The sequence below is a fragment of the Bradyrhizobium sp. CCBAU 25338 genome (assembly GCF_028128965.1).
Classification (GTDB): domain Bacteria; phylum Pseudomonadota; class Alphaproteobacteria; order Rhizobiales; family Xanthobacteraceae; genus Bradyrhizobium; species Bradyrhizobium liaoningense.
In genome coordinates, this window is record NZ_LFKY01000033.1 from 115,343 (window position 1) to 173,013 (window position 57,671).

Annotated in this window: 44 protein-coding genes, 2 tRNA genes and 1 pseudogene (2 of these 47 running past the window's edge); 8 read left to right on the forward strand and 39 right to left on the reverse strand. The window is 65.1% G+C overall.

What is annotated here, in order from left to right; translation table 11 throughout:
• On the reverse strand, positions 1–111 hold the 5' portion of the coding sequence (gene ntrX / locus ACM42_RS13605) for a nitrogen assimilation response regulator NtrX (protein WP_131868639.1). The gene continues 1,260 nt to the left of window position 1, outside the view; only the first 111 of its 1,371 coding nucleotides appear in the window; its start codon is at positions 109–111; its stop codon lies beyond the left edge, outside the window.
• A gap of 17 nt (positions 112–128) precedes the next feature.
• Positions 129–2,531: a sensor histidine kinase gene (locus tag ACM42_RS13610; protein WP_271528401.1), complete on the reverse strand. Its 2,403-nt coding sequence runs from the start codon at positions 2,529–2,531 to the stop codon at positions 129–131.
• Positions 2,532–2,703: 172 nt separating this feature from the next.
• On the opposite strand from ACM42_RS13610, the gene ACM42_RS13615 reads away from it, so the two are divergent.
• Complete coding sequence (locus ACM42_RS13615) at positions 2,704–2,859, forward strand: hypothetical protein (RefSeq protein WP_271528480.1); 156 nt, start codon at positions 2,704–2,706, stop codon at positions 2,857–2,859.
• Positions 2,860–3,028: 169 nt separating this feature from the next.
• Here ACM42_RS13615 and ntrC read toward each other — a convergent pair whose 3' ends face one another.
• The 3 genes from ntrC to dusB are packed head-to-tail and all read right to left on the reverse strand — an operon-like array spanning position 3,029 to position 6,654.
• Positions 3,029–4,471 (reverse strand): nitrogen regulation protein NR(I), encoded by a 1,443-nt coding sequence (gene ntrC / locus ACM42_RS13620; protein WP_239623552.1) that lies wholly within the window; start codon positions 4,469–4,471, stop codon positions 3,029–3,031.
• Positions 4,472–4,480: 9 nt separating this feature from the next.
• The gene (locus tag ACM42_RS13625) at positions 4,481–5,656 is read right to left on the reverse strand and encodes a two-component system sensor histidine kinase NtrB (protein WP_271528402.1); all 1,176 of its coding nucleotides are present in this window, start codon (positions 5,654–5,656) and stop codon (positions 4,481–4,483) included.
• Positions 5,653–6,654, reverse strand: a complete 1,002-nt coding sequence (gene dusB / locus ACM42_RS13630; RefSeq protein WP_271528475.1) for a tRNA dihydrouridine synthase DusB — start codon at positions 6,652–6,654, stop codon at positions 5,653–5,655. Before dusB ends, ACM42_RS13625 begins: the two co-directional genes overlap by 4 nt.
• Positions 6,655–6,935: 281 nt before the next feature.
• Between dusB and ACM42_RS13635 the strand changes: the two genes are divergently transcribed.
• Entirely contained in the window at positions 6,936–8,132 is a 1,197-nt protein-coding gene (locus ACM42_RS13635) for a bifunctional 2-C-methyl-D-erythritol 4-phosphate cytidylyltransferase/2-C-methyl-D-erythritol 2,4-cyclodiphosphate synthase (RefSeq protein ID WP_271528403.1), read from the forward strand.
• 3 nt (positions 8,133–8,135) lie between these two features.
• Entirely contained in the window at positions 8,136–8,744 is a 609-nt protein-coding gene (locus ACM42_RS13640) for a CinA family protein (protein ID WP_194387418.1), read from the forward strand.
• 21 nt (positions 8,745–8,765) lie between these two features.
• Here ACM42_RS13640 and ACM42_RS13645 read toward each other — a convergent pair whose 3' ends face one another.
• The 5 genes from ACM42_RS13645 to lipA form a co-directional block, all read right to left on the reverse strand.
• Positions 8,766–9,326, reverse strand: coding sequence for a mechanosensitive ion channel family protein (locus ACM42_RS13645; RefSeq protein WP_271528404.1), 561 nt, complete (start codon positions 9,324–9,326; stop codon positions 8,766–8,768).
• Positions 9,212–9,544 (reverse strand): mechanosensitive ion channel family protein, encoded by a 333-nt coding sequence (locus ACM42_RS13650; RefSeq protein ID WP_271528405.1) that lies wholly within the window; start codon positions 9,542–9,544, stop codon positions 9,212–9,214. The genes ACM42_RS13645 and ACM42_RS13650 overlap by 115 nt, the downstream gene beginning before the upstream one ends.
• A 165-nt stretch (positions 9,545–9,709) precedes the next feature.
• Positions 9,710–9,889, reverse strand: coding sequence for a hypothetical protein (locus tag ACM42_RS13655; RefSeq protein WP_271528406.1), 180 nt, complete (start codon positions 9,887–9,889; stop codon positions 9,710–9,712).
• Between the two features lie 311 nt (positions 9,890–10,200).
• Complete coding sequence (locus ACM42_RS13660; RefSeq protein WP_271528407.1) at positions 10,201–10,671, reverse strand: type II toxin-antitoxin system RatA family toxin; 471 nt, start codon at positions 10,669–10,671, stop codon at positions 10,201–10,203.
• A gap of 6 nt (positions 10,672–10,677) precedes the next feature.
• A complete protein-coding gene (lipA, locus tag ACM42_RS13665) occupies positions 10,678–11,634 on the reverse strand; it encodes a lipoyl synthase (RefSeq protein WP_271528408.1) in 957 nt (318 codons plus the stop codon).
• A 130-nt stretch (positions 11,635–11,764) separates the two neighbouring features.
• Between lipA and ACM42_RS13670 the strand changes: the two genes are divergently transcribed.
• Positions 11,765–12,367, forward strand: coding sequence for a DNA-3-methyladenine glycosylase (locus ACM42_RS13670; RefSeq protein ID WP_271528409.1), 603 nt, complete (start codon positions 11,765–11,767; stop codon positions 12,365–12,367).
• A gap of 90 nt (positions 12,368–12,457) precedes the next feature.
• On the opposite strand, the gene ACM42_RS13675 is transcribed toward ACM42_RS13670, so the two are convergent.
• The 12 genes and pseudogenes from ACM42_RS13675 to ACM42_RS13730 all read right to left on the reverse strand — a co-directional run bounded on the left by ACM42_RS13675 (position 12,458) and on the right by ACM42_RS13730 (position 27,750).
• Positions 12,458–15,334, reverse strand: a complete 2,877-nt coding sequence (locus ACM42_RS13675; RefSeq protein ID WP_271528410.1) for a valine--tRNA ligase — start codon at positions 15,332–15,334, stop codon at positions 12,458–12,460.
• A gap of 128 nt (positions 15,335–15,462) precedes the next feature.
• Positions 15,463–16,224 (reverse strand): PopZ family protein, encoded by a 762-nt coding sequence (locus ACM42_RS13680; RefSeq protein WP_271528411.1) that lies wholly within the window; start codon positions 16,222–16,224, stop codon positions 15,463–15,465.
• 395 nt (positions 16,225–16,619) lie between these two features.
• Positions 16,620–18,005 (reverse strand): TolC family outer membrane protein, encoded by a 1,386-nt coding sequence (locus ACM42_RS13685; protein WP_271528476.1) that lies wholly within the window; start codon positions 18,003–18,005, stop codon positions 16,620–16,622.
• 204 nt (positions 18,006–18,209) lie between these two features.
• A complete protein-coding gene (locus tag ACM42_RS13690) occupies positions 18,210–18,872 on the reverse strand; it encodes a protein-L-isoaspartate O-methyltransferase family protein (RefSeq protein WP_271528412.1) in 663 nt (220 codons plus the stop codon).
• Between the two features lie 134 nt (positions 18,873–19,006).
• A complete protein-coding gene (locus ACM42_RS13695; protein WP_271528413.1) occupies positions 19,007–19,186 on the reverse strand; it encodes a hypothetical protein in 180 nt (59 codons plus the stop codon).
• A 210-nt stretch (positions 19,187–19,396) separates the two neighbouring features.
• Positions 19,397–19,471 (reverse strand) — tRNA-Asn (locus ACM42_RS13700).
• An 854-nt stretch (positions 19,472–20,325) separates the two neighbouring features.
• A complete protein-coding gene (locus ACM42_RS13705; protein ID WP_061881558.1) occupies positions 20,326–20,709 on the reverse strand; it encodes a RidA family protein in 384 nt (127 codons plus the stop codon).
• 13 nt (positions 20,710–20,722) lie between these two features.
• Positions 20,723–23,053: an acetamidase/formamidase family protein gene (locus tag ACM42_RS13710; protein WP_271528477.1), complete on the reverse strand. Its 2,331-nt coding sequence runs from the start codon at positions 23,051–23,053 to the stop codon at positions 20,723–20,725.
• A gap of 160 nt (positions 23,054–23,213) precedes the next feature.
• Positions 23,214–24,455, reverse strand: coding sequence for an acetamidase/formamidase family protein (locus ACM42_RS13715; RefSeq protein WP_271528414.1), 1,242 nt, complete (start codon positions 24,453–24,455; stop codon positions 23,214–23,216).
• A gap of 43 nt (positions 24,456–24,498) precedes the next feature.
• Positions 24,499–26,121, reverse strand: coding sequence for an amino acid ABC transporter permease/ATP-binding protein (locus tag ACM42_RS13720; protein ID WP_271528415.1), 1,623 nt, complete (start codon positions 26,119–26,121; stop codon positions 24,499–24,501).
• A complete protein-coding gene (locus tag ACM42_RS13725) occupies positions 26,121–27,041 on the reverse strand; it encodes an ABC transporter substrate-binding protein (protein ID WP_271528416.1) in 921 nt (306 codons plus the stop codon). The genes ACM42_RS13720 and ACM42_RS13725 overlap by 1 nt, the downstream gene beginning before the upstream one ends.
• A gap of 447 nt (positions 27,042–27,488) precedes the next feature.
• Positions 27,489–27,750 (reverse strand): annotated as a pseudogene (locus ACM42_RS13730) (hypothetical protein).
• Positions 27,751–28,012: 262 nt separating this feature from the next.
• On the opposite strand from ACM42_RS13730, the gene ACM42_RS13735 reads away from it, so the two are divergent.
• Positions 28,013–28,219 (forward strand): hypothetical protein, encoded by a 207-nt coding sequence (locus ACM42_RS13735; RefSeq protein ID WP_271528417.1) that lies wholly within the window; start codon positions 28,013–28,015, stop codon positions 28,217–28,219.
• A 79-nt stretch (positions 28,220–28,298) separates the two neighbouring features.
• On the opposite strand, the gene ACM42_RS13740 is transcribed toward ACM42_RS13735, so the two are convergent.
• From ACM42_RS13740 to ACM42_RS13770, 7 genes are all read right to left on the reverse strand, one after another.
• A complete protein-coding gene (locus ACM42_RS13740) occupies positions 28,299–28,445 on the reverse strand; it encodes a hypothetical protein (RefSeq protein ID WP_162832026.1) in 147 nt (48 codons plus the stop codon).
• Between the two features lie 661 nt (positions 28,446–29,106).
• Positions 29,107–29,180, reverse strand: a tRNA-Cys gene (locus ACM42_RS13745).
• A 76-nt stretch (positions 29,181–29,256) separates the two neighbouring features.
• Complete coding sequence (locus ACM42_RS13750; protein ID WP_271528418.1) at positions 29,257–29,991, reverse strand: tRNA-uridine aminocarboxypropyltransferase; 735 nt, start codon at positions 29,989–29,991, stop codon at positions 29,257–29,259.
• Between the two features lie 36 nt (positions 29,992–30,027).
• Positions 30,028–33,132 carry an efflux RND transporter permease subunit gene (locus tag ACM42_RS13755; protein ID WP_271528419.1) on the reverse strand — a complete coding sequence of 1,035 codons (3,105 nt, stop codon included), beginning with the start codon at positions 33,130–33,132 and terminating at the stop codon, positions 30,028–30,030.
• A complete protein-coding gene (locus tag ACM42_RS13760) occupies positions 33,132–36,281 on the reverse strand; it encodes an efflux RND transporter permease subunit (RefSeq protein ID WP_271528420.1) in 3,150 nt (1,049 codons plus the stop codon). Before ACM42_RS13760 ends, ACM42_RS13755 begins: the two co-directional genes overlap by 1 nt.
• 37 nt (positions 36,282–36,318) lie before the next feature.
• Entirely contained in the window at positions 36,319–37,710 is a 1,392-nt protein-coding gene (locus tag ACM42_RS13765) for an efflux RND transporter periplasmic adaptor subunit (protein ID WP_271528421.1), read from the reverse strand.
• Positions 37,700–39,151 (reverse strand): efflux transporter outer membrane subunit, encoded by a 1,452-nt coding sequence (locus ACM42_RS13770; protein WP_271528422.1) that lies wholly within the window; start codon positions 39,149–39,151, stop codon positions 37,700–37,702. The genes ACM42_RS13765 and ACM42_RS13770 overlap by 11 nt, the downstream gene beginning before the upstream one ends.
• A 759-nt stretch (positions 39,152–39,910) precedes the next feature.
• On the opposite strand from ACM42_RS13770, the gene ACM42_RS13775 reads away from it, so the two are divergent.
• Positions 39,911–40,945 carry a cysteine synthase A gene (locus ACM42_RS13775; protein ID WP_271528423.1) on the forward strand — a complete coding sequence of 345 codons (1,035 nt, stop codon included), beginning with the start codon at positions 39,911–39,913 and terminating at the stop codon, positions 40,943–40,945.
• Between the two features lie 61 nt (positions 40,946–41,006).
• Here ACM42_RS13775 and ACM42_RS13780 read toward each other — a convergent pair whose 3' ends face one another.
• From ACM42_RS13780 to ACM42_RS13810, 7 genes are all read right to left on the reverse strand, one after another.
• Entirely contained in the window at positions 41,007–43,250 is a 2,244-nt protein-coding gene (locus ACM42_RS13780) for an O-linked N-acetylglucosamine transferase family protein (RefSeq protein ID WP_271528424.1), read from the reverse strand.
• Between the two features lie 106 nt (positions 43,251–43,356).
• Positions 43,357–45,600, reverse strand: coding sequence for an O-linked N-acetylglucosamine transferase, SPINDLY family protein (locus ACM42_RS13785; RefSeq protein ID WP_271528425.1), 2,244 nt, complete (start codon positions 45,598–45,600; stop codon positions 43,357–43,359).
• Positions 45,601–45,723: 123 nt separating this feature from the next.
• A complete protein-coding gene (locus ACM42_RS13790; RefSeq protein ID WP_271528426.1) occupies positions 45,724–47,964 on the reverse strand; it encodes an O-linked N-acetylglucosamine transferase family protein in 2,241 nt (746 codons plus the stop codon).
• Positions 47,965–48,065: 101 nt separating this feature from the next.
• Positions 48,066–48,803: an amino acid ABC transporter ATP-binding protein gene (locus ACM42_RS13795; RefSeq protein ID WP_271528427.1), complete on the reverse strand. Its 738-nt coding sequence runs from the start codon at positions 48,801–48,803 to the stop codon at positions 48,066–48,068.
• Between the two features lie 11 nt (positions 48,804–48,814).
• Positions 48,815–50,335: an amino acid ABC transporter permease gene (locus ACM42_RS13800; RefSeq protein WP_271528428.1), complete on the reverse strand. Its 1,521-nt coding sequence runs from the start codon at positions 50,333–50,335 to the stop codon at positions 48,815–48,817.
• Positions 50,332–51,537 carry an amino acid ABC transporter permease gene (locus ACM42_RS13805; protein ID WP_271528429.1) on the reverse strand — a complete coding sequence of 402 codons (1,206 nt, stop codon included), beginning with the start codon at positions 51,535–51,537 and terminating at the stop codon, positions 50,332–50,334. The genes ACM42_RS13800 and ACM42_RS13805 overlap by 4 nt, the downstream gene beginning before the upstream one ends.
• 24 nt (positions 51,538–51,561) lie before the next feature.
• Positions 51,562–52,578 (reverse strand): amino acid ABC transporter substrate-binding protein, encoded by a 1,017-nt coding sequence (locus ACM42_RS13810; RefSeq protein WP_271528430.1) that lies wholly within the window; start codon positions 52,576–52,578, stop codon positions 51,562–51,564.
• 395 nt (positions 52,579–52,973) lie between these two features.
• Here ACM42_RS13810 and metC point away from each other — a divergent pair, with 395 nt between their 5' ends.
• Together metC and ACM42_RS13820 are read left to right on the forward strand one after the other, a co-directional pair.
• Positions 52,974–54,158 carry a cystathionine beta-lyase gene (metC, locus tag ACM42_RS13815; RefSeq protein WP_271528431.1) on the forward strand — a complete coding sequence of 395 codons (1,185 nt, stop codon included), beginning with the start codon at positions 52,974–52,976 and terminating at the stop codon, positions 54,156–54,158.
• A 178-nt stretch (positions 54,159–54,336) separates the two neighbouring features.
• Positions 54,337–56,028 (forward strand): Na/Pi cotransporter family protein, encoded by a 1,692-nt coding sequence (locus tag ACM42_RS13820; protein WP_271528432.1) that lies wholly within the window; start codon positions 54,337–54,339, stop codon positions 56,026–56,028.
• 2 nt (positions 56,029–56,030) lie between these two features.
• Here ACM42_RS13820 and ACM42_RS13825 read toward each other — a convergent pair whose 3' ends face one another.
• From ACM42_RS13825 to ACM42_RS13835, 3 genes are all read right to left on the reverse strand, one after another.
• Positions 56,031–56,369 carry a lipid-A-disaccharide synthase N-terminal domain-containing protein gene (locus ACM42_RS13825; protein ID WP_271528433.1) on the reverse strand — a complete coding sequence of 113 codons (339 nt, stop codon included), beginning with the start codon at positions 56,367–56,369 and terminating at the stop codon, positions 56,031–56,033.
• A complete protein-coding gene (locus ACM42_RS13830) occupies positions 56,366–57,100 on the reverse strand; it encodes a glycosyltransferase family 2 protein (RefSeq protein WP_271528434.1) in 735 nt (244 codons plus the stop codon). The genes ACM42_RS13825 and ACM42_RS13830 overlap by 4 nt, the downstream gene beginning before the upstream one ends.
• Before the next feature lie 65 nt (positions 57,101–57,165).
• Positions 57,166–57,671: the 3' portion of a phosphatase PAP2 family protein gene (locus tag ACM42_RS13835; protein WP_271528435.1), read on the reverse strand. It continues 340 nt past the right edge of the window; 506 of the gene's 846 nt are visible here — the last part of the coding sequence; its start codon lies beyond the right edge, outside the window — the gene reads right to left on this strand; the stop codon is at positions 57,166–57,168.

Sequence of the window (57,671 nt, forward strand, 5' to 3'; positions counted from 1 at the left end):
CGTATCGCTGTCGCGTGCGGTCCGGGTCACGAACCCCTCGTCTTCGAGAATGCCCGCAACGAGATCCCGAATATCGGCCTCATCATCGACAATCAGAATTTCACTTGCCATGGATCGCGCCTGTGTTGTCAGCTGCCTGTTGAGGCTTCGATTTTCGTTGAATCATTGGTCTTTTCAGCCGGCTCTTTGGTTCCGGCGGCCGGCTCTTTTGTTTCCAGGTCGTTGCTGGATTTCTTGACGGATTCCGTGACCGCTGCCTTGTTTTCCGGCTTGATTGCTTCGTTGGGCGCTGGCTCGGCGCCCCCGGATTTCGCGGGTTGCCCCGTGATCGCAAAGCGCATCCGCATCCAGGCGCCGCGCTGGCCTTCGCGGAAATCGGAGGCGTCCTTCAGCTCGATCCGCCCGCCATGATCCTCCAGCACGCGGCCGACGATGGCCAGCCCCAGGCCCGTACCCTTGGCACGCGTGGTGACGTACGGTTCGAGCAGGCGCGAGCGCGCGACCTTGGGCAGGCCGATACCGTTGTCGATGACGTCGATCAGCACGTCGTCGCCCTCGCGCGACACCACGACGTCGATTCGGCCTTTGCCGAGCTCCTCGGGGGCAACCTGTTCGATTGCCTCGGTGGCGTTCTTGACGATGTTGGTGACCGCCTGGGAGATCAGCCGCCGGTCGAACTGGGCGCGGAGCGGATCGTCCTTGAACTCGGCCTCGATATCGATTTCGGGATGGGCGACCTTCATCAGGAACACCGCCTGACGCACGGTGTCGGCGACGTCCTCGCCTTCCATCACCGGTTTGGGCATCCGCGCAAAGCGCGAGAACTCGTCGACCATGCGCCTGATGTCGTCGACCTGGCGCACGATGGTGTCGGTGCACTGGTCGAAGATCTGCTTGTCCTTGACCTCGGTGATGGACTTGCCGAACTTGCGGCGGATGCGCTCGGCGGAGAGCTGGATCGGCGTCAGCGGGTTCTTGATCTCGTGGGCGATGCGGCGCGCCACGTCGCCCCAGGCCGAGGTCCGCTGTGCCGAGACGAGCTCGGTGATGTCGTCGAGCGTGATGATGTAGCTGTCGTGCGGCTGGTTTTTCTCGGCGCTGACGCGGACCGACAGATTGCGCTCGGCACCGTCGCGGGTGATCGTGATCTGGCCCTGCACCAGGCGCTGGCTCCCCTCCCGTGCCGTCTTCATCATCTCGTCGAGCTCGGGCAGCACGTCCGAGAGCGGATGGCCCAGCGTCTCCGCTTCGGAGTGGCCGATCAGCTTCTCGGCCGAGCGGTTGAGGATGCCGACGCTGCCGGAAGTATCGACGCCGATGATGCCGGCGCTCGCCGAGGACAGCACGGCCTCGATGAAGCGGCGGCGGCTGTCGATGAGATCGCTGGCATTGACCAGCTCGTCGCGCTGGCTGCGCAATTCCTGCGTCATCTTGTTGAAAGTCTCGCCCAGCTGGGCGAGATCGCCTTCCGACTGATGCACGGGCACCTGGACATGGAGGTCGCCGGTCGAGACCGTTTGCGCCGCGTTCATCAGCCGCCGGATCGGAGAGACCAGCGAGTTGGCGAAGTTGAGGCCGATCAACACCGAGGCCATCAGAATGGTCAGCGCGATCACCGCGAACATCAGCGCGAAGGCGACCTGGATGCCGAGCCGGCGCGACTCGATCTGGGCGTATTCGGCGACGCTGACTTCGGTCTGCTTGAGCTGATTGACGACGTTCGGATCGAGTGGACGGGCGACATAGAGGAAGGTGTCGCTGAAGGCGCGCAGACGGATCACCGCGGCAACGAAGCTCGCGTCCGGGAGGACCGCGATCTCGGGCTCGTTCTCGTTGACGTTGCTGAGGAAGTCCGGCGCGGGCGGCGAATAGGCCAGCCGCATGCCGGTGTCGGCGGATTCCAGGATATTGGTGTTCTTGTCGATGATCATCGCGCCCGGCAAATTGCGCGAGCCGGCACTGGCAGTCAGCATCTCCCGGAATGAGCGGCGATCCTGGTCGTAGAGCGGCCTCGCATGGGCGATGTCGTTGGCCATGCCGAGAATGTCGCCGCGGATCAGCTGCGCATGGTCCTGCATATAGGCCCGCGCGATCGTCAGCGAGTTCTGGATCACCTCCTTGGTCGGGCCGGAGAACAACCGGTCGAGGCCGCGCTCGATGGTGACGTTGGCGACCACGGCGACCAGCACCGCCGGCAGCACCGCCACGATCGAGAACAGGCTGACGATCTGGACATGGAGGCGCGCCGCCGCCCTGCCCCGCCGCCGCGCCAGGATCAGCTGCCAGAGTTCCCGGACGATGATCCCGACCAGGAGCAGGATCGTCGCGGCGTTGATCAGGTAGAACGAGCGGACGACCTCGGGCGTCGGATCGATCCTCGTAAGGCCGGTCAGGACCAGGAAGGTCAGGAGGGCCGACAGCAGCGCCAGCGCCACGGCAAAGGGGGCCAGCCAGCGCCGCACCGACCAACGCCGGGGCTCTTCTGCTGGGGCCGTGTCAAAGTGTGCGGCCGAGGTGTCTGCGCTGGTCATTCCGGCAATGGTGGTGATGAAAACGGTCCGCGACGGGCGGATACTGATGTATTCGTACCACATTGTTGCCGAATTGCGACAATTCCGCGGCGCGAACCCCGGGGCGGGGCGGTGAAATCCACAGGGGGTCTTGGCAGGCTAACCTGCGGGAACGGATTCCCGCGGCTGCGGCTTGTCCGAGATGGACAGGTTCTTTCTCGCGATAATGGTCTCTGCCGTTCTGCTGCTGATCGTCGCCGCCGATCTGCTGGTCAACGGTCCCGGCCTGCAGGAGTCGCCGGCGTACGTCGCACGCGTCCTGCCGTCCACAGGCACAATCATCAGGTGAATGTGTTCGCCGCCGCCGATGGTGGGATGTCCCATCCTTGTGTGACCGCGGAACATTTTGGCCCCACTCCGACTTCTGCTCATCGCGTCAGCCACAACGGCCAGCGCGATCCGGACAGGCTCAGCTCTGCCTTGGTAGGGGGAGCTGAGCCACCGTCCGTTTCGAGAGGTTAGCCCCCGCTCCGATAGACCTGGATGTCGAGATCCCGGATCTTCTTCCGCAGCGTGTTGCGGTTGAGGCCGAGCAGGTCGGCGGCGCGGATCTGGTTGCCGCGGGTGGCGGCCAGCGCGGCCGTGAGCAGCGGCACCTCGATCTCCTTGAGGATGCGGTGATAGAGGCCGGGCGGCGGCACGCCGTTCGGAAAGCCCTGGAAGTGCGAGGACAGATACGCCTCAACCGCGCCGCCGAGATTGTCGACGCCCTGCTGGACCGCGGCGCCCGGGCTGACCGAGGGCGGCGCAAGCTCGCCGTCGATGACGGAGGCCGTGATCACGTCCTGCGGATAGAGGGCGGCAAGGCGCCGGGCGAGATTTTCCAGCTCGCGCACGTTGCCGGGCCAGCGGTGCTGCTTGAGCCGCTCCAGCGCCAGCGAGTCGAGCTTCTTCGGCGGCAGCCCGTCCTTCTCGGCCAGCGTGAAGAAGTGCCGCACCAGATCCGGCAGATCCTCGATGCGCTCGCGCAAGGGCGGCAGCCGCAGCGGCACGACGTTGAGGCGAAAGAACAGATCTTCGCGGAACAGGCCCTGCTGGATCAGGACACGCAAATCCTTGTTGGAGGCCGCGACGATGCGCACGTCGGTCTTGATCGGCGTGCGGCCGCCGACCGTCGTGTATTCGCCCTGCTGCAACACGCGCAGCAGGCGGGTCTGCGCCTCCATCGGCATGTCGCCGATCTCATCCAGGAACAGCGTGCCGCCCTCGGCCTGCTCGAACCGGCCGGAGGCGCGGGTATTCGCGCCGGTGAAGGCGCCGCGCTCGTGCCCGAACAATTCGGACTCGATGAGATCGCGCGGAATCGCCGCCATGTTGACCGCGACGAACGGGCCGTTGCGGCGCTTGCCATAATCGTGCAGCGCCCGCGCCACCAGTTCCTTGCCGGTGCCGGACTCGCCCGTAATCATCACGGTGAGGTCGGTCTGCATCAGGCGCGCCAGCACGCGGTAGATTTCCTGCATCGCCGGCGAGCGGCCGACCAGCGGGATCGCCTCCATCTCGGCATCTTCGTCCGGCGTCGAGGTCCGCTCCTTCGGCTCGGCGAGCGCGCGACCGACGATGGCGATCAGCTCCTTGAGGTCGAAGGGCTTCGGCAGATATTCGTAGGCCCCGCGCTCGGAAGCGCGGATCGCCGTCATGAACGTGTTCTGCGCGCTCATGACGATGACGGGCAGATTCGGCCGCATCTTCTTGATCCGCGGCAACAGGTCGAAGGCGTTTTCGTCCGGCATCACCACGTCGGTGATGACGAGATCTCCCTCGCCCTGGCTGACCCAGCGCCACAGCGTTGCGGCATTGCCGGTCAGCCGCACCTCGTAACCGGCGCGGGACAGTGCCTGATTGAGTACGGTGCGGATGGCGGTATCGTCATCGGCTACGAGAATGCTACCTGCGGGCATCGTTGATCCTCATTTTGCCCCCTGTGACGCAGGCGACGACTTCCCGGCAGAGTCGGCGCGACTGCTTTGATCGGCGTGTTTCACCGATGTGGAATACATCGGCATCAGCACGCGGAAGGTGGTCTTGCGCGGCTGAGATTCGCATTCGATGATGCCCCCGTGATCGCCGACGATCTTGGCGACCAGCGCCAGGCCGAGACCCGAGCCGGTCTGCTTGGTGGTCACGAACGGGTCGAACAGGTTGGGCAGAAGATCGTCCGGCACGCCTGGTCCGTTGTCCTTCACGCAGAATTCCAGCGGCAGGGATACCCTGGATTTTTGACCGGGGACTGACAGGCGCACGCCGGGACGGAAGGCGGTGGTGAGCTGGATCTCGGCGTCGGGAACGTCGATCAAGGCTTCTGCGGCGTTCTTCACGAGGTTGAGGAACACCTGAATGAGCTGATCCTGGTTCGCCAGCACCGGCGGCAGCGAGGGATCGTAGTCCTCGACGAAGCGGATGTTGCGGGCAAAGCCCGACTGCGCCAGCCGCTTCACATGGTCGAGCACCGAATGGATGTTGACGGGGCCGCGCACCACGGGGCGCTCGTCTCCGAACACCTCCATGCGGTCGACCAGCGTGACGATGCGGTCGGCCTCGTCGCAGATCAGCCGCGTCAGCATGCGGTCCTCGGACGAGGCCTGCTGTTCCAGGAGCTGCGCCGCGCCGCGGATGCCGGACAGCGGATTCTTGATCTCGTGCGCCAGCATCGCGGCGAGCGCGATCACCGAGCGCGCGGCGCTGCGATGGGTGAGCTGGCGGTCCATCTTGTCTGCGATGGTACGCTCCTGGAGCATCACCACGATGTGGCCGGGCCGCTCGGTGAGCGGTGCTACGTGCAGATCGACCTGGCGGTCGCCGCCCATGCGCGGCGTGCCGAGATCGACCTTGTATTCGTTGACCGGCGAATTCGACGAGCGCACCTGGTCGATCAGCGCCAGCAACGGGCTGCCGAACGGCACCAGCTCCTTCAACGACTGCCGCTTCAGGAACTGCGTCGAGATCTCGAAGAAGGCTTCGGTCGCGATATTGGCGGCGACGATCTTGCCGTCCGGCCCGATCATGAGCACGGGGTTGGGCAAGGCGTCCAGGATTGCGTCGCTGTCGGACTGAAGCGGCCGACGATGTTCAGCGGCTGAGCTCATGCGACAGCGCTCCATGCGAAGTCGTCGAAGGCGTCTTGCAGTGAATGGTGAACGAGGCGCGGATCCTCCGAGACCAGGATCTTTTGGCGCCAGGATTTCAGCTTCTCCGCCGGCGCACGGCTCGCCTGCGCTGCGACGTCGAGTGCCCAGCTCAGATGCTTGCGGGCATGCCTCAGTCCGATGCGCAGACCATAGAGCGCGCAGACGCCATCATAGAGCGTGCGGACATAATGCAGCTGCGTTTCGAGAGAAGGCGTCGCCTCCTCAGCCCCACCCCGCAGGCGGCGGCCGATCTGACCGGGCAGCCAGGGCTGGCCCTGCGCGCCGCGGCCGATCATCACGGCATCGGCGCCTGAGGCCTCCAATGCTGCGAGCGCCTTCTCGTAGGACGTGATGTCGCCATTGACGACGAGCGGGATCGAGATGGCCTCGCGCACGGCGCGGATCGCATCCCAATCGGCCTCGCCCTTGTAGAACTGGCAGCGGGTGCGACCATGGACGGTGACGAGCTTGACGCCTGCGGCTTCCGCGCGCCGCGCCAGCTCCGGCGCGTTGCGCGTACGGTCGTCCCAGCCGAGCCGCATCTTCAGCGTCACCGGCACGTTCACCGCCGCGATCGTCGCATCGATCAGGCTCAGGGCGTGGTCGAGGTCGCGCATCAAGGCCGAGCCGGACTGGCCGCCGGTGACGTGGCGGGCCGGACAGCCCATGTTGATGTCGATGATATCGGCGCCTTCTGCTTCGGCGATCCGGGCGCCTTCGGCCATCCAGTGCGTCTCGCAGCCGGCGAGCTGGACCACATGCGGGCCGATGCCGGTGGCTTCGCAGCGCAACCGGGACATCCGGTGGCCATTGGCGAGCTCATCGCTCGCGGTCATTTCGGACACGACGAGACCGGCCCCAAGCTCGGCGGTCAGCCGGCGGACGGGCGAGTCAGTCACGCCCGACATCGGTGCCAGGAAGACCGGGGTGGCGATATCAATATCGCCTATTTTCAACGGCTTAGAGCCTGATACTGCCGAGCCGGTCACAGGGGTCTCGTTGACTGTGCAGGGCCTCATCGCGCCTGCCATGATCTATCTTGCGCACAATTCTTGTGCAGTCAAGCGTCATGCCTACAGTTTAGACAAGTCTGCAAATCTTGCAAGTGCAGTGCAGCAAAATGCTGTTTCCCACAATCCGGGGAAACCCCCTTTTTTTGCGGGCCTGCCGTGCTAGAGGCATGCCGGCAAATTACCACTCCCCGACTCCTTGACGAGCAACTGAGTATTTGAGTCCTATGGCGAAATCACAGCGCACCGCAGTCGTTCTCGTCGCAGCCGGGCGTGGACTGCGTGCAGGCGCCGGCGGGCCCAAGCAATATCGCGAGATCGGCGGTGTACCGGTGATTTATCGCGCCATGGAGGCATTCAGCCGCCACCCGGAGGTATCAGCGGTGCAGCCGGTGGTGAACCCCGACGACAGCGTCATGTTCACCTCAGCGGTCGCAGGGCTGAGGCACGAGCCGCCGACCAATGGCGGCGCCACCCGTCAGGCTTCGGTGCTCGCCGGCCTCGAAGCGCTGGCGAAGCACAAGCCGGACATCGTGCTGATCCACGATGCTGCCCGCCCCTTCGTCTCGGCAGGCGTGATCTCGCGCGCGATCGAAGCGGCGGGCCGCACTGGCGCTGCGATCCCGGTCGTTCCCGTCACTGACACGATCAAGCTCACCGGCGAGGGCGGCAATGTCGAGGACACGCCGGACCGGGCGCGCCTCAGGATCGCGCAGACGCCGCAATCCTTTCGTTTCGACGTCATCCTCGAGGCGCATCGTCGCGCGGCGAAGGACGGGCGCTCTGATTTCACCGACGATGCCGCGATTGCCGAGTGGGCGGGATTGACGGTCGCAACCTTTGAAGGCGATGTTGCCAACATGAAGCTCACCACTCCCGAGGATTTCGTGCGCGAGGAAGCGCGCCTGGCCGCCCTGCTTGGCGACATCAGGACCGGCACCGGCTATGACGTGCACGCCTTCGGTGAAGGCGACCATGTCATGATCTGCGGCGTGCGCGTGCCGCACACCAAGGGGTTCCTCGCTCATTCCGACGGCGATGTCGGCCTGCATGCCTTGGTGGACGCCATCCTCGGGGCCCTGGCCGACGGCGACATCGGCTCGCACTTCCCGCCGAGCGATGCGAAATGGAAGGGCGCCTCCTCCGACCAGTTCCTGAAATACGCCATCGAGCGCGTCGCCCAGCGCGGCGGCCGCGTCGCCAATCTCGAGGTGACGCTGATCTGCGAGCGGCCGAAGATCGGCCCCTTGCGCGACACCATGCGCGCGCGCATCGCCGAGATCTCCGGCGTCGATATCTCCCGCGTCGCGGTGAAGGCAACGACCAGCGAGCGCCTCGGCTTCACCGGGCGTGAGGAGGGCATCGCGGCGACCGCGAGCGCCACCATCCGCCTGCCGTTTAGCGAAAAGACCTGGAGCGTCTAGGTCATGGGCGGCAGCGACGCACGCGCCCTCTCCCGCTCGCTGCTCGATCTGTGCCGGATGCGCAAGCTGACGATCGCGACCGCGGAATCCTGCACCGGCGGCCTCGTCGCTGGCGCGCTGACCGACATCCCCGGTTCTTCCGACGTGATCGACCGCGGTTTCGTCACCTACTCCAATGACGCCAAGCGCGCGATGTTGGGGGTCGAGGCGAGCACGCTGACGAATTTCGGTGCGGTCAGCAAGGAGACCGCAACCGCAATGGCGATCGGCGCGCTGGAGCGTGCCGATGTCGACCTCGCCGTTGCCATCACCGGCATTGCCGGCCCCGGCGGCGCCACGCCCGGCAAGCCGGTCGGTCTCGTGCACTTCGCCGCCGCCGCGCGCGACGGCCGCATCATCCATCGGGAGCAGCGTTTTGGCGCGATCGGCCGCAGCGCCGTGCGCGCCCGCTCGGTGGTCGAGGCGCTGCGCATGCTGATGGAGCTCGCCCGCGGTCCGCAAGTCGCGGCCAAGCCGCAACGTGCCGCCGCAAGCCGCCTGCGCCCGCGGGTGACCCGCTCGCCGCGCCGGCATGCGGTGAAGCGCAGGCCTCCGCGTTCGCCGCGAGGCTGAACGACCGCACCGCCGAAACGCCTACGCCGCCGCGAGCAGCGCGCTGGCGTGGTCGAGCATGCACTGCCTGACCGCGTCCGCCTGTGACGGCTTGGCCTTCGCACTGACGGTCAATTCCAGGATCGGCGACGCCGGATTGGCGACATCGACCACTCTGGAGATGTTGACGGCAGGCGCAGCCTGATCGTCCATGCGGGAGTCATTGCGCAGCTCCTTCAGGATCCGATCGGCCAGCGCCGAAGCGGCGCAGGCCGGAACCGGAAACGCCACCTTGACCTCGCCCGTGCCGGGATAGGCGCTGTGGTGGACGATCGCGGCACCCCACACCTGTCCGTTCGGCAGCAGTATCTGCGTATTGTCGGCCGCGACGAGCTCGGTCATGAACAGCGACAGCGACCTCACCTTCCCCGCCTTGCCGGCGACCTCGACCTCGTCGCCGATGCGAAAGGGCCGGAACAACAGCAGCATCACGCCGGCAGCGAGATTGGAAAGCGTACCCTGCAACGCCAGACCAATGGCGAGAGATGTGGCGCCCAGCACGGCGACGAGGCTCGCGGTCTGGATGCCGAAGAGCTGCAGCACGCGATGCCGACCACCGCGAGCACGCCATAGCGCGCAAGGCTACCCACGAACAACGTCACCAGCGGATCGACGCGATGCGTGCCGCTCAGGACGCGCGTGACGAAACGCTGCATCGCGCCGGACAGATACCAGCCGACCGCGAGCAGCAGGATCGCGTAGATCGCATTCAGCCCATAGAGAACGAGCGAGGCTCTCAGCGTGTCGAAATTGACGGTCATGGCGGCTCCAACCAAGGCAATCGGTTGAGAACTCGCTGTCGCGGAAAATGATCCCCTTCGGGGCTTGCCAATCGTCAAGCCCATGCCGCGGGATCGCATGGGTGGAAGCGACGTGAAACCCGGGTACTGACCGGCTGGATTATGCCAGGTTCACCGCGAGTCCCGTTATGGCGCCGCTCGCTGGATACGGTAGATGACGGGGAGCTTCTGCTCGATCGCCTTCGCGAGCACCGTCCCTGTGGTCCGTCCGAGCTCTTTCGCGATCGTCGCAATCGGCTTGGTGCCTGCGAGCTCCCTGAGCCGGTTGAGATCCTCCTCGCTCCACGATTGCTTCCAGCGCGCCATCTGTCCAGTCCGACTCCACAAGCCCCCCGCGCCCGACTCGGATTGTAGTTGAACATCTCATGAAATACACCCCTTACATGTATACCGCTCGCGGCAAGGGATGTTCCGTCGCGGCTCTACGTTTGGCACAGACTGCACGTGTCACCTTCGCCTACACGAAGCCTGGCTTCTTGATCGTGCCGAGGACGCAGCGCAGCTCCTCTAGCGGTGCGCTGCAGAGCCGGGGCCCATGCTTGCAGGACTCTGGGTCCCGACTCTGCGCAGCAATGCTCCGCATTGCAGCGAGTCGGTGACACGAGCGCTACGACAACCTACGTCGATGCCAGCTTCGGCCGGCCGTAGATCGCATCCGCCCGCTTCTCGAACGCGGTTGAAAAGCGCGCGAAGGCGGCGTCGAACATCGAGCCCATCAGCATCGCCAGCATGCGGCTCCTGAATTCATAGGCGAGAAAGAATCCGACGTCGCAGACGCTCTCGCCCTTGGGCTCGAACGTCCAGCGGTTTTCGAGGTTGCTGAAAGGGCCTTGCAGATACTCGACCAGGATCTTCAGATTGGCGCGGTCGAGCGTCACCCGGCTGGTGAAGGACTCCTTGATCAGCTTGAACGACACGGTCATGTCGGCAACCAGCACCTCGGTGCCGTCGGGCTTTGCCATGCGCTGACGAACCTTCAGGGCGCTGCACAGCGGCACGAATTCCGGATAGCGCTCGACGTCGGCGACCAGATCGAACATCTCGGATGCGCTGTGATTGACACGGCGCTTGCTGGAAAAACGGGGCATATCGGTTCAGTGGCCGCTAGCTGCCCGCGCGGCCTTCAGTCTCGCAAAGTCCTCGCCGGCATGATGCGACGAGCGGGTCAGCGGGCTCGCCGACACCATCAGGAAGCCCTTGGTGTAGGCGACCTTCTCGTAAGACGAAAATTCGTCCGGCGGTACGTACCGCATCACGGCGTGGTGCTTGCGGGTCGGCTGGAGATATTGCCCGATGGTCAGGAAATCGACGTCGGCCGAACGCAGATCGTCCATCACCTGGAGCACCTCGTGGCGCTCCTCGCCAAGGCCCGCCATGATGCCGGACTTGGTGAAGATGGTGGGATCGAGCTCCTTGACCCGCTGCAACAGCCGGATCGAGTGGAAGTAGCGCGCGCCGGGCCGCACCGTGAGATAGCGCGACGGCACCGTCTCGAGATTGTGGTTGAACACGTCGGGCTTCGCCGCAACGACGACCTCGAGTGCCCCCTCCTTGCGCAGGAAGTCCGGCGTCAGGATCTCGATCGTGGTCGAGGGGCACGCGGCCCGGATCGCGCCGATCGTCTCTGCGAAATGTTGCGCGCCGCCGTCGGCGAGGTCGTCGCGGTCGACGGAGGTGATGACGACATGGGCGAGGCCGAGCTTGGCGACCGCCTCGGCGACGTTCTGCGGCTCGGCCGCATCCAGCGCATTCGGCAGGCCGGTCTTGACGTTGCAGAAGGCGCAGGCGCGGGTGCAGGTGTCACCCATGATCATGAAGGTCGCGTGCTTCTTGTCCCAGCACTCCCCGATGTTCGGGCAGCCCGCTTCCTCGCATACCGTGTGCAGGCCGTTCGCCCGCACGATGTTGCGGGTGTCGGCATAGCCGCGGGTATTCGGCGCGCGCACGCGGATCCAGTCCGGCTTGGGCGGCGAAGCGGAATCAGGCCGGTTCACCTTTTCGGGGTGGCGCGGGCGCAGCGGGTTCGAGATGGTATCGACAATAACGACCATGGGGTGTCCGGTCTGTTCAGGTCCTACCTAATCGGTCTGGCTGCCTGCCGCAACCCGGCTCGCGCCGCTTCAGGGAACATGGCAGATATGGGCAATATCCTGCTCTGTTCTCAGGCGATTCTCACCTCGAATGGCTCCAATCTCGAAGGCATCCCCACCGCGGCTCGGCAAGCAGCTGAAGCGGACCTTTTTCGGCCGTAGCGTCCACGAGGTCGCACCCGACCTGATAGGCGCGACCATGCTGGTCAACGGTGTTGGCGGGATCATCGTCGAGGTCGAGGCCTATCATCATACCGACCCGGCGGCGCACTCCTATCGCGGGCCGACGCCACGGAACCAGGTGATGTTCGGCCCGCCCGGCTTCGCCTATGTCTATCGCTCCTACGGCATCCACTGGTGCGTGAACTTCGTGTGCGAGGCGGAAGGCTCGGCCAGCGCCGTGCTGGTCCGCGCACTGGAGCCGACGCATGGCATCGCTGCAATGCGCCGGCGCCGGCATCTCCAGGATGCGCATGCGCTGTGCTCCGGCCCGGGCAAGCTGACCGAAGCGCTCGGCATCACCATCGCGCACAACGCGCTGCCGCTGGACCGCCCGCCAATCGCGTTGCATGCGCGGACGGAGGATGTGGAGGTCGCAACGGGCATCCGGATCGGCATCACCAAGGCCGTCGAGTTGCCCTGGCGCTTCGGCATCAGGGGCTCGAAGTTCCTCAGCAAGCCGTTTCCCAAATGATTGTCATTCCGGGGTGATGCGAAGCATCGAACCCGGAATCTCGAGATTCCGGGTCTGGTCCTTACCGACCATCCCGGAATGACAGTGAGGTCACGACGCCTGCTTCAGCCGCTCCAGCGCTTCCAGCAGCTTGGCCTTGCGGGCCAGCGCAGCCTCGCGCTTTTCGCGCTCCTCCTCGACGACTTCCTCGGCCGCGTTGGCGACGAATTTCTCGTTCGCCAGCTTGGACTCGGCGCGCTTGATGTCGGCGTCGGCCTTGCCGATCTCCTTGTCGAGGCGCGTGCACTCGGCAGCAACGTCGATCACGCCCTTCAGCGGCAGCGCAGCCACCTCGCCACGCACCAGCAGCTGGACCGCCCCATCAGGCGCGCGATCGGCGAAGGAGATGTCGGACAGCCGGGCCATGCGCTTGATGACATCGGTCCAGCGCGGCGCGCGTTCCCGGGTCTCGGCCGAGGCGCCGGCGAGCACCAGCGCCGTCAGCGTCGCCGGCGGGATGTTCATCTCGGCGCGCACGGAGCGGATCTGCGTGACGAGGTCGATCACCCAGCCAATCTCGGCCTCCGCAGCGGGATCGGTGAAGTCGGCATGATCGAAGAACGGCAGCACCCAGGCCGGCGAAACGAGCGCATCAGTCGGCCCCGTCGTCGCCGCGAGCATCGCGAGCTGCTCCGGCGTCGGTTCGACCTGCTTCAGCGGCCACGGCGCCAATGCCAGCAGGCCCTCGCGCTTGGCCGTCACCTCCCACAGCTCCTCGGTGATGAAGGGCATGAAGGGGTGCAGCAGCTTCAGGATCTCGTCGCGTGCCCAGGCGATCATGGCGCGGGTCTCGTCCTTGGCGGGACTGTCCGGACCGAGCAGCACGGGCTTTGCAAGCTCGACATACCAGTCGCAATAGACGTTCCAGACAAAGCGATAGATGCTGCCCGCAGCGTCATTGAACCGATAGGCTTCGATCGCCTCGGTCACCTCACGCGTGGTGTGCGCGGTCTCATGCGCGATCCAGCGGTTCAGTGTCTCCTTCGCGTTCGCCGGCTCGAAGCCTTCATGAACGGCGCAGTGGTTCATCTCGGCGAAGCGACACGCGTTCCAGAGCTTCGTCGCGAAATTGCGATAGCCTTCGACGCGGCTGGTGGCGAGCTTGATGTCGCGCCCCTGCGCCGCCATCGCCGCCAGCGTGAAACGCAGCGCGTCGGCCCCGTATTCGTCGATCAGGTTCAGGGGATCAATCACGTTGCCCTTCGACTTCGACATCTTGGCGCCCTTCTCGTCGCGGACGAGGGCGTGGATGTAGACCGTCGAGAACGGCACCTCCTTCATGAAGTGGAGGCCCATCATCATCATGCGGGCGACCCAGAAGAAGATGATGTCGAAGCCGGTCACCAGCGCGTTGGTCGGGTAGTAGCGCTGCACCTCGGGCGTATCGTCGGGCCAGCCGAGCGTCGAGAACGGCCACAGCGCCGAGGAGAACCAGGTGTCGAGCACGTCCTCGTCGCGGGTGATGAAGCCTTCGCGCTTGTTGCGGTCGAGCGCCATCTCGCGCCCCTGCTCCGGCGTGATCACTTCCTGCTCGACGTAATAGCCGAGCGCGTGACTGACGGCCTCCTCCTCGGTCTCGGCCACGAACACCTTGCCGTCAGGTCCGTACCAGGCGGGGATCTGGTGGCCCCACCAGAGCTGGCGCGAGATGCACCAGGGCTGGATGTTCTCCATCCAGTCGAAATAGGTCTTTTCCCAATTCTTCGGCACGAACGTCGTTTCGCCCGAACGAACCGCGGCGATCGCAGGTCTCGCCAGCGTCTTGGCGTCGACATACCACTGGTCGGTCAGATACGGCTCGATCACGCTGTTCGAACGGTCACCATGCGGGACCATGTGGGTGTGCGGCTCGATCCGCTCGACGAAACCGAACGATTCCAGCCGCTCCACGATGCGCTTGCGCGCCACGAAGCGGTCGACCTTGTGGAACTCCTCGGCGAACTGCCCAGCGCCTTCGGGCAGGTCGCGCAGATAATCCTCGTTGTCGAGGAGATCGAGGCAACCTTCTCTGTCGAGCACGCTGATTCGGCGCAGGCCGTGGCGATTGCCGACTTCGAAATCGTTGAAGTCGTGCGCCGGCGTCACCTTCACCGCGCCCGAGCCTTTCTCCGGATCGGAGTACTCGTCGGCGACGATCGCAATCTTGCGGCCGACCAGCGGCAGGATGACGTTCTTGCCGATCAGCTTCTGATAGCGCTCGTCCTCGGGATGCACGGCAACGCCGGTATCGCCGAGCATGGTCTCGGGACGCGTGGTGGCGACGACGATGAAGCTCGAGGGATCCTCGGGGTTGAACGATTTACCCTCGATCGGATAGCGCAGGTACCAGAGGTGGCCCTTGACCTCCGTCTGCTGCACCTCGAGATCCGAGATCGCGGTCAAGAGCTTGGTGTCCCAGTTCACCAGCCGCTTGTCCTTGTAGATCAGTCCCTCGCGGTGCAGCTCGACGAACACCTTGACGACGGCTTTCGAAAGGCCCTCGTCCATGGTGAAACGCTCGCGCGACCAGTCGCAGGAGGCGCCGAGCCGCTTGAGCTGGTTGATGATGGTGTCGCCGCTCTCGGCCTTCCATTGCCAGACCCGCTCGAGAAACTTCGCGCGGCCCATCTCGCGGCGGCCGGGCTGCTGACGCTCCATCAGCTGCCGCTCGACCACCATCTGGGTGGCGATACCGGCATGGTCGGTGCCGGGCTGCCACAGCACGTCGCGGCCGCGCATGCGCTCGAACCGGCACAGGATGTCCTGCAGCGTGTTGTTGAGGGCGTGGCCCATGTGCAGCGAGCCCGTCACGTTCGGCGGCGGGATCACGATGGTGAAGGGCACGGCATCACGCCGGTCGGGGCGACCAGCCTTGAAGGCAAGGCTGTCCTCCCACACGACGGACATGCGGGCTTCGATATCGGCGGGCTGGTAATTTTTCTCGATCATGGGGCTGCTAGAAAGCCGCGCGAGGGGGCCAAGTCAACGAAAAGGTCAGCGCAAACGGGCTTTCCGGCCCGGTCGACGAGCCCAATATGGCGTAGGAGCGGGGCTATATCGGGGCCGTACGGCCCTTCTCAGCGGCCGCCGCGCGAGACTCGCTCGATTTCGGCCTTCACGATGCGTTCAACGAGGCCCGGCAGGTTGTCGTCGAGCCAGGACTTCAGCATCGGCCGCAGCATCTCCTTGACCAAATCCTCCAGCGTCCGTGCATTGCTGCTGAGCACCGTATGGGCCAGGGAATTGAAGGCGGATTCGACCGCGGAGACCGTCGATTGCGCGAGGATCGGCTGCTGCGGCGGCAGCGGCGGGGCGTCAAAGTCCACCGGTGCGTAGGACGGCGGCGGCGCAGGCCGCGGCGGCGGCGATTCGGCGAATTCGAGATCGTCGCGCGGCTCGACCTTGCGGAAGCTGGGCGGTGGCGGAGGCGGTGTCGGATCCACCGCCATCTCGTCCGTCAATTCGAGCACGTCGGGCTCGGGTTCTGGCTCTGGCTCGGGAGCGCGGACCTCGGGCGCAGGCGTGGCCGCGTCGAGCCCCGCCAGCAGCGCGTCGATATCATCCTGGCTGTTGGCTGCGTCCGCGGTGGGCGGCGGCGCCGGAGCCGGCTTCGCAGCTGACGGCGCAGGCTTCTCGGCAGCAGGTTTTGCAGGCGCGACCTTGGATGGCGGAATGTCGTTCATTGCCTGCGGTTTCGGCGGCGTCGCGGGTGCCGCGGCCTTCTCGGGCTTGGCGGCTTCAGCCGGTGGGGGCTTAGCCTCGTCGTCGGCAATGATGCGCCGGATCGAGGCCAGAATCTCCTCCATCGAGGGTTCTGTGACCTTTGCAGGCTGCGTCATCTCCGACTCCACATCATCAACGCCCTCGCATGCGTCGTTTTACCACCAAGCACGACAGGATTGGCCGGTTCCGGACGGGAGGCCCCTCATTTTCGTTGCGGCAGCCCGACTTGTCCCCAGATCACGGCTCAACGTGCAGCGGTGCGCCCCTGCCCCCGGCACTCAAGCGTTACGCACACGACATCAATGCGGGGCGAATCGACCCGCATCATTCCGGCAAGGCTATGTCAGGGATTTTGATGATTGCAAGCAAAGCACCGGTCGACCTCGGCTGTCGGCGAGATCGACCGAATCACTATGGCATGATCCGGAGAGGTATTTCGAAAAGATCATGCTTGAACAAAAACCTAAAGCGCGATGGCGATTCAGCCTGATCGCATCGCGCTTTAGGAGGATCAGCGCCCGTCGGGCGTACGCACGCCGGCCCAGCTGTCGCGTACCTGATGATAGTGAACGCTGGGGTCGTAGGTTGTGGTCCGCAGACCAAGCACCTGCGGCGACAGACGGCCGATGGTACTGAGGACCCTGTAGGAATTCACAACGCGATCATGCTGCGCGTTCACGAGATTGATGCGGGCGTTGACCAGCGCCTGCTGCGCATTGAGAACGTCGAGCGTGGTGCGCTGCCCGGCCTTTGCCTCCTCGCGCACACCGTTCAGCGCGATCTCGGATGCTGTCACCTGGGCTTGTGCGGACGTCACCTGCGCTTTGGATGCCTGGAGCAGGCCCCAGGCAGATGCGGTGTCAGCGCGAGCCTGGTCACGAGTCTGATCAAGCGTGAGACGCTGCTGAGCCAGCGATTCCTTGGACTGCCGGATCAGGGAATATTCGGAGCCGCCCGCATAGAGCTGCCACGAAGCTTGCGCGACAGCGGAGGCGGTGAACGACCTGTATTGAATCAGGGACTGCTCGTTGAGCTGCTGGGCGGTCGCCTGCAAGGTGACCGTCGGCAGCAGCGCGCCTTCATTGATCTTCACGCTCATATAGGCGACATCGATGCCGAACATCGCTGCCGTGACTGTCGGGTTCTCAGTAAGCGCGAGCTCGACCGCTTTTGCCAGCGACGGCGGCAGCAAACGATCCACCGGCGAGCCGGGCGCAAGGTTGACAGGGTCGTTGCCGATCACGCGGCGATAGGTCGCGCGCGTCGCCGTCAGCGTGGCCTCGGACTGCTGCTCCAGCGTTCGCCCTGCAGCCAATTGCGCCTCCGATTGCGCCACGTCAGTGCGAGTGACTTCGCCGACGTTAAAGCGGTCGCGGGTCTGTTTCAGCGTCTGCTCGAGGACGCGGACGTTGCTCTTGTTGACCTCGACGGTCGCCGAGTCGCGCAGATAGTCCATGTAGGTCTGCGCCGCCAAGAACAGAACACTTTGCTCGAGATTGCGCAGCCCCTCGCGCGCGCCGGAGACCTGATGCTCTGCGCCCCGAACCCGGTTGGCCGTTTGGTTGCCGTTGTACAGAGACTGCTGAATGGTCAGGGCGGAGCTGCGGGGGACAGTAGTCCCGTGGAACGGTGCCGTGGTCGAGGAGCTCTGCGCATCCTGATATTGATAGCCGGCGCTCGCAGTCAGCGAAACTCTCGGGCGATATCCGGACAATGCCTGAGGCACGTTTTCGTCGGTCACACGCACCTGGGCGCGCTGCGCGTTGAGTTGCGGATTGTCCTGATAGGCACGCACCAGCGCGCCTTCCATCGTCTCCGCCAAGGCAGGCGTCGGCCCGGCAAGCGCCAGCAGCAGGACCGAAACCGCAGCTCCGGTGAAGAGCTTCACCCCATGCATCCCTGAAATTCCGTTCATCTTAACGCCCACCCCGTGCCCGCGAGCTGGGTTTACCGTCTACGAGGAGTCATCGCCCCGCCGCAACATAGGACGGGGGCAAGCGCGACGGAACTACCTGAGGGTGGTTCTCAGCGGAAACTCTTCACGTGCAGCATCCCTGCCACACTTCTGATTCAGAACGGGATTTTGGCGGGCTTTGGCCCGTCAGAAGACGAAGGCGGCGGCCCGTTCAAGCCCGGGAAGAACCGGGGCTGCGGCATCGAACAGTGCCCGATGGCCGAATTCACCGTGGGTACGGGTCACGATCATGGCGCGCGGCGGCCTGGATTCGGCCGACACCCCCACCAGGCGCCCCCCCTCCTTCAGCTGCCCGAGCAGGGCCTCCGGCAGCACCTCGGCGGCTCCGTTGAGGACGATGACGTCATAGGGAGCGGCAGAAGGTTCCCCTTCGGGGCACGCCGCCACCCGGCAGGTGACATTGGCAAGCCCAAGGGCGGTGAAGGCGTCCTTGGCCTTCGTGGCCAAGGCCGAATCGCACTCGGTCGCGGCGACCTGCCGCGCGAGCTTGGCGGTCAGCGCGGCGAGGTAGCCCGTGGCGCAGCCGACGACCAGCACGCTGTCGCCCTCGCCGATTTCGGCGGCCTGAAGCAGCTTACCGGTGAGCGCCGGCTTGATCAGGAACCGCTTGGCGGCACCTTCGCTCACGTCGAGGTCGAGATCGAGATAAGCCAGCGCCTGCCGGGCGGCAGGCACGAAGGCCTCGCGCGGAACCGTGAGCATGGCATCGAGAACACGACGGTCGGTGACGTCATTGGTGCGCACCTGGCCATCGACCATTTTCTGGCGCGCGGTCGAGAAACCGGACATTTGCAGACCCTGCAATGCGGACGATGCCGCGGAAGAAATTCGCGGCATCTTTGGAGCATGCACGGTCAAAACGCAACATGGCCGTTGGCCCCGAGAGGCCAAGGCTTCCGCAACTCCCCGATCGAGGGGCAGCCTTACTCGATCGCCACCGCGAGGCGGCCGATCAGAGCGGCGACCTCGTCCAGCCGTGCCGAATCCGGCGTCTCGACTGCGCGCGCCAGACGGGCGATGCATTCGTCGTCGCTGAGTTCAGGAACGTCGGCCGGCAGAATCGAGGGGGCCATGAGAGAACGGTCGACCTGGATGTCTGGCATGGGATCAACTCCGTAAATGTCCGGCGGGTGGATGCTCGATTTGAATTGAGTCGATTTGGCGCCGGCCGCATGGCGCGACCACGCCTGCACACACATCTGTTCAAGCGTGATTCCACGCTGGATTGCGGAGGCCGTGCTGCAAAGTCAGGCGAAGAAAATCACGCGCCGCATGAGGATGCGGGCATAAATCACTGAATTGTCAGCAAAATTTGGCTCCCCGGGCTGGATTCGAACCAGCGACCATCCGATTAACAGTCGGATGCTCTACCGCTGAGCTACCGAGGAAAAGGCGAACCGTTCGTTCGCGCGCGGCTGCGTATAACAAAGCCGCTTGCGCTTGCAAAGGACGAATTCGTCATCATCCGCAACGCGCCTGGAGGAAGGTCAGGAGCGGCCCCTCCTTCAGGGGCTTTCCGAGGATGGGTTCTGGATTGCTTGCGCTACGTTCGCAACGACGAAGCTCGAAGCAACGCCTCTCTCCAGCGACGCAAATCTCTATTGCGGACACACCTGCGCTTCCTCGCGGCTTGTCTTGCCCGAGCTTTGCTCCATCGCGACACCCTCGTCAGTCAGAGGGCGCAGGGAAGACCGGGTGCCGGCCGGGCACCCACGGTCCACTGTGCGAAGGTTGCGCTACGAGAAGCTGCACAGCGGCATACAGGTGAAGCCAAACATCCGGCCTTCCCTGCGCAGTGGTTTGACGGCTTATGCCGAGTTCTCCCCGGGGAGCGATGCACTATTGCCCCCGTCGCCTCGCGGATGGCTGATGCACGCGCCCGGTCGGGCCGCCACATCACCGCAAGACTTGGCGCACAGACCCCGGGCGCCAGGACGACACGGTTTTACCGTACGCAGATCACATCGGTCGTGTGCGCGAAGACCTGTCGCTCACGGTCGCCCGCCCTGCGAAAGCCTCTCGCGCCGATGCTGCCTGCGTCCACCGCAGCTCACCCCGCGTGTCGTGACGATCGCGATACGCCCCTCTGACCGGGATGAGGTGATGGATGGATACGCCAAAGCCGAATTTCGGTAAAGCGGAATATTTTCGCGGGCGCGGATTGACCTGCCGGCTGGATGTCTTGCCCGACAGGCAGCACAAGATCTTGTAGTCCCGTTGGCGCCATTCAGGCTGCGGACGATCACGGCCGCCGGCACACCAGATCGATCTCGATCAACGCGTCGTAGGCAAGCCCGGTGACGCCGACGCAGGTACGGGCCGGCAGGCGATCCGGCGCGAAGAACGTGCGGTAGGTCTCGTTCATCGCGGCATAGTCCTCCTTGAAGCGGGTCAGATACACGCGCGTCATCACGACATGCTCGAGGCCGAGATCGAGGCCGGCGAGCACCACTTTCAGGTTCTCCATCACGGCGCGGGTCTGCGCGACGATGCCCTCGGGCAGCACGCCCGGCGCCTGCGGCGTGTCCGGCATCTGGCCCGTGACGAAGACGAAGCCATCGGTTTCCACCGCATGGCTGAAAGGCGCGACCGGCTTCGGTCCGCCGCTGATCATGTGGAATTTCACTTGAGTGTCCTTGTTAAGATGCGTCCTGAAACAGGCGCTTGCTGAGGATGGCGTGCACGCCCCAATTGCCGTCGACCACCTGCGTCACGCCGAAATCGACGGCGGCGGACATCAGCGCGATCGCCTCGTCCTCGCTGAGGCCTTTGACGTTCATCAGGAACCGCCGCATCTTGCGGAACGCGTCCTTCATGGCGAGGTCGAGCGAGGACTTGGCGTAGACCTCGCTCTGCCCTTGGGCGCCGAACTCCGCGAGATAGTTCGGGTGGCTGAAGCCTGTCAGCACCCAATCGGTCTCGGTCTCGATCAGGGGGTAAGAGAGATCGGCGAAGGGCTGGCCGGCGAGATCGGCCTTCTTGTGCAGGATCACCTCGAAGGTACCGGTCATCGAGCACTCGATTGCGGTGCCGCTGAGCTCGCCGTCGCCCTGCGCGGCATGGGGATCGCCGACCGACAGCAGCGCACCGGGAACCGAGACCGGAAGATACACGGCTGCCCCCTTCCCCAACCGCCAATTGTCGAGATTGCCGCCAAAATAGGACGGCGGCACGGAATCGACGAAATCGACCTCGCGCGGCGCCACAGCGATCACGCCGAAATGCGGACGCAGGGGGATCTTGATGCCGTCGAGTACGGCATGGCGGCGCTTGTTCGTGGCGGGTGCGACGGGAACGCCGGGGTAATCGTAGGTGGTGTGCACGACGCCAAACGGATCGGTCTGCGGCTCCCAGCGGTAGGAATAGAGCGCACGGGCGTGCGGCACCTCGGCGTCGTCGAAAATCTCATAGATCGTAACCGCTTCGCGCGGCTTGGGACCGCCGAGAAACTCGTTGTAGTGATAACCCCACCACGCAGCGACCGAGGAGCCGAAGACGCGGCCCGCATGGTTCGGAGCGTGGCTCGCCCGCGGCACGATGTCGAGGATGCGCACCTCCAGCACATCACCTGGCTGGGCATCCTTTACGGCGACGGGTCCGGTGCAGATGTGCACGCCGAACCCCTCGCCGGCACCGCGGCCGAACACGCTCGCATCCATGGGCCCTGCGCCGCGGCGGTCGACGTTCTTCTTGTCCCGCGTCCAGCCGAACACGCTTTCGGCGGCGGCATCGCCGGCGATCATCAACTCGGGATCGTCGGAGGCGTGCTGCGTCAGCGTCTCGATGGTGATGGTGTCGCCCGAGGCGATCTCGATCTGCGGCGGCAGCGAGCGGCTGAAGTAACCCCAATGGACGCGGCTGGCCTCGACCGGCAGATGGTGATGACGGCGTTCGGCGGTCGTGCGCGCCTCGGCGCCGGCGCAGGCGACGCTGCTGCGCGTCTCCACGCTCTGATGGACACGAAGCTGCGCCAGTGCCTCCTGCGGCCAGCCGCGCTGGCCGGCGACGCCGTGCTGTGCCGTCGCGCGCTCCGCCTCCTGCTGGCGAAACTCGCGCGGCGGCAGGCCGAAGCGATGTCGGAAGGCGCGGCTGAAATGCGCGGAGTCGCCAAAGCCGTAGGCGTAGGCGATCTCCGAGATCGAACGATGTGCCTCGGTTGGGTTGGATAGGTCGGCCCAGGCGCGCTGGAGGCGGCGTTCGCGAACGTAATGGGTGAAATTGTCCCCGACCGTCTCGAACAGCTTTTGCAGGTAGCGTTCGGAAATTCCCTCGGCCTGCGCGACGCGCGCTGGTACCAGATCGGGATCGTCGAGGCGACGCTCGATGGTCTGGCAGATCCGGTGCAGCAGCGCGGCCTGCGTCGCGCTCGATCCAGCATCGGAGGCCGAGGACGCCAGCTGATGCACCAGCGTCAGCAGCAGATCGACGAAGGATTGCGCGACCGAATTCCATTCGGGATCGCTCAGGGTGTCGAGGGTCCGTGCAGTGGCATCGAGCAGACGGGAGAAGACGTCGGCAAAGCCGCTGGGCGGAACGACGCGGGGCCCGCCGAGCCGCGGCTTGCCCGAAAGGCGCCCGTGCAGCGCCTCCGATGTCACCGACAGCACGATGGCGCGCATGTCGCGCTGGAACAAGATGCTCCAATCGCCGCTGCGCGGCAGCAGCACGAGATGACCGACGGGAACGATACGATGACTGCCGGCGCTCTTCAGCACCATGCCATCCTCGACCGGCATCAGCGCGATGGGAAGGTCTTCGTTTGCTCGTGAGAGCGGAACAACGCTCTGCGCGCCCGCCGCCATGCGCGTCAGCGCGACTCCTGCGGCGTGCCGGTGCGACGCGGTCGCGTGTCCGTCCAATACGCTATGTCCACCCGCCGGCTGCAGGCCGACCGCAGCCAGCACGTCCCGCCAGGCTTCTGGGCGGTCGTCTTGCGCGTAGGACTCGCTCGTGAACGGGCGGAAGCTCATCGGATCGACCCAGATTGCAGTCGATCGAAGCAACCTCCGTGCCAGACGCACGCGGTCATCCGTCGCCGCGACAGGTCGAAGACGAGGTTCGTCGGTCACCGTCCCATCCTGAAAAACGGGCTGCTCTTCAAAGCGTTAGAGCAGGACGACGTGGAGAGATTCAGTCGCACCGGAAGATGTTCTTGCGGATCGTGCCGTGGACGCCCCAATTGGCGTCGACGACCTGGGTGACGCCGAAATCGGCCCCCACCGACATCAGCGAGATCGCCTCGTCCTCGCTGAGACGATGCACGGTCATCAGGAAACGGCGGAGCTTTCTGAACGCATCGCGCATCGCACGGTCGAGACTCGAGTGATTGGCAATCTCGGTTTGTGCATCGGCGCCGAGCGTGGCGAGATAGTTCGGATAGGTGAAACCGTAGAACGACCAGGCGTGGTCGGTCTCCAGCATCGGGTGGTCGAGGCCTTCGAGGCTGGTGCCGGCAAGATTGGCCTTCTTGTGCAGGATGAACTCGAAGTCGCCGGTCAGCGAGGTCTCGATCGCGGTGCCGCCGAGCTCGCTGTCACCCTGCGCGGCATGGGGATCGCCGACCGAGAAATAGGCGCCCGGGACGGCAACCGGATAGAACATCCGCGCGCCCTTGCCGATGCGCCAGTCGTCGATGTTGCCGCCGGTGTAGCTCGGCGGAATCGAGCTGACGAAGTCGGCTTCCGACGGCGCGAGGCCCATCGTGCCGAAATGCAGCCGCGCCGGCACCTTGACGCTGGAGAGGATGTTCTCGCGCTTCCTGATAGTGGCGTGATCGACGCGGACGCCGGGATAGTCAATGGTCGCATGCACGATGCCGTCAGGGTCGGTCTGCGGCGTCCAGACGTAATTGTAGACCGCCTTCGCGTAGGGCTCGCCGGAGGTGTCCAGCTCGAAGATGGTGACGACCTCGCGCGGCTTCGGCTCCTCGATCAGGTCGTGATAGTGAAAGCCCCAATTGGCTGCGACGTTGGAGCCGAAGCAGCGGCCGGCATGGCAGGCGCTGCAGCTCGGCCGTGGCCGGACGTCGAGGATGCGCACTTCCAGGATATCGCCGGGCTCGGCGCCTTCGATCGCAACCGGTCCGGTGAGCAGATGCACGCCGATCCCCTCGCCTGCGCCGCGGATGAACGGGCCTTCTGTCGGGCCGGAGCCGCGGCGCGCGACAGCCTTGTGCTCGCGTGTCCACTGGAACACGCTCTCGGCGCCAGGATCGCCCTGGATCATGCGCTCGTAATCGTCATTGGCATGATGGGTCAGTGTCTCGATGGTGGCGCGATCGCCTGAGCGCAGCGTCAGGGCCGGCGCGACTGACTTGGAGAAATAGCCCCAGTGGACGGTTTTCGGCGAAACCGGCAGCGTGACATGCTTCATGAGGTGGCCTCTTCGGGAGTCTTGAACCTTGCGGATGCGCCGCTCATCGCACCGCCTCCGGAGTCTTGTCGGCTTCCATCACGCTGAGGAACCGCGCCGTCAGCGGATTGCGGGGATTGGAGAGCACCTCGTGCGCCGGCCCCTCCTCGATGATCGTGCCGCCGCTCAGGAAGGCGACGCGGTCGGCGACCTCGTCGGCGAAGCGGATCTGGTGCGTCGAGATGATCATGGTGAGGCCGTCGTCGATGGCGAGGCGGCGGATCACCTCCAGCACCTCGTTGACCAGCTCCGGATCGAGCGCCGAGGTCGGCTCGTCCAGCAGCAGCACGCTCGGGTTCGGCGCCAGCGCGCGGGCGATGGCGACGCGCTGCTGCTGGCCGCCGGACAGATGCCGCGGCAGCGCGTGGGCGCGATGCGAGAGCCCGACGCGGTCGAGCAGCTCGGCGGCGCGGCGGTCGGCGTCGATGCGGGTCATGCCGTGAACCCAGCGCAGGGGACCGGCGATGTTCTCCTTCGCCGACAGATGCGCGAACAGATTGAACTGCTGGAACACCATGCCGACGCCGACGCTGGCGCGCTCATTGGCGATCGACCGCGGCGACAGTGGCTTGCCATTTTCGCTGAAGCCGAGGCGCCGGCCGCCGACGCGCACGGTGCCGGCGTCCCAGTTCTCGAGGTGGTTGATGCAGCGAAGCAGCGTGCTCTTGCCGGAGCCGCTGGGGCCGAGCAGCGCGACCACTTCGCCGACGCGCACCGTGAGGTCGAGGCCGGCGAGCACCTTCTGCGGGCCGTAGCTCTTGGTGAGGTCCTTCACTTCGACCGCGATATTGTTGCGCGCGATCGTCGCGGCGCGGCGGGCGCGCTCCTCGCGGGTCAGGGCCAGCGGAGGCGTGGCCGCAAGCTCTGCTGGTGCGGGCTCGGGATCGGCGACGGTCGCATCGGCGAGTTCGAGCTTGGTGACCAGATCGACGCGGCGCCAGGGCAGATAATCGGCGAGCTTGCGCTCGCGGCGCGTGGTGCGATCGAGATCGAGCCACCATTCGACGAAGAGCTGGATGACGCTGATGGTCGCGGTCAGCACGAGATAGAGCAGACCCGAGGCGAAGAAGATCGAGAAGAAGTCGAAGGTCGAGGACGCGAGTTGCGTCGACCGCAGGGTCAGCTCCTGCACCGCGACCACGGAGGCGAGCGAGGAATTCTTCAGCGCGCTCACCGCCTCGTTGCCGAAGGCCGGGATCATGGTGCGGATCGCCTGCGGCGCGATGATCCTGCGCATCAGCACCGATGGCGTCATGCCCAGCGCCTGGCCGGCCGTCAGCTGTCCGCGGTCGACGCCGAGCACGCCGGCACGCAGCATCTCCGCGATGAAAGGCGCCTCGTTGCAGGCGAGCGCGAGGCCGGCGGCCAGCACCGCCGGCAGCTTGATGCCGATATGCGGCAGCGCGTCGTAGGCGAACACCATCTGAAGGATCAGCGGCGTGCCGCGGAAGATCACGGTATAGGCCCTGGCGATCGCCGCCAGGGGCCAGAAGCGGGAGAGCTGCATGCCGGCGAGGATCAATCCGAGGATCAATCCGCCGCCGAGCCCGAGGGCGGTCACCTCGAGGGTGAGCTCGATGCCCGCGAGCAGATACGGCATGCTCAGGTAGTGGAGGAACAGCGACATCAGTCGGCCGTGAGAATTTCCGGCTCCATGAAGTTGTTCACATCGAGCCCATGCTTCTTCAGAAGCTCCATGTGCGTGCCGGCCTTCTGCACCTCGATCAGCGCGGCAAGCACGGCGTCGCGGAATTTCGGCTTGTTCTTGGGCACGGCGATGCCGACGGAATACGGGATCGTCACCGCGATCGCCTTCTCCAGCTTGTCCGGATAGGCTTTCACGGCGCTGTCGACGGTGTTGACGTCGTTGATGTAGGTGTCGGCACGGCCGGCGAGGATCGCCTGAATGCAGTTGGCGTTGTTGTCGTAGAGCTGGATGGTCGGTTCGGGCTTGCCGGCCTTCTTGCACTCCGGGATCAACGCCTGGATCAGGGGCACCTCGACATAGCCGGTGTTTTCGGCAGCAGCGGCGCCGCACAGCGACATGTTGATGCCGTTGATGCCCTTCGGATTGCCCTTGGCGACCAGGACACCATCGAACACCTTCGAGTAGGTGATGAAGTCGGCGGCCTTGGCGCGCTCCTTGGTGGCGTAGATATCGGAGATCACGATGTCGGCCTGTCCCGCGGCGAGCGTGGTCAGGAGCGCCGCGAACGTCACCGCCTTGTAGGTCAGCTTGAAGCCGAGACATTCGCCGATGGCTTCGCCGAGATCGATGTCGAAGCCGATATACTTGCTGGGATCCTTGGGATCGATCGTCTCATAGCCCGGCGTGTGCGGGTTGATGGCGTTGACGAGCGTCTTGCCCTTCCAGTCCGGATACTTTTCCTGAAGCGCGGCGCAGGCGGCGGGCGCTGCGGCCTGCGCGCTCAGCGGTGCGGCGACGACGAGTCCGAGAGCAATGGCGGCGCCGAGCATGAGCTTGCGCCGTGGCAATGATGCGCGCGCCACTCCCCGCCGCGCCTGGGGCCCAACCGATTTCTCCATCTCGCCAGTTCCTCCGAATGTCATGGCGTCTGCCATGGTCCAGTGATCGGGGCGGAAGCGTGCGGGAGTGCGCCGCGAAAAGCTTGTCCGCGGACGTACAAAAAATTGGATGGAGTGCGCCCGGCATTTGGGCAAACGGCTGCACAAAAACTGTTCGCAGGCCTCGACGCGGTGCGGGGGCGGGATTTTCGAATTCGGGAGAACCAAATGATCCCGGCTGACGAAGCGATATGTCCGGTCAGAGAATCACTTGGTGCGATGATTTGACAGAGATATGACGTTTGCTGATGGAGATGAGACCCCGGACAGACGCATCTACGGTCGGGCCTCCGCAGCAAATCAACCGGCCCTCCACAGCCTGTCCGCAGCATATCCACAGGCTCACTACGCCGGATTCGTGAGCCCGTGCGAGGTACTTGCTGCGCACAAACCCACAGGCCGCACAACTCAGCCGCCAGGCTGGTCGAACACGGCGCGACAGGCCTCGCTGAAGCTGGACCGGTTGCGGCGCAAGCAGGCCGTGATGGCGCGGACGTTGGGGATCTCGCCGGCGCAGAGGCGGTAAACGTCAGGGGTGCAGGCCCGCCGCTGCTCCGCTGTGCCCTGTGCATGAGCGGCGGAGGGCAAACAGCGTCAGGAACAGCCCGACCGTCGAGGTGCCGCGCGCCCGGCTTTTCACGCCCGCAAATCGCAAGAACCTTGCCCTCATGACCAAGTCTCCCGTTCTGCCCTGCTCGCGCGGCCTGCGCGGGCCGACCTGGTGCGAAGAGCTAGGAGAAATAAGCCAGTGGGAATGTGATCTCTTTCACACCAACGAGGCCGTGGCGGCACGTAGGATTCGCCCGGGACTTTTTCAGGAATCGCTAACCAATCGGGTCCCGATCGCCGGATCGTTAAAATGCGAGCGATCGGGTCAATCCGAAGACAAGCCGGCTTTGCGACATTGCCTCATCCGCGTTCCGGAGGGTGTGATGAGCGAAGCCGAATTCAACTTGCTGCTGGATGCCGTCCGGGGCGTCATGGTCCTTGAAGATCTGGCTCCCGCGCCGGAGGAGGAATTCGTGCCCCGCTCGTGGAGTTTCGACGCGACGCCCAGGACAATTCCGAAGGCCGCCAATGACAACGAGGGCGCTTGGCCCCTCCTGCCCTTTCCCGACGGCTGGTATGCGGCCTGCTGAGGCCGGCTTCACCGTGAACGGATGCGCCCGCCTCGCGGGCGCTTTGGCATTATCGAGCCCGGGCCGGGCGCGACCACGATCAACTCTTGACGCGTTCCTCGCCGTCCTGCGGCGCCCGGTCGGGTGCAGCCGGCGGAAAGATGCTGTCATAGATCGCGCGCGCCTCACGAATGAGGCGAGCCCGCTCCAGCTCGGATTTCGGAACAAATCGGACGATCTCGCCCACGGCTTCTCCAGCGCTCGATTGATCGGATATTTCACCCGACCGATGCGAACTCTATGCCAGCAGGCCTGAATCGCCGGTTGGCGCGGGGCCCGGACAAATCCGGTGTGCAGCCCGCCACCCGACAATACCGACGGCTGTCATAGCCCGCCTGTTTCGAACTGGCGGAACGCCGTTGCCACGGGCTGTTTCGTTGGGTCACTTGGCTCTTTCAGCACACCCGGAGGCTACAGACGTGCCGATCGAATAGCACGTGGGCGGGGGTGGATTCACTTTCGCCGGCGCGCCCTTTGCTACGTCGGGCCCTGGATTCGCCGCCCCCCAGAAGACCGTTAACGCGGCGACAGCCGCGATGATTGCGAACGCGATCTTGTCAAGCTTGATTAAAACGGGGCGACGCTGGAGCCCGTCGGGTGCAATGTGCTTCACTTAACTCAACCCGGACCAAACAATGGAACCATGGTGGATCAGTTCCAGTTCCCTTGCAAGGCACGGCCACGTGAGCAACCGCGACCGGCTACACAGGAGGGTGCTGCGGCAATGATCGACGCCGCCTGGAAGGCAGCCGCTCAAGAACGGGAAATGAAGGCTGGCGATCCGCTCGCCGGGCGATGAGCCGAACAGCCGCAAAAGGAATTTAGCAAGAAATTCCAGAGCTTTATGATGGAGGCCACGACCAGAATTGAACTGGTGTACACGGTTTTGCAGACCGTTGCGTAACCACTCCGCCACGTGGCCCCGTAGGGGCGGAGCAATATAGGGGATGAAGCGTTTAGGCAACCGCCTTCGTCCGACCATCCGATGTGGATCGAAGTCAGGCGCGCTTGCGACGCCGGAAGTCGCGCCGGCGGCCCTTCGGGGCCGGTTTGGGCGCCAGTTCCGGCATCTCGCCCTGGACCTCGCGATATCGTGTCAACAGCCGCTCAAAACTCGCATGCAGCGTGTCGGCGATGTCAGGACGCCGCTCGAGCCCGGCGAGGACCGTCGCCGCGGCCTCGATGGTCGAGAGCCCGTCGCTGCGCGGCTCGCGGCGCAGACGTCCGTACCGCGAGGGGTGCGCCGGATTGAGGATCACGCGCTGGCACTTGAGCATCCAGGGATTGCGCCACCATAGCGCCTTGGCCTGGCTCCAGGTGCCGTCGAGCAGCACCACGCCCTCGAGCTTGCCGAGGATCGCACGCTGGTTCTCCGCGACCTCACCCTTGCGGTTGAGCGCGACGATCTCACCTTCGGCCTCGAGATCGGCCGCGCGCGCCGAGCCGAGGTAGAGCACGGCCCAGTGCGAGGCGTTCTCGACCGGCCGCCCCAGCGCCTTGGACAGGCTCGGCCAGGACAGGCCGACCCTCACTGTGGCATCGGCGAAATGCCTGGCAAGCAGCCGCGCGGTGCCGAGCGCCCTGTCCTGCTCCTGCGGATGCTGGAGGATCAGGAGCGACAGCCGGTTTTCGATCGGCGTGACGCTGTCGCAGATGCAGAGCGGCATCGGCTTCTGGCAATGCGGGCATTCGGGAATGGGATCGGCCGCGGCCGCATCTGTTGGGTTCGACATGGGCGCGCTATACGCTTCGCGCGCCGCTTCAACAACCTATTCCGCCGGTGCCGCCAGCGGACGCGGCTCGGAACGGCGTCGCAGGCGGTCGATCAAGAGATAGATCACGGGCGTGGTGTAGAGCGTCAGGATCTGCGAGACGAACAGGCCGCCGATGATGGTGATGCCGAGCGGGCGGCGCAGCTCCGTGCCGGGGCCGGTCGCCACCACGAGCGGAATGCCGGCGAACAGCGCCGCCATGGTCGTCATCAGGATCGGACGGAAGCGCGCCTGGCAGGCCTCGAAGATCGCCTCCGCCGAGGACAGGCCGCGCCGGCGTTCGGCGTCGAGCGCGAAATCCACCATCATGATGCCGTTCTTCTTGACGATGCCGATGAGCAGGATGATGCCGACGAAGGCGATCACCGTCAGCGGCGTGTTGGTGATCTGCAGGGCGAGCAATGCGCCGAGTCCGGCCGAGGGCAGTGTCGAGATGATCGTGAGCGGATGGGCAAGGCTCTCGTAGAGCACCCCCAGCACGATATACATCGCGACCAGCGCGCCGAGGATCAGGAGCGGCTGACGGCCGCTGGTCCTGGCGAAGTCCCCGGCATTGCCGTCGAAGCTGCCGCGAATGCCCTCGGGCATGTGCAATTCCTCGACCGCGCGCTGGATGTTCTGCGTCGCGACCTGCAACGGCACGTCCGGCAGCAGGTTGAACGACACTGTGGTCGAAGGGAACGACTGCGAGTGATAGACCGCCAGCGCGGCGAGCCCGCGCGTCGCATGCACCACTGCCGAGAGCGGCACCTGCGCATCGCCCGCGCCGGCGACATAGATGCGGTCGAGGTTGGAGGGATCGACCTGGAATTTCGGGTCGATCTCCAACACGATCATGTACTGGTTGCGCTGGGTATAGATGATCGAGATCTGCCGCTGCGCGAACGCATTGTTGAGCGCGTTGTCGATGTCCTGAACCCTGACGCCGAGCGCCGAGGCTTTCTGGCGGTCGATGGAAAGCGTGAGCTGAAGCCCGCCAGGGTCGCGATCGCTGGAGATGTCGGTGATGCCCGCCACGCTCTCCATGCGTTTGGCCACGATCGGCGCCCATTTCTGCAGCAGGCCGAGATCGGTGCTGGTCAGCGTGTACTGGTAATCGGAATCGCTCTGTCGCCCGCCGGCCCGCACGTCCTGGGCGGCGAACATGAAGAGCCGAATGCCGGGCACGGGGTATAACGCGCGCCTGAGGCGGTCGATCACGACCTGCGTCGAGACGTGCTCGCGCTCTTCCGGCGGCTTCAGGCTGATGAACATGGTGCCGCGGTTCGAGGTCGCCCCGCCCGGCCCGCCTCCGCTGCCGACGGTCGAGCCGATGCCGGCCACGGCCGAATCCTGCATCACGATGTCGGCCAGCCGCTGCTGCAGACCAAGCATCGACTGGAACGAGATGTCGGCCGAGGCGCGCGTCGCGCCGATGATGAAACCGGAATCGTCCGTCGGGAAGTAACCCTTGGGGACCTTGATGTAGAGTGTCACCGTGAGCGCGATCGTGGCGAAGAATACCAGCAGCGTCAGTAGCGGAAATTCCAGCACGGTGCGCAAGGTGCGGGAGTAGAAGGCGACGATGCGCGACAGCGAGCCCTCGATGACGCGGTCGAACAGGGTCGCGGTGCTGGACGTAGTCTGCCGGATGTAATGGGCGCAGATCATCGGCGTGACCGTGAGCGACACCAGCGTCGAGACCAGGATGGCGAAGGTCAGCGTCAGCGAGAACTCGCGCAGCAGCCGGCCGACGATGCCGTCCATGAAGATCAGGGGCGTGAAGGCGGCGATCAGCGACAGGCTGATCGAGACAACGGTGAAGCCGATCTGCTTCGCGCCCTCCTGCGCCGCCCGGAACGGCCGCATGCCCTGCTCGAGGTTGCGGTACATGTTCTCGATCATGACGATGGCGTCGTCGACCACGAAGCCGACGGAAATCGCCAGCGCCATCAGCGACAGATTGTCGATCGAGAAGCCCGCGACCCACATGCCGGCGCAGGTGCCGGCCAGCGCCAGCGGCACCGAGATGCCGGCCGCGATCGTCGGGGTCAGCCGTCGCAGGAACACGAACACCACGGCCATCACCAGGAACGCGGTCGCCAGCAGGGTCCACTGCATGTCCAGCACGCTGGCGCGGATCGTGCCGGTGCGGTCGACCAAAGTGGAGACCTCGACGCTGGCCGGTATCCACTGCTTCAGCGCAGGGATCAGCGCCTTCACTCTGTCGACGGTGTCGATGACGTTGGCATCACCCTGCTTGGTGATCTGGATCAGCACCGCCGGCTGCTTGTTGAACCAGGCGATCGAGCGGGCGTTGCGGACGGAATCCTCGATGTCGGCGACGTCCGAGAGCCGCACGAAATTGCCGTTGGAGCTCTTGATGATGATGTCGCGGAACTCCTTCGCCGTGCGCATCTGGCGATTGAGCGCCAGCGTCTCGCTCTGACGCTCGCCTTCGAAAATGCCGACGGGACCGAGCGGGTTGGCGTTGATGATCGCGGTTCGGACGTCGTCGGTGGCGATACCGGCATTCGACAGCGCCACGGGGTTGAGCTGTACCCGCACGGCCGGCTGGTCGGCACCGGACACGGTGACGTCACCGACGCCCGGCACCTGCGAGATGCGCTGCGCCAGCACGGTATCGGCGACATCGTAGATCGCGCTTGCCGACAGCGTCTTCGAGGTCAGCGCCAGCACGAAAACCGGCGCGCCGGCCGTGTTCGCCTTGCGGAAGCGGGGCAGCGTCGGCAGGTCGCTCGGCAGGTCGACCATCGCGGCGTTGATCGCCGCCTGCACGTCGCGTGCGGCCTTGTCGATGTTGCGGCCGATGTCGAACTGGAGCTGGATGCTGGTCGTGCCGAGGGTCGAGGTCGAGGTGATCTGGTTGATGCCGGCGATCTCGCCCAACCGCCGCTCCAGTGGCGAAGCCACCGTGGCCGCCATCACGGACGGATCGGCGCCGGGCCGGCTGGCCGAGACGAAGATGGCGGGGAAGTCGACGTTCGGGACCGAGGCGACGGGCAGGAAATGGTAGGCAACGACCCCCAGCAGGAACAACCCGATCGACAGCAGCGTGGTCGCGACCGGTCGGCGGATGAAGGGCTCCGAGATCGATGCCATCACTGCATCCCCTCGGTCGCGCCGGCGACCGGCGGCCCGCCGGATTCGGCGGGCGGCAGCGCCTGCTCGAGGCGGCGGTTGATGCGGTCGAGCGCGAGATAGATGACGGGGGTGGTGTAGAGCGTCAGGAGCTGGCTCAGCAGCAGGCCGCCGATGATGGAGATGCCGAGCGGGAAGCGCAGCTCGGCGCCGGTGCCACTCTCGATCGCGAGCGGCAGCGCGCCGAACAGCGCCGCCAGCGTCGTCATCATGATGGGACGAAAGCGCAAGAGACACGCCTGCACGATCGCCTCGTTCGGCGACATGCCCTGCCCGCGCTCGGCCTCCAGCGCGAAGTCGATCATCATGATCGCGTTCTTCTTGACGATGCCCATCAGGAGAATGATGCCGATCAGGCCGATCACCGAGAGATCCTGACCGCACAGCATCAGCGCCAGGATCGCACCGACGCCGGCCGAGGGCAGCGTCGAGAGGATCGTGATCGGATGGATGTAGCTCTCATAGAGCACGCCAAGCACAATGTAGATGGTGATCACGGCGGCAAGCAGCAGCCAGGGCTGTCCGGCGAGCGCCTTGGCGAATTCGGCGGCATCGCCGGCATAGACGCCGACGATGCTGTTGGGCATGCCGATGCGGGTCTCGATGGTCTTCACGGCCTCGACGGCATCGCCGAGCGCCGCGCCCGGCGCGAGGTTGAAGCTGAGCGACACGGACGGGAATTGCGCCTGGTGCGAGATCGCGAGCGGCGCCGTTGTCCGCTTCAGCGTCGCCACGGCCGACAGCGGCACCTGCGCGTTGGGCGCGCCGACGGTGCTGCTGGCGGCGCCCGGCAGATAGAGTTTCGACAGGATCGAGGGATCGCGCTGGTACATCGGCAGCGCCTCCAGCACCACGCGGTACTGGTTGGCCTGCCCGTAAATTGTCGAGATCTGTCGCTGGGCGAAGGCGTCGTTGAGCGTGTCGGTGATGGCCTGAAGGCTGACGCCGAGCTGGCCGGCGCGGGTGCGGTCGACATCGAGCTGGGCCCGCAAGCCCCCCTCCTGCGCCTCGGAGGAGACGTCCCGGAACAAGGGATCGCGCCGCATCTCCGCAACCAGCTTGCGCGCCCATTCCGAGACCAGCGTCGCATCGGTGCCGGTCAGCGTGTACTGGTATTGCGAGCGGCTCGACTGGGTCGAGATCTGCACGTCCTGCACCGGCTGGAAATAGACGGTCATGCCGGGGATGCCTGATACCCGCTCCTTCAGCCGGGCCACGACGCCCGTGATGTCGTCACGCCGCTCGCCGCGCGGCTTCAGGCTCATGACGAGCCGGCCGACATTGGTGGTCGGGTTGACCGAGCCCGCGCCGATCACCGAGACCACGCCGACCACGTCGGGGTCGGCCCTGATGGCGTCGGCCGCCTCGGCCTGCCGTCTCTTCATCTCCGCAAACGACACGTCGGGCCCGGCCTCCGTCACCGCCGTGATCGAGGCGGTGTCCTGCAGCGGGAGGAATCCCTTGGGCGCGACGACATAGAGCACGAGGGTCGCGATCAGCGTGGCGAAGGTCACGACCAGCGTGGCGCGCTGGCGTTCCAGGACCCACAAAAGCGACCTGTGATAGCCATCGACCGTGCGGTCGATGAAGCGGCTGATCGCGGCCAATCCCGGCACCGCCAGCTCCTCATGGGCGTGCTTGAGCAGGCGCGAGCACATCATCGGCGTCAGCGTCAACGAGATCACAGCCGACGTCACGACCGCGATCGTCAAGGTCAGCGCGAATTCCCGGAACATGCGTCCGACGAGGCCCGACATGAACAGGAGCGGAATGAACACCGCGATCAGCGACACTGTCAGCGAGATCACGGTAAAGCCGATCTCGCTGGCGCCCTTCAGCGAAGCCTCCATCGCACTGTCGCCGTTCTCCATGTGGCGGACGATGTTCTCGATCATGACGATGGCGTCGTCGACGACGAATCCGGTGCCGATCGTGAGCGCCATCAGCGAGAGATTGTCGAGGCTGAAGCCGGCAAAATACATGATGCCGAAGCTCGTGATCAGCGACAGCGGCAGCGCGACGCCGGCAATCAGCGTGGCGCGCAGCGAGCGCAGGAACAGCAGCACCACCAGCGTCACCAGCACGACGGCAAGGACCAGCGTGAACTGCACGTCGCGCACCGAGGCGCGGATCGTGACGGTGCGGTCGGAGACGATGGTGAGGTTCACGCCGGCCGGGATCGCGCGCTGCACTTTCGGGATTTCCGCGCGGATCTGGCTGACGACGTCGATGACGTTGGCGCCGGGCTGGCGCTGGATGTCGATGATGACGGCCGGCGTGCCCTGGTACCAGCCACCGGTGCGGTCGTTCTCGAGGCCGTCGACGATCTGGGCGACGTCGCCGATGGTGACGGGCGAGCCGTTGCGATAGGCGATGATGACCGGCCTGTAAGCGTCGGCGGCGGCGATCTGGTCGTTGGCGGCGATGATGTAGGATTGCTGCGCGCCGTCGAGCGAGCCCTTCGGCCCCGAGACATTGGCATTGGCGATCGCAGTGCGCAGATCTTCCATGGCGATGCCGTAGGCAGCAAGGCGCGCGAGATCGGCCTGGATGCGCACTGCCGGCTTCAGCCCGCCGAGGACCGAGACCCGTCCGACGCCAGAAATCTGGCTCAAACGCTGCGCCAGAATGGTGTCGGCGATGTCGCTCATCACGCGCAACGAGATCGTGTCGGAACGTAGCGCCAGCGTCATCACCGGCGCATCCGCCGGGTTCACCTTGGCGTAGGTCGGCGGATAAGGCAGCGTCTTGGGCAGCACGCCGGCCGCCGCGTTGATCGCGGCCTGCACGTCCTGGGTCGCGCCGTCGATATCGCGGTTGAGGTCGAACTGGAGCGAGATCTGGCTGACGCCGAACGAGCTGGTCGAGTTCATCGCCGACAGCGACGGGATCTGGCCGAGCTGCCGCTCCAGCGGCGCGGTGATCAGCGAGGCGATCACGTCGGGGCTGGCGCCCGGAAGCTGCGTCGTCACCTGCACGGTTGGGAAATCGACCTGCGGCAGCGCCGAGACCGGCAGCGCGAAATAGCCCAGCAGCCCGCCGATCAAGAGCGCGATGCCGAGCAGCGAGGTTGCGATCGGCCGGCGGATGAAGGGTTCGGAGACACCCATGGGAGCTGCCTGCCGCTTCAAGCGGCTGTTGTCGGGATCATGGCTGCTTCGCTCCACTTCCCGATGCTCCCGGCCCCGGTGCCGGCCCGGTCTGTCCCTTCTGGTCGCCCTCGCTGCTCTTCCGCTTGGCGCGGAACTCGCCGTCCTTGCCTTGGCCGTCCTTCTGGCCTTCTTTGGCACCCTCCTTCTTCTGGGCGTCCGGCCCGCGCGAGCGCTTGCGCGGCGCGAGATCGGCCGACGGGGTCTGGTCGTCGCGGCCCACGATCACCTTGGAGCCATCGGACAGATTGGCAAAGCCCGTGGTGACGACCTTGTCGGTCGGCGAGAGGCCGCCGGCGATGACGGCGTCATGCTCGTTCTGCTGGGTCACCGTCACGGGCTTGGCCGAGACGATGTTGTCCTCGCCGATGACGTAGCTGAAGGTCCCGATCGGACCGCGCTGCACCGCGGAGGTCGGCACCACCAGCGCCTGCGTCAAGGTCTCGACCTTGAGGCGGACATTGACGAACTGGCCAGGCCAAAGCTGGTAATGGGCGTTCGGAAACTCCGCCTTGAGCTTGAGCGTGCCGGTGGTCTGGTCGACCTGGTTGTCGATGCCGGTGAGCTTGCCGGTATCGATCACGGTGATGCCGTCATTTCCGAACACGTCGACGGCGAGCGTGCCCTTTGCGGCGGCCGCGTTGACGCGCATGATCTGCTGCTGCGGGAGGCTGAACCACACCGCGATCGGCTGCAATTGCGTGATCACCACGAGGCCGGTGGTGTCGGAGGCGTGGACGATGTTGCCCTGATCGACCTGGCGCAGGCCGGCCCGGCCCGAGATCGGCGCCACGATCTTGGTGTAGCTCAGCGTCGCGGCCGCGTTGTCGATCGCGGCCTGGTCGGCTTTCACCAGCGCCTCGGTCTGCGCCACCAGCGCGCGCTGGGTATCGGCCTGCTGCTTGGAGCCGGCATTGGAGGCGGCGAGCTGTTCGTAGCGGGCGAGATCGATGCGCTGATTGGCGAGCTGGGCCTGGTCCTGCGCCTTCTTGGCCACCGCCTGGTCGTACTGCGCCTGGTAAATCGCCGGATCGATCTCGCCGAGCACGTCACCCTTCTTGACGTCCTGGCCCTCCGTGAAGTTGACGGCGATCAGCTTGCCGTCGACCTGCGAGCGCACGGTCACGGTGTTGAGCGCGCGGATCGCCCCGACGCCGTCGAGATAAACCGGCACGTCCTGGATGCGCGGGCTCGCCGCCAGCACGGGCACCGGCAGATCGGGGCGCTGGTTGCGGTTGTTGGCCTGTTGCTGATGCGTGACGATCCAGCCGAGGTAGCCAAGGCCGCCCAGGATAGCGAGCGTGATCAGGGTCATGACGAAGCCGCGGCCGCGCGATTTTTTCGCCGTCCCCTCTTCCGCGCCCTGCTTCGTATCCGGCTTAAAGAGCATTGACCGGTTTCTCCATTCGCGGCTCCCAACCACCGCCGAGCGCCTGGTACAGGCTGACGATGGCGAGAAGCCGTGCGAGTTGCGCCTGCGACAGCACGTCTTCCGCCTGGAACAGGGTCAGTTGGGTGTTGAGCACGGTCACGATGTCGGCAGTGCCGGCGCGCAGTTGCTGCTCCGACAGATCGAAGGCGCGGCGCGAGGCAGCAACGACGTCGCGCTGCAATTGCAGCCGGATCGTGGTCTGCTTGATCGAGAACAGCGCATTGTCGACGTCGGCAAAGGCCTGGACGATGGTCTTGCGGTAGGTCTGGAGCAGCTCGTCCTGGCGCGCCTTGGCAAATTCGAAATTGCCGAGGATCCGGCCGCCGTCGAAGATCGGCTGCGTGGCGCTGCCGACGAGCTGGAAGAAGGCCGCGTGCGGCTGGAACAGCGAGACAAGCGCCGAGCTTTGATAGCCGCCATTGCCGGTGAGCTGAATAGTCGGAAAGAACTGCGCGCGGGCATTGCCGACGTTCGCGGTGGCGGAGGCGAGCTGCGCCTCCTGCCGGCGAATGTCGGGCCGCTGCGTCAGCAGCTCCGACGGCAGGCCGGGCGTCACGCGTGGGATCGCGATCCGGTCCAGCGAGCCGCCGAGCACGCGCACGCTCTCCGGCGGGCGCGAGACCAGCACGGCGAGCGCGTTGACGTTCTGGTCCAGCGTCTGGCGCAGCGGCGGCACCAGGGCCTTCTGGTTCGCAAGCACGCTTTCCTGCTGGGCAACATCGAGATCGGTGCCGGTGCCGGCCCTGCGGCGCTCGCGGACCGCATCGAGGATGCGCTGCGCGCTCGCGATGTTGCGCTGTGAGGTCCTGATGCGGTCCTGCGAGGCCAGGACCTGGAAATAGGCGTTGGCGACGGCTGCGAGCGTCGTCAGCGCGACCGTGTCGCGATCGAAACGATTGGCGTTCGCGGTCTCCTCCGCCGTCTGCAGCGCGTCGCGGTTCTGGCCCCAGAAGTCGAGCTGATAGCTCGCGCTGAGCGAGGCCGAATAATTGACGACCTCGCGCCCGCCGATGGACAGGCCGGAGGCGCTCGAACCCGAGGTGCGCGAATAGGTTTCCGACCCGGCTGTCGACAGGCTCGGCAACAGCGCCGCGCCTGCCTGCCGCGCCTGGGCGTCGGCCTGGACGATGCGCGAAACGGCAGCGGCGATGTCGAGGTTGACGGTCTGCGCCTCCACCATCAGCTGCGTCAGCTCGGCTGAGCGGAAGCCGCGCCACCAATCCAGTGACGGCGGCACATCCCCTTTCCCGGCATATTTGTATTGCGCGGGAACATCGAGCGCGGGGTCGGGCAGATCCTGCGTCAGCACGCAAGCGCCCGAACCGGCGGAGAGGCTCAGCACCGCAAGCCAGCGCGCCGCACGATGCGTCCAGGACGCAGAGCGCGATGATCGCCACATGGCGATCGCCGGAACATGTTGTGTCACATCCACCCCCCGCCGGGCAGATCGAGCCGCCACCCCGCCGCGGGATTAACCGATTCGCGGCAGGATGGTGGGGGGGCTTTCGGCAACTCGGTCACAGGCGATGCTTTCTGCGGAACCTTGAGCTTCATACTAACCGGGCACGGAACAGGGGGACAGTGTCGCAGTTGCGAGATGCCCGTGCGAACGAGCGGGCGCAAAACTGACAGGAATGCAAGAAGTGCCCGTCTCGCAGACACTTCTCTCACTACGTGACGTCGGGAAACACGATCAAGCTTACCAAGATTTCATGTGATATTGCTGCCACACCGGCTGCTGTGCCCTTCAATTCGACTGCACCACGCCGCTTCAGCCCAGTCGCGCCTTCTGGCCACCTCACAAGTCCGTCAATTTGCCGAAAGCGAAGCCGTCCATCGTGCCGATATTTCTTCGGCCTTCCACGTGCTGCCCACGCTCCTCGATCTCGACACGTCTCGTCCCTGGCAAAAATTGGTCGCAAGACCGCTCGTGACGCGCGCTATCGTTTCGTCCCCCGACGGCATTCAGTGATTTCCTCCTACCGATATCCCGCCTCATGGCCGAGCGCATCATCGCCGGCCTCGCCACTCGGAATATCACTGTTCGGGCGGGCGTTTCGGTCCGGTTCGCCGCAGCGCAAAAGCCTTCCCCTTTGGCCTCCCAAGCACTAGGTTCTGGCCAAAGCTGATCAACCCCTTGCCAGTGATTTCCCCCGACATGACCATTCGTAACGACGTTGTCGAAGCCATCGGCAACACCCCGCTGATCAAGCTGAAGCGCGCCTCGGAACTGACCGGATGCACCATTCTCGGCAAGGCCGAGTTCATGAATCCGGGCCAGTCGGTCAAGGACCGCGCCGGCAAATGGATGATCCTGGAGGCTGAGAAGCGCGGCGAGCTCAAGCCCGGGGGTCTCGTGGTGGAAGCGACCGCCGGCAATACCGGCATCGGGCTCGCGGTCGTGGCGAGCGCGCGCGGCTACCGCACCCTGATCGTGATCCCGGAGACGCAGAGCCAGGAAAAGAAGGACTTTCTGAAGCTGTGCGGCGCCGAGCTGATCGAGGTGCCCGCCCTGCCCTATGCCAATCCCAACAACTACCAGCATGTCGGCCGGCGGCTGGCCGACGAGCTGCGCAAGACCGAGCCGAACGGCGTACTGTTTGCCGATCAGTGGAACAACCTCGACAATGCCAAGGCGCACTACGAATCCACCGGCCCCGAGATCTGGGAGCAGACCGGCGGCAAGGTCGACGGCTTCGTCTGCTCGGTCGGCAGCGGCGGCACGCTGGCCGGCGTCAGCCGTTATCTGAAAGAGAAGAGCAAGAGCATCCGCATCGCCTGCGCCGATCCGCACGGCGCCGGCATGTACGAATATTTCAGGACCGGTGAGGCCAAGGCGACGCCCGGCGGCTCGATCACCGAAGGCATCGGCCTTAACCGCGCCACTGCGATCGTCGAGACAGCCAAGGTCGACGATACCCATCTCATTCCCGATGCCGAAGCCGTCAGCGCGATCTACGAGCTGCTGCAGCACGAAGGCTTGTGCCTCGGCGGCTCGACCGGCATCAACGTGGTCGGCGCGATCCGCCTTGCCAACCAGCTCGGGCCCGGCAAGACGATCGTCACCGTGCTGTGCGATTCCGGCAGCCGCTATCTGTCGAAGCTGTTCAACGCGGACTTCATGCGGGCCAAGAACCTGCCGGTGCCGGAGTGGCTGGAGAAGCGCAGCAACATCAAGCCGCCCTTCGTGTGATCGTCGCAGGAAGGCGCACGTCGGCGACGCGCGCCCACAAAGCGTCCCCGGTTCGGTCCATTTACGCCACGTCGCCGCGTTCCGAGGCTGCGGCACAATAGTCGCGCCAGAACTGGCGATAACCCGCCTCGACCTTGCGCGTGTAGATCTCGACGTTGCCGGCAGGCGAAGCTGCGATCCGGGCCGGCAGTTCCGCGCGCAGCTTCGCCAGATGGGCGGGCTGCGCTGCATATTTGCACGCGATCGCTGCATAGCCTTCATCGTCCTCGGCGACCCAGTCCTCCAGACCGACGGCTGAAAGGATCGACCCGCCGGCGCGCGACGAGGCGCCATTTCCGAGCTTGGCGACGACGGGAACGCCGGCATAGAGCGATTCCCAGGTGCTGATGCCGCCGTTTTGCGGGAAGGTATCCAGCGAAATGTCGACATCCGCAAAGGCCCGCAGATGCTCGGCGCGCGGGGTCGAGCCCATGCAGACGACGTTGTCCTCGGCGACCCCCTCTGCCACGAACCGCGCAACCAGGCTGTCGCGCAGCAACGGGTCGTCAAGCAGGGTATGCTTGATGATGATCTTCGATCCGGTTACCGCGCGCATCAGCTTCGACCACGCCCGGATGGCCTCGTCCGAGATTTTGTAGATGCGGTTGAACACGCCGAAGGTCACATAGCCGTTGCGGAGCATGGGCAGCTCCGACGGAGGCACGTCCAGGATGGGATCGATCGTGATCAGGCACGGCAGATCATGGACTTTTTCCGCCAGCAGATGGCGCGCCGATTGCGGAATGAAGATGGGGTCCGCGAGCACGTAGCCCATGGTCTGAAGGCCGGTCCCGGTGGCATGTCCGAAACCCGTGACCTGAATGGGGGCCGGCTTGCGGGCGAAGACAGGAAGCCTGTTGCCCGACGAATGCCCGGATACGTCGATCAGGATGTCGACCTTGTCGGCCTGGATACGATCGGCCAGTTCGTCGTCCGATAGCTGCCAGGCGTCGACCCAGATGTCCGCATAGGAGTTGAATTCGGCGGTCATCTCATCTCGTCGCGGCGAGCACGAATAGCAGACGATCTCGAACCTGGCGTGATCGTGATGGCGCAGCACCGGCAGCAGGGCGAACGCCGCCGAGTGGTACCAGAACTCGGCCGCGACGTATCCGACCACGATCCGCTTGTCCGGATCGAGCTCCCGCGCTGCCGGCGTCCTTCGCGGCAATTTGGCGCCGATCGCGTCCCACCAATATTTGCGCGCGGCCTGCTGGACCGCGAAATCGGCATCGGAGAGAAAGTCCAGGAAGAAAATCTTGCGCGCGATCAGGTCCGCATTGTCCGGCGCGATCGCCAGCGCGGCGTCGAGATGCGCGATGGTGGATGCGATCTCTCCCTGGTTTGCGAAACAGGCGCTCAGCAGCGTCATCGCGATCGCTGAGCGCGGATTTTCCGCAAGCAGGATCTTGACGGCCGCAATCGCCTCGGCCGTGTTTCCCAACTGGATGCTGACTTGCGCCTTGCCCTGCAGGGCGACCTCGAGCCTGGGCGAAAGCGCAAGCGCGGCGTCATAATCCGCAGCCGCCTGCTCCAGCCGCGACAGCTCGAAATGGAGCCGGCCGCGGTGCGCCAGGGTCTTCGCCGAGCCCGGCCGGATCGCGAGCGCCGCTGCGAGCGCGGCTTCCGCCTCGTCATATTGCTTGAGGTCGATACAGACCACGCCTTTGCCGACGAGCGCTTCCGCATGACGCGGCTGAAACACCAGAGCGCGCTCGAAACTCTGTTTGGCGCGATCAAACTGGCGCAGCGCCAGCTCCGCCAGGCCGCGATTGCAGAGTGCATCGGCCGAGTCCGGCTTCAGCCTGATCGCGCGATCGTACTGTTCGATGGCCTGGTCTGGGAGATTCAAGTGAAGCAGCGTATTGCCGAGATTGGCCAGCGCGAGCGGAAAATTCGGCTTCAGCGCGATCGCCTTCTCGTGGCACCGGCGCGCATCCTCGAAGTTCCTGAGATCGAAATGCACGGCTCCGAGATGGCTGTGGGCCTCGTGCGAACGCGGATCGAGCGCGATCGCGCGCTCGAGCAGCCGCTGCGCCTCTTCCAGGCGCCGGCCGTTTTGCGCGCACAGACCGAGCAAATGGGTGGCGTCGAAATGATCGGGAACAGCTTGCAGGATCTGACGGCACAGCGCCTCGGTCTCCGCATATCGGCCCTGGCCATAGGCGCTCGCCGCGGCGGCGATGACGGCGTCCGCCTGCTTCTTCAATTTCTTCTGCAATCGCGCGTTCTGGAATGCGCGCGCACCGGCGCCGCTGCTCTGCAAAGGATTGTCTCCGGAGGATCGCCCGGAAAGAGTCTAGCCGATTCGCAGGCCGGGCCGGCGGGTTACTGGACCAGCATCGCCTCCGGGACTTTGCGGTCTCCAGCGCCTACGCCACCTCGCCGCGTTCCGAGGCTGCGGCACAATAGTTGCGCCAGAACTGGCGATAACCCGCCTCGACCTTCCGCGTGTAGATCTCGACATTGCCCGCGGGCGAAGCTGCGATCCGCGCCGGCAGTTCCGCGCGCAGTTTCGCCAGAAGGGCGGGCTGCGCCGCATATTTGTACGCGATCGCGGCATAGCCTTCGTCGTCCTCGGCGACCCAGTCATCGAGACCGACCGCAGCCACGATCGAGCCGCCGGCGCGCGACGAGGCGCCGTTGCCGAGCTTGGCCACGACCGGAACGCCAGCATAGAGCGATTCCCAGGTGCTGATGCCGCCATTTTGCGGGAACGTATCGAGCGAGATGTCGACCTTCGCGAAGGCCAGCAGATGCTCGTGGCGCGAGGTCGAGCCCATGCAGGTGATATTCTCTGCGTCGATGCCGTGCGCCACGAACCGTGCGGCCAGGCTGTCGCGCAGCAAGGGATCGTCAAGCAGCCCGTGCTTGATGATGATCTTCGATCCGGGAACCGCGCGCATCACCTTCGACCACACCCGGATGGCTTCGTCCGAGATCTTGTAGATGCGGTTGAAGACGCCGAAGGTCACATAGCCGTTGCGGAGCATGGGCAGCTCCGACGTCGGCACGTCCAGCACGGGCTCGATCGTGATCAGGCATGGCAGATCGTGAACCTTCTCGGCCAGCAGATGGCGCGCCGATTGCGGAATGAAGACCGGATCGGCGAGCACGTAGTCCATGGTCTGAAGGCCGGTCCCGGTGGCATGTCCGAAACCCGTGACCTGGATGGGCGCGGGTTTCCTGGCGAAGACATGGAGCCTGTTGCCGGTCGTGTGGCCTGATACGTCGATCAGCACATCGACCTTGTCGGCCTGGATCCGATTGGCCAGTTCGTCGTCCGAGAGCTGCCCGGCGTCGACCCAGACGTCCGCCAAAGGCTTGAAGCGTTCGGTCATCTCGTCCGGCAACGGAAAGCACGAATAGCAGATGATCTCGAACCTGGCGTGATCATGATGGCGCAACACCGGCAATAAAGTGAGCGCGGCCGAGTGGTTCCTGAACTCGGACGCGACATATCCGACCACGATCCGCTTGTCCGGATCGAGCTTGCGCGGCGCCAGCGTCCTTCGCGGCAAGTTGGCGCCGACCGCATCCCACCAGGATTTTCGCGCCGCCTGCTGGACCGCGAAACCGGCCTCGGAAAGATAGTCCAGCAAGAAGATCTTGCGCTCGATGGCGTCCGCATAATCCGGCCGGAGCTCCAGCGCCTTGTCGAGATGCTCGAGCGCCGTCGCGATGTCTCCCTGGCTCGCATAACACGACGCCAGCAGCGCCATGCCGATCTCGGAGCGTGGATTTTCCTCGAGCAGGGTCTTCACGGCCGCAATCGCCTGCGCCGTGTTCCCCAGGAGAATGTTGACTTGTGCCTTCCCGCGCAGCGCCAGCTCGAGCGTGGGCGATTGCGCCAGCGCGGCATCGAAGTCCGCGGCGGCCTGCGGCAGCCGCGACAGATCGAAGTTGAGCCGTCCGCGCTGGGCCAGCATCCTCGCCGAATTGGGCTTGATCGCCAGTCCCGCCGCGAGCGCGGCTTCGGCCTCGTCGAAGTGCCGGAGCTCGACGCTCAGCATCCCCTTGCCGGCGATCGCTTCGGCGTGACGCGGCTGAAACAACAGGGCGCGGTCGAAACTCTCCCTGGCGCGGTCGAACTGGCCCATCATCAGTTCGGCCATGCCCCGATTGCAGAACGCATCGGCATAGTCCGGCTTCAGCTTGATGGCGCGATCGTGCAGTTCGATGGCCTGCTCGGCGAGCTTCATGTGCAGCAGGGTATTGCCGAGGTTGGTCAGCGCGAGCGGGAAGTTCGGCTTCAGCGCGATCGCCCTCTCCTGGCACCTGCGCGCATCCTCGAGTTTTTTGAGGTCGAAGTACACGGTCGCGAGGTTGCTGTGGGCTTCGTGCGAACGCGGATCGAGCGCAATCGCACGCTCGAGCAGCTGTTGCGCCTCCGCCAGGCGACGGCCGTCATGGGCGCACAGGCCGAGCAAATGCGTGGCATCGAAATGATCCGGAAGTGCCTTCAGGATCTCGCGGCAAAGTGCCTCGGTCTCCGCATATCGGCCCTGGCCATAGGCGCTCGCTGCGGCGGAGATGACGGCATCCGCCTGCTTCATCAGTTTCTTCTGCAATCGCGCGTTCTGGAATGCGCGGGCGCCGGCGCCGCTGCTCTGCAAGGTTGCTCTCCGAAGGATGGCCGCCCGGAGAGTCTAGCTGATTCGTCGTCAAGGCCGCCCGGTCGGCTGGAACGGCGAGGCCCCCGGGGTTTCCCGGTGCTCTGCGCAAGATCTGGCCGCGGCCTACGCTACGTCCCCGCCTTCCGGGGCCGCGGCGCAATAGTCGCGCCAGAACTGGCGATACCCCGCCTCGACCTTACGCGTGTAGGTCTCGACATTGCCGGCAGGCGAAGCCGCGATCCGGGCCGGCAATTCTGCGCGCAGCTTGGCCAGATAAGCCGGCTGCGCCGCATATTTGCACGCGAGTGCGGCATAGCCTTCGTCATCCTCGGCGACCCAGTCGCCAAGACCGACGGCCGCGACGATCGACCCGCCGGCGCGCGACGAGGCGCCGCTGCCGAGCTTGGCGACGACCGGAACGCCGGCATAGAGCGATTCCCAGGTGCTGATGCCGCCGTTTTGCGGGAAGGTATCCAGCGAAATGTCGACATCCGCAAAGGCCCGCAGATGCTCGGCGCGCGGGGTCGAGCCCATGCAGACGACGTTGTCGTCGGCGATACCCTGTTCGACGAACCGCGCAACCAGGCGGTCGCGCAGCATGGGATCGTCCAGCAGTCCGTTCTTGATGACGATCTTCGATCCGGTTACCTCGCGCATCACCTTCGACCACACACCGATGGCCTCGTCCGAGATCTTGAAGATGCGGTTGAACACGCCGAAGGTCACATGGCCGTTGCGGAGCATGGGAAGCTCCGAAGGCTGCGCATCCAGGATGGGATCGATCGTGATCAGGCAGGGCAGATCGTGAACCTTCTCAGCCAGCAGATGGCGCGCGGATGGCGGAATGAAGACCGGATCCGCGAGCACGTAGTCCATGGTCCGAAGGCCGGTCCCCGTCGCATGCCCGAAGCCCGTGACCTGGATCGGGGCCGGCTTGCGGGCGAAGACATGGAGCCGGCTGCCGGTCGTATGTCCTGATACGTCGATCAGAATATCGATCCCATCGGCCTGGATACGATCGGCCAGTTCGTCGTCCGAAAGCTGCGCGGCATCGACCCAGACGTCCGCCAAAGGCTTGAACTGTTCGGTCATCTCATCCTGCGACGGCCAGCAGGAATAGCAGACGATCTTGAACCTGGCGTGATCATGATAGCGCAGCACCGGCAACAGCGAATACGCTGCCGAGTGGCGCCTGAATTCGGACGCGACATACCCGATGACGATCCGCCTGTCCGGATCGAGCTCCCGTGGCGCGAGCGTCCTTCTCGGCAACTTGGCGCCGATCGCCTCCCACCAGTATTTTCGGGCCGCCTGCTGGGCTACGAAATCGGCCTGCGGCAGATAATCCAGCACGAAAATCTTGTATCCGATCGCCTCCGGAAAGTCCGGCGCGATCTCCAGCGCCGCATCGAGATGCGCGAGCGCCGTCGCGATGTCTCCCTGGTTCACATGGCAAGCCGCAAGTAGCGCCAATCCCATCTCCGACCGCGGATTGACCTCGAGCAGCGTCTTGACGCCCGCCATCGCCCGCGCCGTGTTCCCCACGAGGATGTCGATTTGCGCCCTCCAGCACAGCGCGAGCTCGAGCCGTGGCGATTGCGTTAGCGCCGCATCGAGGTCCGCTGCCGCCTGCTCCAGCCGGGACCGGCTCAAATTGAGCCGTCCGCGCTGCAGCAGAATCCTGGGTGACCCTGGCTTGATCGCGAGCGCTGCGTCGAAGGCGGCGGCAGCCTCGTTGAAGTGCCTGAGCTCGAGATTCACCATGCCCATGCCGGCGATTGCCTCGGCATGACGCGGCTGAAGCGACAGGGCGCGATCGAAGCTCTCTTTGGCCCGCTCGAACTTGCCGGTCATCAGCTCCGCCATGCCGCGGTTGCAAAATGCATCGGCATAGTCCGGCTTCAGCCTGATCGCGCGGTCGTGCAGCCCGATCGCCTCTTCGCCGAGACCGATGTGCAGCAGCGTATTGCCGAGATTGGTCAGGGTGATCGGACAATTCGGCTTCAGCGCAATGGCCTTCTCCTGGCATGCGCGGGCGGCCTGAAATTTCTGGAGATCGAAGTACACGGCCCCGAGATTGCCATGGGCGTCGGGCGAACGCGGGTCGAGCGCAATCGCGCGCTCGAGCAGGAATTCCGCCTCATCGAGCCGGCCACCGTCGAACGCGCGCAGGCCGAGCAGATGCGTGGCGTGGAAATGATCCGGAACCTCTTTCAAGATCTCGCGGCACAGCGTCTCGGCCTCGGCAAGTCTGCCCTGCCCGAGTGCCTCGACCGCGAAGGACATGACGGCGTCCGCCTGCTTCCTCAACTTCTTCTGCAATCGCGCGTTCTGGTATGCGCGCGCGCCGAGACTGCTCTGCAAGGTTTCTCTCCGGAGGATGGTCCGAAAAGAGACGAGCTGATTCGCATGGTGCCAAGCTTGCGGCGGCGGTCAGACCGGCGAGGCCACCGGGTTGCGGGGGCTCACCGCAGGATCTGGCTCAGGAACAGTTTGGTGCGGGCATGCCGTGGGGCGGCGAAGAATTCTCTCGGCGTGTTGGCCTCGATGATCTGGCCGGCGTCCATGAACACGACACGGTTGGCCACTTCCCGGGCAAAGCCCATCTCGTGGGTGACGACCAGCATGGTCATGCCCTCCTCGGCGAGGTCGACCATGGTGTCGAGAACCTCCTTGACCATCTCGGGATCGAGCGCCGAGGTCGGCTCGTCGAACAGCATCACCTTCGGGTTCATGGTCAGCGCGCGGGCGATCGCGACGCGCTGCTGCTGGCCGCCGGACATCTGACCCGGAAACTTGTTCGCCTGGTGCGGGATCTTGACCCGCTCCAGGAATTTCATCGCGGTCGCCTCGGCCTCCTTCTTGGGGATGTTGCGGACCCAGATCGGCGCCAGCGTGCAATTGTCGAGCACGGTCAGGTGCGGGAACAGGTTGAAGCTCTGGAACACCATGCCGACCTCGCGGCGCACGGCATCGACATGCTTGAGGTTGGGGCCGAGCTCGATGCCGTCGACGACGATCTCGCCCTCCTGGAATTCCTCCAGCGCATTGATGCAGCGGATCAAGGTCGACTTGCCGGAGCCCGAGGGCCCGCAGATCACGATGCGCTCGCCCTTCGCGACAGCCAGGTCGATGTCACGCAGCACGTGGAATTCGCCGTACCATTTGTTCAGGCCGGAAATCTTGACGATGGGGGCGGACATGGTGGCCTCGATCAGCTGCGGCGGTGGGCGTTGAGGCGACGCTCGACGAACAGCGAGTAGCGCGACATTCCAAAGCAGAAGATGAAATAGATGATCCCGGCGAAGGCGAAGCCGGTGAACGCGGTCGACGGCGTCGACCATTTCGGATCCGAGAACGAGGCGCGAAGCGAGCCCAGGAGGTCGAACAGTGCCACGATCGAGACCAGCGAGGTGTCCTTGAACAACGAGATGAAGCTGTTGACGAGGTTCGGAATGACGTGACGCAGCGCCTGCGGCAGCACGATCAGCGAGGTCGTTTTCCACCAGGACAGGCCGAGAGCGGCGGCGGCCTCGCCTTGCCCGCGCGGGATCGCAGCGAGCCCGCCGCGGACGTTCTCGGCCTGATAGGCGCCCGTGAACAGCGCGATGCCGATCAGCGCCCGGACCAGGCCGTCGACGGTGAAATTCCCGGGCAGGAACAGGGGCAGCATGTAGGTGGCGAAGAACAGCACGGTGATCAGCGGCACACCGCGCCAGAACTCGATGAAGGCGATCGAGAAGATCCGGATCAAGGGAATGGTGGAACGGCGGCCGAGCGCCAGCGCGATGCCGATCGGCAGCGAGGTGACGATGCCGGTGACGGAGACCACCAATGTCACCAGGAGGCCGCCCCATAGATTGGTCGTCACGATCGGCAATCCGCCGCGATCCAGGCCCATCAGCTTGATGACGATCGCGATGGCAATGAAGGTGGCGATGCTGGATGCCAGAGCCCGCCCGCCGGTGCGAATGCCGCCAGCAAGAAAGAACGCGATCAGGCTGACAATCGCGGCCGTGATGCCGAAATCAGCCCAGACCGGCTGCCCGATCACCTGGACGTAATCGCGCAGCCAGGTGAGCGGAAAGATCAGCCAGGAGATCGCCGTGCCGACCAGCACGATGAGGCTGCCGACAACCCACAGCAACGGTGCGATGGCGGACGTCTTGCTGAGACTGAGGAGCGCCTGCCCGGCACCGATGATACTCTCGTCGAACAGTTGGAGCAGGCCGGCCGTCCAGCTCAGGCCGAAGCCCTTGATACCGCCGCCGTGCAGCAGGAAGAATGCGACCACCGGAAAGGCAACGAAGAACAGGCCCGCGTTCAGGCCCTTCGCCGGCAGCCGCGGAACGAGCAGCGGAAGCAGCAGCACGACCGCGAGCAACATCGTGAGGTCGACCCGCCAGCGCTCCGCCTCGGGATAGAAGCCGTAGATCAGTTGCGGGAGTTTCGCCTGGATGTAGGGCCAGCAGGCGCCGACCACAAAGCCGGCGTTCTCGGTGAGGCAGGCGGTGCGGTCCTGGCCGCTCCAGACCGCATCGACCATCAGGAACCTGACGGAAGGAACGATGGTGAACCAGAGCAGCAAGGCGCCCACGATCGTGAGCAGGATGTTGGTCGGCGAGTTAAACAGGCGCGTACGCACCAGGCCGATGAAGCCCGTGGTCTTGACCGGCGCGGGCCGCTCGGCGAGCAGGTCCTGGCGGACGAAGCTGCTTGAGGTGATATCGGTCATGCGCCGAGACTCCGGCTGACGCGCCAACCGTAGACGCTCATGACGGCGCTGGTGAGCAGCGAGATCAGGAGATAGACGCCCATCGTCATCGCGATGATCTCGATCGCCTGCCCGGTCTGGCTCAGCGACGTGCCGGCGAACACCGACACCAGGTCGGGATAGCCGATCGCGACCGCCAGCGACGAGTTCTTGGTGAGATTGAGGTACTGGTTGGTCAGCGGCGGCACGATGACGCGCATGGCCTGCGGTATGACGACCAGGCGTAGCGTGGCGCCGCGGCTGAGACCGAGCGAGGATCCCGCCTCCATCTGCCCCTTGTGAACGGACAGGATGCCGGCGCGCACGATCTCGGCGATGAAGGCGGCGGTATAGGTCGACAGCGCCACCGTCAGCGCCACGAATTCCGGGATGATGCGCGAGCCACCCGCGAAGTTGAAGCCCTTGAGCTGCGGCAGCTCGAAGGTGAAGGGCAAGCCGAACACCAGCATGGTCGCGACCGGCAGCCCGAACAGCAGGCCCAGCACATAGGGCCAGATCCGGATCATGCGCCCTTCCCGGAACAGCGCGCGTCGCGCATGGAAGCGCAGGGCCAGTGACGCCACGATGCCGAACACCAGCATCGCCAGGAACGGCTCGAGGCCGCTCTCGCCGATCGGGCGCGGAATGACGAGACCACGATTGCTGATGAAGGCGACGCCGAGCAGGGAAATGCTCTGCCGGGGATTGGGCAATGCCGCGAGCACCGCGAGGTACCAGAACAGGATCTGGAACAGGAGCGGAAGGTTGCGGATGACCTCGACATAGAGCTCGCCGACGCGCGACAATAGCCAATTGGGCGACAGCCGGCACAGCGCGACGATGAAGCCGATCACGGTGGCGAAGACGATGCCCACCACCGAGACGACGAGCGTGTTCAGCAACCCGACCACGAACACGCGCAGGAACGTGTCCGAGCCGGTATAGGGGATCAGGGTCTGGTTGACGTCGAAGCCGGCATTGTTCCTGAGGAAGCCGAAGCCGGCGGCGATGTGCTGGTTCTCGAGGTTGGCGCGAGCATTGGAGACGATTTCATAGCCGATCCAGCCCAGGATCGCCGCGAAGGCAAACTGGACGGCAACGCCGTTCCAGCCTGCCTTGCCGCCCAGGATGCGCCGGATCTTCAGCGCAATCTGGGCCGGCGGTTTTCGGGCCTCGGTGCTCATGCCGTTGCCGGCCGATCGGGGTGATCAGCGGATGGGCGGCGCGTACTGAAGACCGCCCTTGTTCCAGAGATTGTTCAGACCACGATTGATGGCGAGCGGCGAGCCCGCGCCGACGTTGCGGTCGAACACCTCGCCGTAATTGCCGACCGCCTTCACGATCCGCACCACCCAATCCTTGGTCAGGCCGAGCTGTTCGCCGAAATTGCCGTCGCTGCCGAGCACGCGCTTCAGTTCCGGATTTTCCAGCTTCGCCTTCTCGTCGACGTTCTTCGAGGTGACGCCGAGCTCTTCAGCGGTGATCATCGCAAACAGCGTCCATTTCACGATGTCGAACCACTGGTCGTCGCCGTGGCGCACCATCGGACCGAGCGGTTCCTTCGAGATAATCTCGGGGAGCACCATGTGGTCGTTGGGACTGGCGAGCTTCAGACGATTGGCGTACAGGCCCGACTGGTCGGTGGTGAAGACGTCGCAACGGCCGGCTTCATAGGCCTTGACGGTCTCGTCGTTGGTGGCGAACGCGATCACCTCGTACTTCATGTTGTTGGCCTTGAAGTAGTCGGCGAGATTCTGCTCGGTGGTGGTGCCGGTCTGCACGCAGACCGATGCGCTGTTGAGTTCGAGCGCCGAATTCACCTTGAGGGACTTCTTCACCATGAAGCCCTGCCCGTCATAATAGGTCACGCCGGTGAAATTGGCGCCGAGCGAGGTATCGCGCGAGATGGTCCAGGTGGTGTTGCGCGAGAGCACGTCGATCTCGCCGGATTGCAGCGCCGTGAAGCGGTCCTTGGCAGACAGCGGCACGTACTTGACCTTGGTCGGATCGTTGAAGATCGCCCCCGCAATGGCGCGGCAGACGTCGACGTCGATGCCGGTCCAGTTGCCCTTGTCATCCGGAGAGGAGAAGCCAGGCAAGCCCTGACTGACGCCGCAGGACAGCATACCCCGGTCCTTGATGGTCTTGAGCGTTTGCGCATCGGCGGCTTCGGCAGAGAGGCCGGCGGCGAGAGCAAGGGTGAGAGCCAGGGTTACGCGTTTCATGGGCTTTGGGCCTTTCAAGGTCGTCTCAAGATCAGGAATGTCGTCTTTGGGGTCATCTCTGCCAGGGCTAATCGTACCAGGGCTAGCCTTGCAAGAGTCATGCTGGAACACCTTGCCGAACACCCGCCGATCCCGGGAGGCCATACCTTAATCCCCGCCGCAGGCGCCCGCCATTACGGCTGTGGCGCAAGGTCCGGTCAGACATTGGATCGAAGGTCGCGGCAGGCCCCTCAACATGCGGCGACTGAATAGCACCTGCGCATCACAGAACGACTGGCCAGCCGGGTCAAGGGGTTGACGAGACTCTTCTGTGTTCTGTTATTAACGACGACGGCCTTTCGGCCCACCCGCGGGCGCAACGCGCCCGGCGGAAACGCGATTTTGAAAGCAGACGCATGGATTCCTCGCACCCCCAGCAGCAGCACGCCGAGACCCGGCTGGTCACCTCCGGCCGCGACACCAAGGCGCAGAAGGGGTTCGTCAATCCGCCGGTGTTCCACGGCTCGACCGTGCTCTATCCGACCGCCGAAGACCTGCACGCCCATCGCGGCGAGTTCACGTATGGCCGCCACGGCACCCCGACGACCAAGGCGTTCCAGGACACGCTGATGGCGCTGGAGGGACCGCAATGCGCCGGCGTCGGCATCGTGCCGTCCGGGCTTTCGGCGATCTCCACCACCCTGCTCTCGGTACTGAAGACCGGCGACCATATTCTGGTCGTCGACAACGTCTACCGGCCTTCGCGCAATTTCTGCAACGGCATGCTGGCCCGCTATGGGGTCGAGACCACCTATTTCGATCCGCTGATCGGTGCGGGCATCGACAAGCTGTTCAAGCCCAACACGCGCGCAGTGCTGGTCGAGGCGCCGGGCTCGCAGTCGTTCGAGATGCCCGACATCCGCGCCATCGCCGCGGTCGCGCATGCCCGCGGCGCGCTCGTCATCGACGACAACACCTGGGCGACCCCGCTCTATCACCGCTCGCTCGAGCAGGGCGTCGACATCAGCATGCAGGCGGCCACCAAATATATCGGCGGCCATTCCGACATCATGTTCGGCACGATCTCTGCCAATGCCAAGGCTTGGCCGCAGATCAACGAGGGCATCCGCCTGCTCGGCGTCTGCGCCGGCCCCGACGACGTTTTCCTGGCGCTGCGCGGTCTGCGCACGCTGTCGGTGCGATTGGCGCAGCATCATCGCTCCGGGCTCGACATAGCGCGCTGGCTCGCCGCCAGACCCGAAGTCGCGCGCGTGCTGCATCCGGGGCTCGAAACCGATCCCGGCCATGCGATCTGGAAGCGCGACTTCACCGGTGCGTCAGGCCTGTTCAGCATCGTGCTGAAGCCGGCGCCGCAGAAGGCGGTCGACACCATGCTCGATACGCTGAAGCTGTTCGGCATGGGCTTCTCCTGGGGCGGCTTCGAGAGCCTCGTGATCCCCTTCGATTGCGATGCCTATCGCACCGCGACCAAGTGGGCGCCCGGCGGGCCGACGCTGCGTCTGCACATCGGGCTCGAGAACGTCGATGATCTCAAGGCCGATCTCGATCGCGGCTTCGCTGCCCTGAAAGCGGCAATCTGAGCCTGCTCGCGAGGCAACGCGCCTCGGGACACGGCAACCACGCTCCAGCGGACGTGCAATCGCGCGCCGCGGGAACGCGCCGCTGCCGCAAACGTTAACGCCGATGCGCCAACAAAGAGTTTGATCGGCTCCCGTTTGGCGCTAGCCTCGCCAATCGACTCCAATCCGGACACGGAGCATGGGAACGTTGGTTCTGCTCGATCTCATGGGCGGCGTTGCCCTGTTGCTGTGGGGCCTTCACATGGTCCACAGCGGCATTTTGCGCGCCTTCGGTCCCGACCTGCGGCGGCTGCTCGGCAAGGCGCTGAGCAATCGCGGCAGCGCCTTCGCCGCCGGCCTCGGACTCACCGCGTTGCTCCAGAGCAGCACGGCGACGGCGCTGATCACGAGCTCGTTCGCGGCCGAGGGCCTCGTCAGCCTCGCCGCTGCGCTCGCCATCATGTTGGGAGCCAATGTCGGCACGACGCTGATCGTGCAAGTGCTGTCGTTCAACATCGCAGCCGTTGCGCCGGTCCTGTTCGTGCTCGGACTCGTGGCCTTCCGCTCCGGCCCGCGCTCGCGGATCAAGGACATCGGCCGCGTCTGCATCGGCCTCGGCCTGATGCTGCTCTCGTTGCACATCCTGCTCGACACGCTGGCGCCGGCGGAGAACGCGCCCGGCGTCCGCGTCGTGATGTCCGCCATCACCGGCGACCCGGTCCTGTGCATCGTCATCGCCGCCCTCGTCACCTGGGCGGTGCATTCGAGCGTCGCCAGCGTGCTGCTGATCATGTCGCTGGCCTATTCGCAGTTCATTACGCCTGAAGCTGCCCTCGCACTGGTGCTCGGCGCCAATCTCGGCAGTGCCATCAATCCGTTGTTTGAAGGTGCAAGGCGCGACGATCCCGCGAGCTATCGCCTGCCGGTCGGCAATCTCGTCAACCGCGTGACCGGGATTGCCCTCGTCCTGCCCTTCCTGGGCGTGATCGCCGAGCACATGCACGCCTGGCAGCCCGATCTCGCCAAGATGACGGCGGCCTTCCACATCGCCTTCAACGTCGGCACGGCCGTCGTCTTCATCGGCCTGCTCGACACTATGTCGCGCCTGCTCACCCGCCTTTTGCCGGATCGCGTGCAGGAGGCCGACCCGGCCCGGCCGCGCTATCTCGACGAGACCGCGCTGGAGACACCGTCCCTGGCGCTCGCCGACGCCGCCCGCGAGACGTTGCGCATGGGCGATCTCGTCGAGGTGATGCTGCGCAAGGTGATGGCCGCGATGATGACCGGCGACCGTGCACTGGTCGACCAGGTCTCCAAGATGGACAATCTCGTCGACGGTCTCGACGAGGCCATCAAGCTCTACGTGACCAAGCTGATGCGGGGCAGCCTCGACGAGACCGAAGGACGCCGCGCGATGGAGATCATCTCCTTTGCCATCAACCTCGAGCACATCGGCGACATCATCGACAAGAGTCTGAGCGAGCTCGCCACCAAGAAGATCAAGCGGCGCTTCCAGTTCTCGGCGGAAGGGGCCGACGAGCTCGCCGCCTTCCACAAGCGCACGATGGACTCGCTGCGTATCGCGTTCGGCGTCTTCATGTCGGGCGACGCCAACGAGGCGCGCAAGCTGCTGGTGGAGAAGACCGCGCTGCGCAACACCGAGCTTGCCGCGGTCGAGCGCCATCTCGACCGCCTGCGCGAGGGCCGTCCCGAGACCATCGAGACCACCTCGCTGCATCTCGACGTGCTGCGCGACCTGCGCCGCATCCACTCGCACATCTGCTCGGTCGCCTATCCCGTACTCGACGCGGCCGGCGAGCCCTACCGCAGAACCGAGGCGGATGCAGCCACCCTGCCCGCGTCAGGCGCGGCATCGGTGCTGCCGCGATAGGATCAGCGATCCAGCGTCTTCGACGCGGTGCCGTGGTTCTTCCAGATCAGCATGATGTTGCGAAGATAGATGATGGTCGCGAACAGCTGGCCCATGATGATGACGGGCTCCCGCTTCACGATGCCGTAGATCAGGGTCATCACGCCGCCGCCCATCGAGCAGAACCAGAATGCCATCGGCACCACGCTGTTGCCGGCCCGCTCGCTCGCGATCCACTGCACCAGGAATCGCGCCGTGAAGAAGAGCTGCGCGACCAGGCCGAATGCGAGCCAGAAGTCGAACTTGGCGACGAAGACGTCGTAGAAGTAGTTGCTGACCGCCTGACCGTATTGAATGATCATGCGTTCACCTCAGTCACCTCAGGAGTCGGCTTCTTGCGGCGGATCAGCCACCACACGCCGGCGAGATCCATGATCCCGATCCACAGCCGGTCGAAGAAGCCGTAATTTGATACGCCGGAGTGGCGCGGCCGGTCGATCACGTCGACATAGGCGATCTCGTAGCCTTCCCGGCGCACCAGCGCCGGCAGGAAGCGATGCAGCCCGTCGAAATAAGGCAGCATCAGGAAGACGTCGCGCCGGAACGCCTTGAGTCCGCAGCCGGTGTCGCGCGTGCCGTCTTTCAGGATGGCATTGCGAACGCCGTTCGCCACGCGCGACTGGAACTTCTTGAAGCCGGTATCCTTGCGCCCGACCCGCTGGCCGGCGGCCAGCCCGACGCGCGCGCTTTTCTCGACCGCCGCGATCAGGTCCGGGAGGAAGGCGGGATTGTTCTGGCCATCGCCGTCGAGCGTCGCCACGATGTCCCCGCGCGCCGCACGCACACCACTGCGCACGGCCGCCGATTGGCCGCCAGACCGCGCATGGCGGAGCTGACGCAGATTGCTCCGCTGCTTCATGATGGCGGCAAGCCGCTCGCCGGTCGCATCGGTGGAGCCGTCGTTGATGTAGATGATCTCATAGGCCCAGCGGCCATCGAGCGCCGCGCCGATCTCCGCGATCAGCGGCGCAATGTTGTCGGCCTCGTTGCGCACGGGAACGACGATGGAGACCGAAGGCTGGGACGTCGACAAAGGAGGCTCGTGGTTGGATTTGGCCTGCGCCTTGGGGAACCGGCGGTCCCGGCAGGCAGCCGCTTTTATGGGGCGGATGCCCCGTGGGCAACCCCTTTGAGGCGGCCCCGGGCCGCTCCCGGAAGAGGCACGATGGTGCCGTCGGCGCGGATGGCAAAGCCGAGCCGCCGGGCCGCGAACCAGTAACGCACCGTCATGGCGCCGACCATTCCGACCAGGGCGCCGGCCACGACGTCGCTCGGGTGATGCGCGAGCAGCACCAGGCGCGTCAGCAGGATCACGATTGCGTAAGTGAACATGAAAACCCGCAGGCGCGGCCACAGCGCCGAGACCGCAAACGCCAGGGCGAACGCTGCCACTGCATGTCCCGACGGCAGGCTGGCATAGGCCCCCGTCCCCTCGAACGGCACGAAATTGAACGGATTGGCCTTGCCGCCCACGAACGGGCGGCCGCGGCCGATGAGAAATTTCAGGAACTCGGCGACAAGCGCCGACACGGCAACAGACAGAAATATGTATTGAAGCCGCGTGCCGAAGCCGAGCAGCAGTGCGCGGCGAGTCCCGTGCAGCC

Coding starts and splice junctions, on each gene's coding strand:
- ACM42_RS13655 (WP_271528406.1), bottom strand. CDS start 9,889: ATGGCGCGCTGGAAGCAATCGTGGAGCGAGGAGGATCTCAACCGGCTC.
- ACM42_RS13775 (WP_271528423.1), top strand. CDS start 39,911: ATGACCATTCGTAACGACGTTGTCGAAGCCATCGGCAACACCCCGCTG.
- ACM42_RS13735 (WP_271528417.1), top strand. CDS start 28,013: ATGAGCGAAGCCGAATTCAACTTGCTGCTGGATGCCGTCCGGGGCGTC.
- ACM42_RS13770 (WP_271528422.1), bottom strand. CDS start 39,151: ATGTGGCGATCATCGCGCTCTGCGTCCTGGACGCATCGTGCGGCGCGC.
- ACM42_RS13715 (WP_271528414.1), bottom strand. CDS start 24,455: ATGAAGCATGTCACGCTGCCGGTTTCGCCGAAAACCGTCCACTGGGGC.
- ACM42_RS13760 (WP_271528420.1), bottom strand. CDS start 36,281: ATGGGTGTCTCCGAACCCTTCATCCGCCGGCCGATCGCAACCTCGCTG.
- ACM42_RS13810 (WP_271528430.1), bottom strand. CDS start 52,578: ATGAAACGCGTAACCCTGGCTCTCACCCTTGCTCTCGCCGCCGGCCTC.
- ACM42_RS13725 (WP_271528416.1), bottom strand. CDS start 27,041: ATGGAGAAATCGGTTGGGCCCCAGGCGCGGCGGGGAGTGGCGCGCGCA.
- ACM42_RS13690 (WP_271528412.1), bottom strand. CDS start 18,872: ATGTCCGGTTTCTCGACCGCGCGCCAGAAAATGGTCGATGGCCAGGTG.
- ACM42_RS13800 (WP_271528428.1), bottom strand. CDS start 50,335: ATGACCGATATCACCTCAAGCAGCTTCGTCCGCCAGGACCTGCTCGCC.
- lipA (WP_271528408.1), bottom strand. CDS start 11,634: ATGGTCGTTATTGTCGATACCATCTCGAACCCGCTGCGCCCGCGCCAC.
- ACM42_RS13625 (WP_271528402.1), bottom strand. CDS start 5,656: ATGAGCTCAGCCGCTGAACATCGTCGGCCGCTTCAGTCCGACAGCGAC.
- ACM42_RS13755 (WP_271528419.1), bottom strand. CDS start 33,132: ATGGCATCGATCTCGGAGCCCTTCATCCGCCGACCGGTCGCGACCACG.
- ACM42_RS13635 (WP_271528403.1), top strand. CDS start 6,936: ATGGCGAAATCACAGCGCACCGCAGTCGTTCTCGTCGCAGCCGGGCGT.
- ACM42_RS13675 (WP_271528410.1), bottom strand. CDS start 15,334: ATGATCGAGAAAAATTACCAGCCCGCCGATATCGAAGCCCGCATGTCC.
- ACM42_RS13660 (WP_271528407.1), bottom strand. CDS start 10,671: ATGCCCCGTTTTTCCAGCAAGCGCCGTGTCAATCACAGCGCATCCGAG.
- ACM42_RS13765 (WP_271528421.1), bottom strand. CDS start 37,710: ATGCTCTTTAAGCCGGATACGAAGCAGGGCGCGGAAGAGGGGACGGCG.
- ACM42_RS13695 (WP_271528413.1), bottom strand. CDS start 19,186: ATGCCAGACATCCAGGTCGACCGTTCTCTCATGGCCCCCTCGATTCTG.
- ACM42_RS13640 (WP_194387418.1), top strand. CDS start 8,136: ATGGGCGGCAGCGACGCACGCGCCCTCTCCCGCTCGCTGCTCGATCTG.
- ACM42_RS13685 (WP_271528476.1), bottom strand. CDS start 18,005: ATGCATGGGGTGAAGCTCTTCACCGGAGCTGCGGTTTCGGTCCTGCTG.
- ACM42_RS13825 (WP_271528433.1), bottom strand. CDS start 56,369: ATGATCATTCAATACGGTCAGGCGGTCAGCAACTACTTCTACGACGTC.
- ACM42_RS13795 (WP_271528427.1), bottom strand. CDS start 48,803: ATGTCCGCCCCCATCGTCAAGATTTCCGGCCTGAACAAATGGTACGGC.
- ntrC (WP_239623552.1), bottom strand. CDS start 4,471: ATGCCCGCAGGTAGCATTCTCGTAGCCGATGACGATACCGCCATCCGC.
- metC (WP_271528431.1), top strand. CDS start 52,974: ATGGATTCCTCGCACCCCCAGCAGCAGCACGCCGAGACCCGGCTGGTC.
- ACM42_RS13680 (WP_271528411.1), bottom strand. CDS start 16,224: ATGACGCAGCCTGCAAAGGTCACAGAACCCTCGATGGAGGAGATTCTG.
- ACM42_RS13720 (WP_271528415.1), bottom strand. CDS start 26,121: ATGTCGCTGTTCCTCCACTACCTGAGCATGCCGTATCTGCTCGCGGGC.
- ACM42_RS13610 (WP_271528401.1), bottom strand. CDS start 2,531: ATGACCAGCGCAGACACCTCGGCCGCACACTTTGACACGGCCCCAGCA.
- ACM42_RS13750 (WP_271528418.1), bottom strand. CDS start 29,991: ATGTCGAACCCAACAGATGCGGCCGCGGCCGATCCCATTCCCGAATGC.
- ACM42_RS13710 (WP_271528477.1), bottom strand. CDS start 23,053: ATGAGCTTCCGCCCGTTCACGAGCGAGTCCTACGCGCAAGACGACCGC.
- ACM42_RS13670 (WP_271528409.1), top strand. CDS start 11,765: ATGGCTCCAATCTCGAAGGCATCCCCACCGCGGCTCGGCAAGCAGCTG.
- ACM42_RS13650 (WP_271528405.1), bottom strand. CDS start 9,544: ATGACCGTCAATTTCGACACGCTGAGAGCCTCGCTCGTTCTCTATGGG.
- ACM42_RS13805 (WP_271528429.1), bottom strand. CDS start 51,537: ATGAGCACCGAGGCCCGAAAACCGCCGGCCCAGATTGCGCTGAAGATC.
- ACM42_RS13820 (WP_271528432.1), top strand. CDS start 54,337: ATGGGAACGTTGGTTCTGCTCGATCTCATGGGCGGCGTTGCCCTGTTG.